This is a genomic window from Stenotrophomonas sp. YJH_SMC_120, assembly GCF_059368675.1.
This window is the reverse complement of record NZ_JCAFRY010000006.1, coordinates 1-55656: the sequence shown is the minus strand read 5'-3', so window position 1 is coordinate 55656 and position 55656 is coordinate 1. Positions and strand designations below refer to the sequence as shown.

The 55656-nt window shown below is 67.6% G+C and carries 51 protein-coding genes; 18 read left to right on the top strand and 33 right to left on the bottom strand.

Annotated elements, in window-relative coordinates; all coding sequences use genetic code 11:
* Positions 1 to 33: 33 nt before the first annotated feature.
* Positions 34 to 2022 carry a hybrid sensor histidine kinase/response regulator gene (locus AC5P60_RS10075; RefSeq protein WP_164208264.1) on the bottom strand — a complete coding sequence of 663 codons (1989 nt, stop codon included), beginning with the start codon at positions 2020 to 2022 and terminating at the stop codon, positions 34 to 36.
* 244 nt (positions 2023 to 2266) lie between these two features.
* Between AC5P60_RS10075 and AC5P60_RS10070 the strand changes: the two genes are divergently transcribed.
* Positions 2267 to 2830, top strand: coding sequence for a DUF3016 domain-containing protein (locus AC5P60_RS10070; protein WP_049431987.1), 564 nt, complete (start codon positions 2267 to 2269; stop codon positions 2828 to 2830).
* A 186-nt stretch (positions 2831 to 3016) separates the two neighbouring features.
* Here the strand turns inward: AC5P60_RS10070 and alr are convergent, their stop codons facing one another.
* Both alr and AC5P60_RS10060 read right to left on the bottom strand, forming a co-directional pair.
* On the bottom strand, positions 3017 to 4084 hold the full coding sequence (gene alr / locus AC5P60_RS10065) for an alanine racemase (RefSeq protein ID WP_005412128.1): 1068 nt from the start codon (positions 4082 to 4084) through the stop codon (positions 3017 to 3019).
* Complete coding sequence (locus AC5P60_RS10060) at positions 4063 to 5367, bottom strand: D-amino acid dehydrogenase (protein ID WP_033833710.1); 1305 nt, start codon at positions 5365 to 5367, stop codon at positions 4063 to 4065. The genes alr and AC5P60_RS10060 overlap by 22 nt, the downstream gene beginning before the upstream one ends.
* 149 nt (positions 5368 to 5516) lie before the next feature.
* Between AC5P60_RS10060 and AC5P60_RS10055 the strand changes: the two genes are divergently transcribed.
* The gene (locus AC5P60_RS10055) at positions 5517 to 5996 is read left to right on the top strand and encodes an Lrp/AsnC ligand binding domain-containing protein (protein WP_004140558.1); all 480 of its coding nucleotides are present in this window, start codon (positions 5517 to 5519) and stop codon (positions 5994 to 5996) included.
* A gap of 60 nt (positions 5997 to 6056) precedes the next feature.
* Here AC5P60_RS10055 and AC5P60_RS10050 read toward each other — a convergent pair whose 3' ends face one another.
* Together AC5P60_RS10050 and AC5P60_RS10045 are read right to left on the bottom strand one after the other, a co-directional pair.
* The gene (locus AC5P60_RS10050) at positions 6057 to 6233 is read right to left on the bottom strand and encodes a hypothetical protein (protein ID WP_033833709.1); all 177 of its coding nucleotides are present in this window, start codon (positions 6231 to 6233) and stop codon (positions 6057 to 6059) included.
* Between the two features lie 144 nt (positions 6234 to 6377).
* Positions 6378 to 6755 carry a hypothetical protein gene (locus tag AC5P60_RS10045; RefSeq protein ID WP_033833708.1) on the bottom strand — a complete coding sequence of 126 codons (378 nt, stop codon included), beginning with the start codon at positions 6753 to 6755 and terminating at the stop codon, positions 6378 to 6380.
* Between the two features lie 140 nt (positions 6756 to 6895).
* Between AC5P60_RS10045 and msrB the strand changes: the two genes are divergently transcribed.
* From msrB to AC5P60_RS10020, 5 genes are all read left to right on the top strand, one after another.
* Positions 6896 to 7363 (top strand): peptide-methionine (R)-S-oxide reductase MsrB, encoded by a 468-nt coding sequence (gene msrB / locus AC5P60_RS10040; protein ID WP_005412124.1) that lies wholly within the window; start codon positions 6896 to 6898, stop codon positions 7361 to 7363.
* A 92-nt stretch (positions 7364 to 7455) separates the two neighbouring features.
* Positions 7456 to 8310: a flagellar motor stator protein MotA gene (gene motA / locus AC5P60_RS10035; protein WP_005407915.1), complete on the top strand. Its 855-nt coding sequence runs from the start codon at positions 7456 to 7458 to the stop codon at positions 8308 to 8310.
* Between the two features lie 3 nt (positions 8311 to 8313).
* Positions 8314 to 9252, top strand: coding sequence for a flagellar motor protein MotB (motB, locus tag AC5P60_RS10030; protein WP_012479024.1), 939 nt, complete (start codon positions 8314 to 8316; stop codon positions 9250 to 9252).
* Between the two features lie 127 nt (positions 9253 to 9379).
* Complete coding sequence (locus AC5P60_RS10025; protein WP_483693450.1) at positions 9380 to 9868, top strand: hypothetical protein; 489 nt, start codon at positions 9380 to 9382, stop codon at positions 9866 to 9868.
* 13 nt (positions 9869 to 9881) lie between these two features.
* Positions 9882 to 10157, top strand: a complete 276-nt coding sequence (locus tag AC5P60_RS10020) for a DUF4031 domain-containing protein (protein WP_483693449.1) — start codon at positions 9882 to 9884, stop codon at positions 10155 to 10157.
* 219 nt (positions 10158 to 10376) lie between these two features.
* Here AC5P60_RS10020 and AC5P60_RS10015 read toward each other — a convergent pair whose 3' ends face one another.
* Complete coding sequence (locus tag AC5P60_RS10015) at positions 10377 to 10919, bottom strand: DUF6630 family protein (protein ID WP_005407911.1); 543 nt, start codon at positions 10917 to 10919, stop codon at positions 10377 to 10379.
* A gap of 90 nt (positions 10920 to 11009) precedes the next feature.
* Between AC5P60_RS10015 and AC5P60_RS10010 the strand changes: the two genes are divergently transcribed.
* A complete protein-coding gene (locus tag AC5P60_RS10010) occupies positions 11010 to 11258 on the top strand; it encodes a DUF3297 family protein (RefSeq protein ID WP_005415112.1) in 249 nt (82 codons plus the stop codon).
* A 99-nt stretch (positions 11259 to 11357) separates the two neighbouring features.
* On the opposite strand, the gene AC5P60_RS10005 is transcribed toward AC5P60_RS10010, so the two are convergent.
* The 3 genes from AC5P60_RS10005 to AC5P60_RS09995 all read right to left on the bottom strand — a co-directional run bounded on the left by AC5P60_RS10005 (position 11358) and on the right by AC5P60_RS09995 (position 14355).
* The gene (locus tag AC5P60_RS10005; protein WP_005407909.1) at positions 11358 to 13007 is read right to left on the bottom strand and encodes a Na+/H+ antiporter; all 1650 of its coding nucleotides are present in this window, start codon (positions 13005 to 13007) and stop codon (positions 11358 to 11360) included.
* A 117-nt stretch (positions 13008 to 13124) separates the two neighbouring features.
* Positions 13125 to 13913, bottom strand: a complete 789-nt coding sequence (locus AC5P60_RS10000) for a dioxygenase family protein (RefSeq protein WP_483693448.1) — start codon at positions 13911 to 13913, stop codon at positions 13125 to 13127.
* Positions 13914 to 13944: 31 nt separating this feature from the next.
* Positions 13945 to 14355: a DoxX family protein gene (locus AC5P60_RS09995; protein ID WP_005407907.1), complete on the bottom strand. Its 411-nt coding sequence runs from the start codon at positions 14353 to 14355 to the stop codon at positions 13945 to 13947.
* 96 nt (positions 14356 to 14451) lie between these two features.
* Between AC5P60_RS09995 and AC5P60_RS09990 the strand changes: the two genes are divergently transcribed.
* Entirely contained in the window at positions 14452 to 15333 is an 882-nt protein-coding gene (locus tag AC5P60_RS09990) for a LysR family transcriptional regulator (RefSeq protein ID WP_043033928.1), read from the top strand.
* A 94-nt stretch (positions 15334 to 15427) separates the two neighbouring features.
* Here the strand turns inward: AC5P60_RS09990 and AC5P60_RS09985 are convergent, their stop codons facing one another.
* The gene (locus AC5P60_RS09985) at positions 15428 to 18490 is read right to left on the bottom strand and encodes a bifunctional diguanylate cyclase/phosphodiesterase (protein WP_483693447.1); all 3063 of its coding nucleotides are present in this window, start codon (positions 18488 to 18490) and stop codon (positions 15428 to 15430) included.
* A 176-nt stretch (positions 18491 to 18666) separates the two neighbouring features.
* On the opposite strand from AC5P60_RS09985, the gene AC5P60_RS09980 reads away from it, so the two are divergent.
* Positions 18667 to 20778, top strand: a complete 2112-nt coding sequence (locus tag AC5P60_RS09980; RefSeq protein ID WP_033833703.1) for a M13 family metallopeptidase — start codon at positions 18667 to 18669, stop codon at positions 20776 to 20778.
* 224 nt (positions 20779 to 21002) lie between these two features.
* Here AC5P60_RS09980 and AC5P60_RS09975 read toward each other — a convergent pair whose 3' ends face one another.
* Both AC5P60_RS09975 and AC5P60_RS09970 read right to left on the bottom strand, forming a co-directional pair.
* Positions 21003 to 22175, bottom strand: a complete 1173-nt coding sequence (locus tag AC5P60_RS09975; protein WP_483693446.1) for an MFS transporter — start codon at positions 22173 to 22175, stop codon at positions 21003 to 21005.
* A complete protein-coding gene (locus AC5P60_RS09970; protein ID WP_483693445.1) occupies positions 22172 to 23386 on the bottom strand; it encodes an MFS transporter in 1215 nt (404 codons plus the stop codon). Before AC5P60_RS09970 ends, AC5P60_RS09975 begins: the two co-directional genes overlap by 4 nt.
* Positions 23387 to 23519: 133 nt before the next feature.
* Here AC5P60_RS09970 and AC5P60_RS09965 point away from each other — a divergent pair, with 133 nt between their 5' ends.
* On the top strand, positions 23520 to 24107 hold the full coding sequence (locus tag AC5P60_RS09965; RefSeq protein WP_483693444.1) for a TetR/AcrR family transcriptional regulator: 588 nt from the start codon (positions 23520 to 23522) through the stop codon (positions 24105 to 24107).
* A 263-nt stretch (positions 24108 to 24370) separates the two neighbouring features.
* Here the strand turns inward: AC5P60_RS09965 and AC5P60_RS09960 are convergent, their stop codons facing one another.
* Complete coding sequence (locus AC5P60_RS09960) at positions 24371 to 25300, bottom strand: oxygenase MpaB family protein (RefSeq protein WP_483693443.1); 930 nt, start codon at positions 25298 to 25300, stop codon at positions 24371 to 24373.
* 309 nt (positions 25301 to 25609) lie between these two features.
* On the opposite strand from AC5P60_RS09960, the gene AC5P60_RS09955 reads away from it, so the two are divergent.
* The gene (locus tag AC5P60_RS09955) at positions 25610 to 26224 is read left to right on the top strand and encodes a hypothetical protein (RefSeq protein WP_005407899.1); all 615 of its coding nucleotides are present in this window, start codon (positions 25610 to 25612) and stop codon (positions 26222 to 26224) included.
* A 39-nt stretch (positions 26225 to 26263) separates the two neighbouring features.
* On the opposite strand, the gene AC5P60_RS09950 is transcribed toward AC5P60_RS09955, so the two are convergent.
* The 13 genes from AC5P60_RS09950 to AC5P60_RS09890 all read right to left on the bottom strand — a co-directional run bounded on the left by AC5P60_RS09950 (position 26264) and on the right by AC5P60_RS09890 (position 38738).
* A complete protein-coding gene (locus tag AC5P60_RS09950; RefSeq protein ID WP_049402668.1) occupies positions 26264 to 26608 on the bottom strand; it encodes a hypothetical protein in 345 nt (114 codons plus the stop codon).
* A gap of 34 nt (positions 26609 to 26642) precedes the next feature.
* Complete coding sequence (locus tag AC5P60_RS09945) at positions 26643 to 27413, bottom strand: LytR/AlgR family response regulator transcription factor (RefSeq protein ID WP_483693442.1); 771 nt, start codon at positions 27411 to 27413, stop codon at positions 26643 to 26645.
* Entirely contained in the window at positions 27403 to 28662 is a 1260-nt protein-coding gene (locus tag AC5P60_RS09940) for a sensor histidine kinase (protein ID WP_005407896.1), read from the bottom strand. The genes AC5P60_RS09945 and AC5P60_RS09940 overlap by 11 nt, the downstream gene beginning before the upstream one ends.
* A 212-nt stretch (positions 28663 to 28874) precedes the next feature.
* Positions 28875 to 30524 carry a M28 family metallopeptidase gene (locus AC5P60_RS09935; RefSeq protein WP_033833698.1) on the bottom strand — a complete coding sequence of 550 codons (1650 nt, stop codon included), beginning with the start codon at positions 30522 to 30524 and terminating at the stop codon, positions 28875 to 28877.
* Between the two features lie 341 nt (positions 30525 to 30865).
* Complete coding sequence (locus AC5P60_RS09930; protein ID WP_033833697.1) at positions 30866 to 32512, bottom strand: CsgG/HfaB family protein; 1647 nt, start codon at positions 32510 to 32512, stop codon at positions 30866 to 30868.
* A 16-nt stretch (positions 32513 to 32528) separates the two neighbouring features.
* Positions 32529 to 33206, bottom strand: a complete 678-nt coding sequence (locus AC5P60_RS09925) for a hypothetical protein (RefSeq protein WP_005407893.1) — start codon at positions 33204 to 33206, stop codon at positions 32529 to 32531.
* A 97-nt stretch (positions 33207 to 33303) separates the two neighbouring features.
* Positions 33304 to 34404, bottom strand: coding sequence for a hypothetical protein (locus tag AC5P60_RS09920; protein ID WP_005407892.1), 1101 nt, complete (start codon positions 34402 to 34404; stop codon positions 33304 to 33306).
* Positions 34395 to 35591, bottom strand: a complete 1197-nt coding sequence (locus tag AC5P60_RS09915; RefSeq protein WP_033833696.1) for a hypothetical protein — start codon at positions 35589 to 35591, stop codon at positions 34395 to 34397. Before AC5P60_RS09915 ends, AC5P60_RS09920 begins: the two co-directional genes overlap by 10 nt.
* 107 nt (positions 35592 to 35698) lie before the next feature.
* Complete coding sequence (locus AC5P60_RS09910; protein WP_483693441.1) at positions 35699 to 36961, bottom strand: RNA polymerase sigma factor; 1263 nt, start codon at positions 36959 to 36961, stop codon at positions 35699 to 35701.
* A gap of 45 nt (positions 36962 to 37006) precedes the next feature.
* Positions 37007 to 37363: a DUF1428 domain-containing protein gene (locus tag AC5P60_RS09905; RefSeq protein ID WP_483693440.1), complete on the bottom strand. Its 357-nt coding sequence runs from the start codon at positions 37361 to 37363 to the stop codon at positions 37007 to 37009.
* A 24-nt stretch (positions 37364 to 37387) separates the two neighbouring features.
* The gene (locus AC5P60_RS09900; RefSeq protein WP_483693439.1) at positions 37388 to 37798 is read right to left on the bottom strand and encodes a VOC family protein; all 411 of its coding nucleotides are present in this window, start codon (positions 37796 to 37798) and stop codon (positions 37388 to 37390) included.
* Between the two features lie 36 nt (positions 37799 to 37834).
* The gene (locus AC5P60_RS09895; RefSeq protein ID WP_483693438.1) at positions 37835 to 38257 is read right to left on the bottom strand and encodes a VOC family protein; all 423 of its coding nucleotides are present in this window, start codon (positions 38255 to 38257) and stop codon (positions 37835 to 37837) included.
* A 67-nt stretch (positions 38258 to 38324) separates the two neighbouring features.
* A complete protein-coding gene (locus AC5P60_RS09890; RefSeq protein ID WP_049449785.1) occupies positions 38325 to 38738 on the bottom strand; it encodes a YciI family protein in 414 nt (137 codons plus the stop codon).
* Positions 38739 to 39467: 729 nt separating this feature from the next.
* Here AC5P60_RS09890 and AC5P60_RS09885 point away from each other — a divergent pair.
* Positions 39468 to 39875 carry a YciI family protein gene (locus AC5P60_RS09885; RefSeq protein ID WP_010484148.1) on the top strand — a complete coding sequence of 136 codons (408 nt, stop codon included), beginning with the start codon at positions 39468 to 39470 and terminating at the stop codon, positions 39873 to 39875.
* Here AC5P60_RS09885 and AC5P60_RS09880 read toward each other — a convergent pair.
* Entirely contained in the window at positions 39853 to 41934 is a 2082-nt protein-coding gene (locus AC5P60_RS09880) for an NHL repeat-containing protein (RefSeq protein ID WP_483693437.1), read from the bottom strand. The genes AC5P60_RS09885 and AC5P60_RS09880 overlap by 23 nt on opposite strands.
* A 165-nt stretch (positions 41935 to 42099) precedes the next feature.
* Here AC5P60_RS09880 and AC5P60_RS09875 point away from each other — a divergent pair, with 165 nt between their 5' ends.
* The gene (locus AC5P60_RS09875; protein WP_024958636.1) at positions 42100 to 43620 is read left to right on the top strand and encodes a tetratricopeptide repeat protein; all 1521 of its coding nucleotides are present in this window, start codon (positions 42100 to 42102) and stop codon (positions 43618 to 43620) included.
* Between the two features lie 48 nt (positions 43621 to 43668).
* Here AC5P60_RS09875 and AC5P60_RS09870 read toward each other — a convergent pair whose 3' ends face one another.
* Both AC5P60_RS09870 and cycA read right to left on the bottom strand, forming a co-directional pair.
* On the bottom strand, positions 43669 to 44445 hold the full coding sequence (locus AC5P60_RS09870) for a lytic transglycosylase domain-containing protein (protein WP_049433474.1): 777 nt from the start codon (positions 44443 to 44445) through the stop codon (positions 43669 to 43671).
* 225 nt (positions 44446 to 44670) lie between these two features.
* Positions 44671 to 46044 (bottom strand): D-serine/D-alanine/glycine transporter, encoded by a 1374-nt coding sequence (cycA, locus tag AC5P60_RS09865; RefSeq protein ID WP_049433473.1) that lies wholly within the window; start codon positions 46042 to 46044, stop codon positions 44671 to 44673.
* Between the two features lie 230 nt (positions 46045 to 46274).
* Between cycA and AC5P60_RS09860 the strand changes: the two genes are divergently transcribed.
* Positions 46275 to 47891: an EAL domain-containing protein gene (locus AC5P60_RS09860; protein ID WP_483693436.1), complete on the top strand. Its 1617-nt coding sequence runs from the start codon at positions 46275 to 46277 to the stop codon at positions 47889 to 47891.
* A 320-nt stretch (positions 47892 to 48211) separates the two neighbouring features.
* Here the strand turns inward: AC5P60_RS09860 and AC5P60_RS09855 are convergent, their stop codons facing one another.
* Complete coding sequence (locus AC5P60_RS09855) at positions 48212 to 49396, bottom strand: MFS transporter (protein WP_495201734.1); 1185 nt, start codon at positions 49394 to 49396, stop codon at positions 48212 to 48214.
* Positions 49393 to 50571 carry a serine hydrolase domain-containing protein gene (locus AC5P60_RS09850; protein ID WP_483693434.1) on the bottom strand — a complete coding sequence of 393 codons (1179 nt, stop codon included), beginning with the start codon at positions 50569 to 50571 and terminating at the stop codon, positions 49393 to 49395. The genes AC5P60_RS09855 and AC5P60_RS09850 overlap by 4 nt, the downstream gene beginning before the upstream one ends.
* 228 nt (positions 50572 to 50799) lie before the next feature.
* On the opposite strand from AC5P60_RS09850, the gene AC5P60_RS09845 reads away from it, so the two are divergent.
* Both AC5P60_RS09845 and AC5P60_RS09840 read left to right on the top strand, forming a co-directional pair.
* Entirely contained in the window at positions 50800 to 51699 is a 900-nt protein-coding gene (locus AC5P60_RS09845; RefSeq protein ID WP_010484156.1) for a LysR family transcriptional regulator, read from the top strand.
* Between the two features lie 263 nt (positions 51700 to 51962).
* Entirely contained in the window at positions 51963 to 53570 is a 1608-nt protein-coding gene (locus AC5P60_RS09840) for an ATP-binding cassette domain-containing protein (protein WP_478433573.1), read from the top strand.
* 120 nt (positions 53571 to 53690) lie between these two features.
* Here AC5P60_RS09840 and AC5P60_RS09835 read toward each other — a convergent pair whose 3' ends face one another.
* On the bottom strand, positions 53691 to 55016 hold the full coding sequence (locus AC5P60_RS09835; RefSeq protein ID WP_483693433.1) for a GTP-binding protein: 1326 nt from the start codon (positions 55014 to 55016) through the stop codon (positions 53691 to 53693).
* Positions 55017 to 55085: 69 nt separating this feature from the next.
* Here AC5P60_RS09835 and AC5P60_RS09830 point away from each other — a divergent pair, with 69 nt between their 5' ends.
* Positions 55086 to 55460 (top strand): MerC domain-containing protein, encoded by a 375-nt coding sequence (locus tag AC5P60_RS09830; protein ID WP_483693432.1) that lies wholly within the window; start codon positions 55086 to 55088, stop codon positions 55458 to 55460.
* Positions 55461 to 55527: 67 nt separating this feature from the next.
* Here the strand turns inward: AC5P60_RS09830 and AC5P60_RS09825 are convergent.
* A partial coding sequence (locus tag AC5P60_RS09825; RefSeq protein ID WP_141097864.1) for an integrase core domain-containing protein occupies positions 55528 to 55656 on the bottom strand: 129 nt, incomplete at its 5' end.

Genomic DNA, 55656 nt, shown 5'->3' with positions numbered 1-55656 from the left:
CTGATTGCAGGGTCGCCGATCGGCCGTGAATGTTCAGTGCAGCGCGCTGTCCGCGCGCGGCACCTGCACCTTGCGTACGGCAGCCACCAGCTGCGCCACCGAGTACGGCTTGGCGACATGCTCCTGGAAGCCCGACGCCAGCGCGCGGCGGCGGTCATCGGCACGCGCCAGTGCAGTCACCGCCACCGCAGGCAAGGTTGCCGCGTCCACGCCCATGTCCTCGCGCAGCGTGCGCACCAGCCCATAGCCATCCATGCCCGGCATGCCGATGTCGGTCAGCATCACGTGGTACTGCAGATGGCCGTTGTCGGCCAGCAGTGCCAGTGCCTCGCCGGCCGAGCTGGCCGCCGACACGCTGGCGCCCTGCTCTTCCAGCATGCGCCGCAGATACTCCAGCACCTCCGGCTGGTCTTCCACCGCCAGCACATGCATGCCCCGCAGCGGATACGGTTCGACGATCACCGGCTCCAGGATCGGCCCGCTGATGACTTCGCGCAGCGGCCGGCGCTCGGCATCCGGCAGGTGCTGGGGCAGGCGCACGGTAAACGTGGCGCCGTGGCCATGGCCTTCGCTGGCGGCGGCGACGGTGCCGCCGTGCAGTTCGACCAGCTGCTGCACGATAGCCAGGCCCAGGCCGAGGCCGCCATGGCGGCGCGTGGTGGTGCCATCGGCCTGGCGGAAGCGGCTGAACAGGTGGTTGAGGAACTCCGGTGCGATGCCATCGCCGGTGTCGCGCACCGTAATCACCCAGTGGATGCCGTCGGCCTGCAGCTGAACGTCGATGCGGCCCTCGGCCGGGGTGAACTTGATCGCATTCGAGAGCAGGTTCCAGAACACCTGCTGCAGGCGCGTGGCATCGCCCAATACCAGGCTGGGCTGCTCGGGCAGCTGCAGGTGCACGTCCAGCGCCTTGCCTTCGGCCACCAGTTCCTGCGCGCCGATGGCTTCGCCAAGCAGCGTGCGCAGGTCCAGCACTTCCACCTCCAGCTGTACCTTGCCCAGCAGCATGCTGCTGAGGTCGAGCATGTCCGAGATCAGCCGCTTCTGCGCACCGGCGCTGTTGGCGATCACGTTCAGGCCCTTGTACAGCGGGCTGGTGTTGTCCACGCGCTGCAGCAGCAGCTCGCTCCAACCGAGGATGGTGGTCAGCGGCGTGCGCAGCTCGTGCGACAGCGTGGCCAGGAACTCGTCCTTCAGCCGCGCCATGTTCTCGGCGGCGCTGCGCGCGGCGCGTTCGGACTGCAGCAGTTCCTCGCGTGCCAGTTCGATCTCGCGGCGCTCGGTCACGTCCGGGCTGCTGCCAGCCAGGCCGATGAAGCGGCCCATGCGCGAGAAGCGCGGGCGCGCGTTCATCTCCAGCCAGCGCCACTGGCCGTCGGCGCGCCGCGCACGTACCAGCGCATGCATCGAACGCTGCGCCTTCAGTGCTTCCTGCAGCTCGTACTCGAATACGGACGCATCGTCTGGATGCACCAGGCCGCGCCAGACATCTTCAGGAACGCGCGTTTCGTCGCCACCGAAAAACTCGCTGAAGGCGCTGTTGACGAAGCGGGCGTGGCCGCGCTCGTCGAGCACCCATACCGGCATCGGCAGGCCATCGGCCAGTGCGCTGAAGCGGGCTTCGCTTTCGCCCAGCTCCACTTCCATCTGCTTGCGCGCGGTGATGTCGAAGAACAGGATGCCGACCTTGTCTTCGCCCGGACGACCAACGCGCACCGCATCAACCGCGAACGAGCGGCCCAGGGCGCGCGCTTCCATCTCGAACTGGGCGGGGCGACCACTGCGGGCCACTTCACCGTAGATGCGGAACCAGTCTTCCTCGTGGTTCGGTTCCAACGCACTCATGCGCTGACCGCGTGCGTCCTTCAGGCCGGTATGGCGCTCGAAGGCGTCGTTGACCTCGATGAAACGATAGTCCACCGCGCGGTCGCCTTCGAACAGCACCTGGATCACGCAGAAACCGGCGTTGATGCGCTCAAGCACGCCATGATGCAGGTCGGGTTCGGGCGCCGGCACCAACATCGGTGGGCGCTCCACTAGGGGCGGCAGTGTGGACAAGGGCGTCTGGACGGGCCGGATTGGAGATACAGCATGTTCCAGAGAGCGTATTCACAGCGTCAAGCGCCGTCAGTCAGGGTTGACGACGATGAATTGGCGGTAACCCCCCTTGCATACGACGCAGCCGGCCATTGCAGTGACCCGGCCACCGGATCACACTCGATCCGTGATCAACATCGTCCCCAGCGCGGGGACGCAGGAGACCGTCATGAAACGCGCACTCGTGATTGCCCTGCTGGCAGGCTCCCTGGTGGCGGGCGGCGCCAACGCTGCAGCGCGCAACGTAACCGGTACGGACGCGCCGCGTGCGTTGCAGGCCAATGGCCCGGTCAGCGTGAAATGGGCGGATCCGGCCACGTTCACCGAGATCCGCCAGAGCACCAACCGCTTCGAGGCCGAACGCGGTGACTGGGTACAGCAGCTGGCCCGCTACCTGCAGACCACCGCTGCCAAGCCGCTGCAGCCTGGGCAGACCCTCGACGTCACCCTGGTGGACATCAAGCGTGCCGGTGACTACGAGCCGTGGCACGGCCCGCGTGCGCGCGACATCCGCGTGATGCGTGATATCTACCCGCCCCGCATCACCCTGCAGTACACGTTGAAGGACGCCGACGGCCGTATTGTGAGCGAAGGCGACGCCCGCCTGAGCGACTCCGGCTACCTGCAGGGCAGTGGGTTGCTGACCAACAGCGATCCGCTGCGCTACGAGAAGCGCCTGATTGATGACTGGGTGAAGCGCCAGCTCGCCAGCCAAGCCACCGCTGCGCGCTAGGCCCCTCGGCAGGTGTCGACCCTGGTCGACACGCATTCACCGCGCCGACCAAGGTCGGCCGCGACCAGAGCTGCGCATGGCGACCGCTGCGCGCCAGGCCCCCCGGTAGGTGTCGACCTTGGTCGACACGCATTACAGGGCGCCGACCAAGGTCGGCCGCTACCGAAGCCGAGCGTGGGCTCGGCGCTACACGTACACCTTCGCCACGCGCTTGACCGCGCACGGCAGCTGGTACGCGCTCACGCCGCATCGCGGCGCCAGTTCCGCCAACGTCGGCGCACTGCCCCACAGTTCCACCACGCTGCCCACCGCGGCCTGCGGATGCGCGGTCAGGTCCACCGTCAGCATGTCCATCGACACGCGCCCGATCAGTGCGCCGGGCTGGCCATCGATCAATACCGGCGTGCCATTCGGGGCGAACTGCGGATAACCGTCGGCATAGCCGAGTGCAACCACACCCACGCGGGTGCGCGCCTTGGCCACGAAGCGCGCGCCATAACCCACCGGCTCACCCGCTTCGATCCAGCGTTCGGCAATCACCTTCGACTGCATCGTCATCACCGGGCGCAGGCGCTCGGTCAGCGTGGTGTCGTCCGGCAGCGGGTTCGCGCCATACAGCATCAGGCCCGGGCGCACCCAGTCACTGCGCACGTCCGGCCAGCCCAGCAGCGCCGGCGAGTTGCAGACGCTGGTCTCGCCGTGCAGGCCGTCGATGGCGCGCGCGAAGGTCGCCGCCTGTTCGTGGGTGCGTTCGCTGTCCAGCTCGTCGGCGCGCGCCAGGTGGGTCATCAGCACGATGCGCTCGACCTGCGGCAGCGCTGACAGGCGCGCGTGCGCCGCGCGGAAGCTGTCCACGTCCAGGCCGAGGCGATGCATGCCGCTGTCCAGCTTCAGCCACACCGTCAACGGGCGCGGGCTGTCGAAGGCGGCGACGGCCTCCAGCTGCCACGGCGAACCCACGGCGAACCAGAAATCATGCTCGGCCACCAACGCCATGTCGCTGGGTTCGAAGATGCCTTCCAGCAGCAGGATCGGCGCACGGATGCCGGCCTGGCGCAGTTCCAGCGCCTCTTCGATGGTGGCCACGCCGAAGCCATCGGCCTCGCCTTCCAGCGCCTGTGCACAGCGCACCGCGCCATGCCCATAGGCATCGGCCTTGATGATCGCCAGGGCCTTGCCACCGCCCAGTTCACGGGCGAGCCGGTAATTGCTGCGCAGGGCGCCCAGATCGATCAGCGCGCGGGCAGGACGCATGTGCGGTTCTCTTGTTGCGGCGCGTGACCGTACTGGCCATAGCGGAAAATATCCAGGCCTTCGGTGCTGATCTGCGGCTGGCGCGCGCTCATCAGGTCTGCCAGGTAGCGGCCCGAGCCGCAGGCCATGGTCCAGCCCAGAGTGCCGTGGCCGGTGTTGAGGTACAGGTTGCGGAACGGCGTGGCGCCGATCACCGGCGTACCGTCCGGCGTGGCCGGGCGCAGGCCGGTCCAGAACTGCGCGCGCGACAGGTCGCCGCCCTTCGGGTAGAGGTCGCTGACCACCAGCTCCAGGGTCTCGCGGCGTCGCTGCGACAGCGACAGGTCGAAGCCGGCCACTTCGGCCATGCCACCGACGCGGATGCGGTCGTCGAAGCGGGTGACCGCCACCTTGTAGCTCTCGTCGAGGATGGTCGAGGTCGGCGCCATCGCCGGGTCGGTGATCGGCAGGGTCAGCGAATAGCCCTTCAGCGGGTACACCGGCAGGCGCATGCCCAGCGGTGCGACCAGCGCCGGCGAATAGCTGCCGAGCGCGACCACGAAGCGGTCGGCGGTTTCCAGCTTGCCGTCGATGCGCACGCCGGTGATGCGGTCGCCATCGAACTCCAGGCCGGTGATGTCCTGGTCGAAGCGGAACTCGACACCGGCCTCCACGCACATCTGCGCCAGGCGACGGGTGAACAGCTGGCAGTCGCCGGTCTGGTCGCGCGGCAGGCGCAGCGCACCGACCAGGCCATCGACATGCGCCAAGGCCGGTTCCGCCTGGATGATGCCGGCGCGGTCCAACACCTCGTACGGCACGCCGTACTGGGCCAGGATCTCGATGTCCTGCGCCGAGGCATCCAGCTGCTGCTGGGTGCGGAACAGCTGGGTGGTGCCCAGGTCGCGGCCTTCGAATTCGATGCCGATCTGCGCGCGCAGCTCGTTCAGGCAGTCGCGGCTGTACTCGGACATGCGCACCATGCGCGCCTTGTTGATCGCATAACGCTCGTGGGTGCAGTTGCGCAGCATCTGCCACAGCCAGCGGTACTGGGCCAGGTCCATGCCCGGTTTGATCGCCAGCGGCGCGTGCTTCTCGAACAGCCAGCCGATGGCCTTCTTCGGCACGCCCGGGGCCGCCCACGGCGAGGTGTAGCCGAACGACAGCTGGCCGGCATTGGCGAAGCTGGTTTCCAGCGCCGGGCCGGGTTGGCGGTCGATGACCGTGACTTCAAACCCGGCCTGTCGCAGGTACCAGGCACTGGTGGTACCAATCACGCCGCTGCCGAGAACTAGGACTCGCATGGGACTTCTCCAACCCGATCATTCCCTGCACTGGAGCGCACAGGGACCATAATTGGGGAAGTATAGACAGCCATTCCCAGTTGATTTGCCTGTTTTGAAATCAACCGGCAGGATGTTCTCCTGCAATTCATTCCCCAAGGTTGACGACCATGGCCACCCGTACCCGCGAACTGGACAAGATCGACCGCAAGATCCTGCGCATCCTGCAGGCCGAGGGCCGTATTTCCTTCACCGAACTGGGCGAGCGGGTCGGCCTGTCGACCACGCCGTGCACGGAGCGCGTGCGCCGGTTGGAGCGCGAAGCGGTGATCACCGGCTACCACGCCCACCTCGACCCGGCCGCAGTGAAGGCCAGCCTGCTGGTGTTCGTGGAAATCAGCCTGGCCTACAAGTCCGGCGACATTTTCGAGGAGTTCCGGCGCGCGGCGCTGAAGCTGCCCAACGTGCTGGAGTGCCATCTGGTGTCGGGCGACTTCGATTACCTGCTGAAAGCGCGGATCAGCGAAATGGCCTCCTATCGCAAGCTGCTCGGCAGCACGTTGCTGACACTGCCGCACGTGCGCGAGTCGAAAAGCTACATCGTGATGGAAGAAGTGAAGGAAACGCTGAGCTTGCCGATTCCGGATTGAGGCGGTTGCGATCGGGGTCAGAGCCCGCGTTGCGGGCTCTGACCCCGGTCATGGCAACAGTCAACGCTGCTGTGGATGTTTCTGCGAGCGCTGTTCCTGCTGCTTGCCGCCCTTGTGCGGCTGCTGCGGGTCCATCTGCTGTTGCTGTTGCTGCTGCGGGTTGCGGCCCTGCGGTTCCTTGCCGGGATGACGGTTCTGCTGGTTTTTCATGATCGCGATCCAGTGGACAAAGGACATGCGGCGGCGAAATGCCGGCGCACGGTCACGTTGGTCCCGGAACGGTTAATCGCAGGCGAAAAAGCAGTGATTGGCAGACCGTTGTTTTCGTGCGTTCAGCCCGCACAGCCTGCAGCCGCTGCCCACCTGGATTGGCGTTGGAGGTCAGCGCTTGATCTGCTGGCCATCGCCGGCCGGCACGCTGTCGTAATAGCGGCCGGTGCGCGAGTCGAACACGCGGTTCGGGCCGGCCGGGCGCACCCCGGGAACGATGCGGCCATTGCGGTCATAGACCTTGTCGGCAGACTTCGGGACCGGCGCCGGCGCGACCTGGGCCGGACCGGTGGACTTGATCGGCTGCGTCGGCTGTGGCGAGGGCAGTACCTGCGGCTGCGGGCGCGCGGCCTGTGGTGGCGGCACCACCGGCTGCGGTGCCACGGTGGTGGCACTGCGGGTGGCGGTCGGGCTCGACGACGTCGGTACCTGGGCCTGCGCGACCAGCGGCAGCAGGGCCATCAACAACAGGGGAAGGATCGGTTTCATGGCACGCTCCGACGTGGATCGTCTTCACCATGCGCCAACGCCTGTGTGCCGCCCATGAACGGCCATCACACTTGCAAGCGGGCGCCAGCACCCCCACGTTTTCCGGCATCCCCAGGCCATCGACCCCACGGAGCGCCGCCATGACCGCCTTCGATCTGACGCCCCCCACTGCAACCCAGACCGAGGCGCTGGTTGCCGGCCTCAGCAGCGAGGAGCGCCGCGTGCTGCTGCAGCACGGCACCGAAGCGCCGTTCTGCGGGGTATTCCTCGACAACAAACGCGAGGGTGTCTACTGCTGCCGGCTGTGCGCGTTGCCGTTGTTCCGCTCCAGCACCAAGTTCGATTCCGGCACCGGCTGGCCCAGCTTCTTCGCTCCGTTCGACCCAGCGCACGTACGCGAGATCCGCGATACCAGCCATGGCATGGTGCGCACCGAGATCACCTGCGCGCGCTGCGGCAGCCATCTGGGCCACGTATTCCCGGATGGTCCGCCGCCCACCTACGAGCGCCACTGCCTGAACTCCGTCTCACTTTCGTTCACCGGCAATGGCGAGCCCTGGCCCGACCCGTTGCAGCGTGGCGGCGCAGAAAGCGGTGTGGCGGGCTGAAACACCCCCCTTGACCGATTTCACAGAATTCCCTCTTCAGAAAACCGGGCGACGGGCCGACAAGGAGATATCCCCTCTCCTTGCGTCGCCCCATGCTCATCATCGTTGGATTCCTGGTCGTCATCATCAGCGTGATCGGGGGCTATCTCGGTGCCCACGGCCGCCTGGGTGCCCTCTGGCAGCCCTACGAGCTGGTCATCATCGGCGGCGCGGCGCTCGGCGCCTTCCTGGTCGGTACCCCGGCCAAGACCGTCAAGCAGACCCTGCAGGCCATGGTGGGCGTGTTCAAGGGCCCGCGCTACAAGCAGCAGGACTACATCGATGTGCTCAGCCTGCTCTATGAACTGCTCAACAAGGCCCGCCGCGAAGGCTTCATGGCGCTGGAAGACCATGTGGAGCGGCCGGCCGAGAGCGCGCTGTTCGGCAACTACCCCAAGGTGCAGGCCGACCACCACCTGATCGACTTCATCACCGACTGCCTGCGCCTGATGATCGGCAGCAACATCGAGCCGCACGAGCTGGAACCGCTGCTGGAACTGGAACTGGAAAAGCATCACGCCGAAGCCATGGCGCCGTCGCAGGTGTTGACCAAGGTCGCCGACGGATTGCCCGGTTTCGGCATCGTGGCGGCGGTGCTGGGCATCGTCATCACCATGGGCTCGATCGGCGGGGACATCGTCGAAGTGGGCGGCCATGTGGCCGGTGCGCTGGTCGGTACCTTCCTCGGCATCCTGCTGGGCTACGGCTTCGTCGGCCCGATGGCGGCGGCGATGGAAGCGCGCGCCGAACAGGACAGCCGCATCTACGAATCGGTCAAGACCGCCCTGCTGGCCTGCCTGCGCGGCTACAACCCGAAGATCGCGCTGGAGTTTGCCCGCAAGACGCTGCCGTCGAACGTGCGCCCGGCCTTCTCCGATTTCGAGCAGCACCTGAAGACGGTCAAGTAAGCCATGGCCGAGAACAAGCCCACCGTCATCGTCCGCCGGGTCAAGAAGGCCGGCCACGCCGCCCACCACGGCGGCTCGTGGAAGGTGGCCTACGCCGACTTCGTGACCGCGATGATGGCGTTCTTCCTGGTGCTGTGGCTGATGGCCACCACCAACAAGAACGACCGTGCGGCCATTTCCGAGTACTTCCGCAACCCCAGCCCGCTGAGTGGGCAGAACGCCACGCCTGCACCCGGCATGGCCGGACCGGGCGGCGCCAGTACTTCGATGATCAAGCTGGGCGGTGCCACCGACATCTCGCGCGGCAACAGCAACGATCCCTTCCAGAACCAGAAGGAGGCCGTGCCGCAGCCGGTGGACCAGCAGCAGCGCGACAAGCAGCAGCTGGAAGCGCTGATGAAGGAGCTGCAGGAGGCGATCAGCAGGAGCCAGGCGCTGGAGCCGTTCAAGGACCAGCTGCTGCTGGACCTGACCCCGGAAGGCCTGCGCATCCAGATCGTGGACAAGCAGAACCGGCCCATGTTCGACCTTGGCAGCGCCACGCTGAAGCCGTACACGCAGCAGATCCTGCACGAACTGGCCGAGTACCTGAACCATGTGCCGAACCGGATCAGCCTGACCGGCCACACCGACATCACCGCCTATTCGGCCGCACGCGGCTATGGCAACTGGGAACTGAGCGCCGATCGTGCCAACGCCGCACGGCGCGCACTGGTGGACGGCGGCCTGGAGGACAGCAAGATCACCCGCGTGGTCGGCCTGTCCTCGTCGGTGCTGTTCGACAAGACCGACCCGCAGAACCCGATCAACCGCCGCATCAGCATCGTGGTGATGACCAAGGCCGCCGAGGAGGCCGCCCTGGCCGGTGCCGGCCCGCAGGTGGGGCTGTCGGCGCCCACCGCCGACCCGGACGTGCAGGCCGCGCAGGGTGAGGCAAAGTAGACGGTGGGTGCGGACCCTGGTCCGCACATCCGGGAAAGCGTGCGGACCAAGGTCCGCACCCACCAGGGGCATCACCCGGCGCACCCGCTACAATGGCGGTCTTTCCGTTTCCAGGTGATCCCACTCCATGTCCCAGAACTCCAAGGCCAAGCGCGACAAGCGCAAGAAGCAGCAGGCCAAGCGCCCGTTCCTGCGCCTGAACGCACAGCAGCAGGTGCAGAACCATGCCGTGCTGACCAACGAAGACGGCCAGGTGGTCGCGGCCATCGGCCTGCAGGGCCGTGAGTGGCTGCTGGCCATCGGCGGCCAGACCATGGGCAACGCCGAGAACCCGGTGCCGATGCTGGCCATGCTCAAGCACCTGGCCAACGTGCAGGAGAAGGAAGGCCGCAAGGTCAACCTGGAATACTCCGAACTGCTGCAGAAGCTGCTGGACACCCTGGCGGCCGAATCCGAGCAGACCGCCGACGAGTACCTGGACAAGCTGGTCGCCGAGTTCGAAGGCGTCGACGCTGCTGAAGGCGAGGACGGCGAAGCCGCCGAGGGCAACGTGGCCGAAGAAGCCGCTGCCGAGGCCGCTCCGGCCGCTGACAGCGACAGCAAGCCGCAGGCCTGAACCGGCCGCGGCGGTGACGGTCCACGTCGATGACGCGGTGCATCCCTGGCGCGGACAGCGCTGGGCGCACCTGATGGCCGACACCCTGGCCGAGCTGCACGCGATGGCGGCGCAGCTCGGCATTCCCCCGCGGGCCTTCCAGAACAAGGCCAGCGGTGCCCACTACGATGTCACTTCCGAGCTGCGCGCACAGGCGATCGCGCTCGGTGCGCGGGCGATCTCACGGCACACCGACCGTGACCTGGTCAAAGCGGTGATTGCCAACGCCAGGGCGCAGTACCGGCCGTAGGCCACGTCGCGGGTTCGCCGGCCACCAACCGGCACCGACCGGGTAGAGTCGACTGTCAGTCGACTGCTCTCCCATCCGGCCGCGAGAACCCCGCGCTGCGCGCGATAGTCGACCAACAGTCGACTCTACCCCGTCGGGTCGTCTCCAGCGGATCAACCCATCAGGGCGCGCCCAGCAGAACGTCCCCGCCGGGTGGTGCCGGGCGGATCGGCCCATCGCTCAGAACGGGTCGCTGCCCAGGCGGATTTCCACGTTCAGCAGCGAGCACAGCGCCAGCATTGCGTCGTCGTCGCGGGTCAGCGCCATCACGCCGGTGAAGCCGTCGCTGCCGGCATCCACGCTCCACAGCGTGTAGTTGTGCTCGCGCAGGCGGTCGAAGGCGGTGGACATCAGCTGCACGCCGTCCAGGTCTTCGGCGAAGTCCTCGTCATCCAGGTCGCCGCCCCAGTCCAGCTGCAGGTTGAAGCGCGCCGACAGCTCGTTCACCGCCGACTGCAGCGATTCCAGGTCGTCGCGTTCCACCTCGAAACCCGACTGCCAGGCGATAGCCGTGAACAGGGCCGGCAGCCAGTCGCTGTCCGCTTCCAGCGGCTGCCCGTCCTCGGCCAGGTGCTCGCGCCAGCGGTTGAACTGCTGCAGGGCCAGTTCCTCGTCGCCCGGGTTGATCAGCACCAGCAGGTTCCAGACCCGTGCCTCGAAGCCATCTTCGTCGAAGTCGTGGATGTCTTCCTCGAAGTCGAAATAGTCGCTGTTGTCGGGCATGGCGGAACTTCCTCTGGGGCAGGCCGGCATTCTACGGTTTATCCTGTGCCGCTGAAGCCGGCCTTGGTGGCCGTCACTGTGAATGAAGCGATGAGCGATACCCCTCCCGACCACCTGGCGATCAACCCGGCCAGCCCCTTCCATGATGCGCAGGCGCTGGAGCGCGGCGTCGGCGTGCGTTTCAACGACGTCGAGCGTGACAACGTCGAGGAATACTCGGTCAGCGAAGGCTGGATCCGCGTGCAGGCCGGCAAGGCCCGCGACCGCCGCGGCAACCCGATGACCATCAAGGTCAAGGGCAAGGTCGAGGTGTATTTCCTGGACCAGAAGCCGGAATAAGCACGGCTCCCGGATCCTGGGGTCAGATCCCTTTCCTGCGGAAAGGGATCTGACCCCGATCAACGCGGACCAAGGTCCGCACCCACCCGGAGTACACGGTCATTCGCGCTTGCGCGATTCCAGCAGGTCCAGGTTGCGGATCAGGCGCCGCGAGATCTCATCGGAGATCACCCCGCGCCGGGTCAACCGGAACAGCTCCTCGCGCTCGGCATTGAGGCCGGCGCTGCGCAGCTGGCGGTAGCCCATTTCCATGCGCCGTACCTTCTCCGGGTCCACGTCGGGCCCATCACTGTCGCGCTCCAGGTGGCGCTGGTAGAGCAGGCTCACCCGCGAGGCGGCGTCGTTGTACAGCTGCACGTTCTCGGTGTTCTGGTTCATCACCAGCTGCTGGCGCATGCGCTCGACCCCGGCCAGCGCGGCCTTCGACGACAGCCGGCGTGCCAGGTCCTCTTCCTTGCGCTCGCCCGAGTCAGCCGGCAGCTGCAGGCCCTTCAGCAGCTGTGGCAGCGCGATGCTGGCGCCCAGCAGCGAGAACAGGATCACCGATGCGGCCAGGAAGATCACCAGATCACGCGCCGGGAACGCACTGCCGTCGGGCAGGAACAGCGGCAGGGTCAACACACCGGCCAGGGTGATCGCACCGCGCACGCCGGCCACCGAGGTCGCCACCACGATGCGCCAGTTCGGTGCCTCGCCCCGCTCCAGGCCGCGACGGCGCGCGCGCAGCAGGTTCCAGCGCAGCGACAACCACACCCACAACAGGCGCAGCACGACCAGTGCCAGATTGATCACCACCACATACACCAGCAGCCACCACGCACTCTGGTGGCCGGTCTCGTTCATGGTGGTGGTGGCGCGTTCGACGATGCCCGGCAGCTGCTCGCCCAGCAGCACGAACATGATGCCGTTGAAGCTGAACTGCAGCATGTTCCAGACCCCGGCGCGCTGCACGCGCATGCTGCCGGAGACGCGACCGGTCAGCTCGACATAGCTCATCGCGATACCGGCGGCGACCGCGGCGAGAATGCCCGAGGCATGGATCTCTTCGGCCAGCAGGTAGGCCGCGAACGGAATGAGCAGGTTGACCAGCATCGCCGCGCCGGGCTCTTCGCCGAAGCGGCGCCACAGCCAGCGCTGGAAGGTGGACACACCCAGCGTCACCGCCACGCCCACCGCCAATCCCGCCACCGCCACCCACACGAAGGTCAGCGAGGCCGTGGCCAGCGAGAAGGTGCCGGTCATCACCGCCGCCACCGCGAAGCGGAAGCAGACCAGGCCCGAGGCATCGTTCAGCAGCGACTCGCCTTCCAGGATGTGCATCAGGCGCTTGGGAATCGGCGCCTTCGAAGCAATCGCGCCCACCGCCACCGGGTCGGTCGGCGAGACGATGGCCGCCAGCGCGAAGCACACCGCCAGCGGCATCACTGGAATCAACCAGTGGATCAGGAAGCCGGCGCCGATGACGGTGAACACCACCAGGCCGAACGCCAGTTCGAGGATCGCGCCCTTGTCGCGGAACAGGCCCTGCTTGGGGATGCGCCAACCATCGAGGAACAGCAATGGCGGCAGGAACAGCAGGAAGAACACTTCCGGCTCCAGCGCGTGGCCACGGTTGAACACCCCGGCGATGACCGCACCCAGGCCGATCTGCACCAGCGGCAGCGGCAACGAGAACGGCAGGACGCGAACCAGGTAGCCGCTGGCGACAACGGCCACCAGCATCGCCAGGACGACTTCAATGGTATGCATGCTTCTTCCAGGAAGCGGCGCGTGGGGAGGCTTGGAGGCCAGCGCCGGAAACCCGGAAAAAACTACCACATGCGGCCATGGCAGCGACGGCCGGGGCCGCCGCGCGTCAGCCCCGGCTCATGCCCCGTCGAAGCGGTACAGATCCATGGCAAGGAAGCCGGCATCGATGCCGGCATCGATGCGGCGTGCGCCGAAACCGCCCTCGCCGGCCGCGCCCATTGCAAAGAACAGCGGCAGCAGGTGCTCGTCGGTCGGGTGCGCGCGTTCGGCGAACGGCGCCTGCCGGCGGTAATCCAGCAGGGCCTGGCGGTCATCAGCGGCCAGGCGCTGCTCCACCCATTCGATGAAGGGCCGCACGTACGGCGCTTCCTTGCCGTCCTGGTAGTCGCCCCAGTCGTGCAGGTTGTGGGTGATGCTGCCGGAGCCGACCAGCAGCACGCCCTGTTCGCGCAGCGGCGCCAGCGCACGGCCCAGCGCGAACTGATGCTCGGGGCCGAGCAGCGGCTGGATCGACACCGGCACCACCGGGATGTCCGCCTGAGGGCGCAACAGCCGCAGCGGTACCCACGCGCCGTGGTCGAGGCCACGCTGCGGGTCGATGGCCACTGGCAGGTCTGCGGCGGCGATGCGGCCGGCCACTTCTTCGGCCAGTGCCGGATCACCCGGTGCCGGGTACTGCAGTTCGAACAGCGCGCGCGGGAAGCCACCGAAGTCGTGGATGGTCGGCGGCTGTGGATGCGCGCCAACCAGCGGCTGCCGGCCCAGCCAGTGCGCCGAAGCCATCACGATGGCGCGCGGCGTCGGCAGATCGCGCGCCAGCTCGGCCAGGCGCACACCAACCTGGCCCGGCTGCAGGGCAGTCATCGGCGAACCATGGGAGATGTACAGCGAAGGCAGGCGGGACATGGAATTCTCCAGTTGCAGGATCAGGCGGCGATCAGCGCGAACGCAGGGTCCACTTGCCATCGCCGAGCAGGAACAGCACCACCAGCGCCAATGCCCAGAACGCCGGGTACTCCCAGCCGCCGCCGGCATTGGCGAAACCGAAACCGTTGGCGCCGTGCACGGTAACGATGGTGCCCAGCAGCAGCGGCACGCCGACCAGGCCCACCCAGCGTGCGTAGATGCCCAGCAGCAGCGCGACGGTGATCACCAGTTCGACGCCGATGGTGAGGTAGCCGAGCACACCGGGCAGGCCCAGAGACTCGAAGAACGCCGCCGTACCGGCCGGGGTGAACACCAGCAGCTTGGTCAGTGCGTGGACCAGGAACAGCACGCCCAGAGCCAGGCGCAGCAGGGTGGCGCCATACGGCGCCAGCGGCGAAACAGGAGCGGTCGTGGTGTGCATGGCAAAGCACCTTGAAGGAAGTGGGCACAGGTTATTGCGCCTTCACTGGCCGATAAATACGATCGTTTGACCGTATTTATTTCACAAGGCGCAACAATGGACACCCTCGAGGCGATGCGCGTGTTCGTGGCGGTGGTCGAGCGCAACGGCTTCAGTGCCGCCGCCCAGGCCCTGGACATGTCCACCGCCGGCGTCACGCGCCAGGTCGCGGCGCTGGAAAAGCGCCTGTCCACCCGCCTGCTCCACCGCACCACGCGCCGGGTCAGCCCGACCAGTGCCGGCGCCGCCTACTACGCCCAGTGCGTGCGCCTGCTGGCCGAATTCGACGCGCTGGAGGCCAGTATCGGCGCGCAGGCGCTGGAGCCTTCGGGCACGCTGCGCATCAACGCACCGGTGAGCTGGGGCATTGCCCGCCTCGGCCCGCTGCTGGCCAGTTATCGCCAGCGCTTCCCGCAGGTGGAGCTGGACCTGGCGCTGTCCGACCGGCTGGTGGACATGGTCGAGGAAGGCTACGACGTGGCCATCCGCATCACCCGCGAGCCCGGTCCCACGCTGATCGCGCGCCGCCTGGGCGAATCGAGGGTGAGCCTGTGTGCCGCGCCGGCCTACCTGGCCGCACACGGCACCCCGCAGACCCCGCAGGAGCTGCAGGCACACGCATGCCTGAGCTACAGCTACTGGGCCGCAGGCAACAACTGGCCGCTGCAGGGGCCCGGCGGTGAAGTGAAGGTGTCGGTAAGCAGCCTGCTGCACGCCAACAACGGCGACGTGCTGCGCGAAGCGGCGATCGCCGGCATGGGCGTGATCCTGCAACCGGACTTCCTGCTGGAAGACGCACTGGCCGATGGCCGTCTGGTGCGCGTCCTGCCCGAGTGGGAGGCCGCGCCGATCGGCATCTTCGCGGTCTACACCAGCCGCAGCCACCTGGCACCGAAGGTGCGCAGCTTCATCGACCACCTGGTGGAAACCGGGGTGTAGCCGAGCCTGGCGTTTGCGGTAGTGCCGGCCGCTGGCCGGCAATCAGACACCTCCCGGTCCTGGGCGAATGCCGGCCAGCGGCCGGCACTACCACTTAGGCGGCGACCTCATCCAGCGCGTCGATGATCCGTTCCAGCGGTGCCGGCCGTCCCAGCAGGTAGCCCTGCACCTGGTCACAGCCGTGCGCAGCCAGCCAGTCCAGCTGTCCCGGCGTCTCCACGCCTTCGGCGATGATGGTCAGGCCCATGCTGTGGCCCAGCGACAGCAGTGCGCGGCAGATCGAGGCGTTGCGTGGATTGGTTTCCACGTCCGCCACGAAGCTGCGGTCGATCTTCAGTATGTCCAGCGGCAGGTGCTGCAGGTAGGACATGCTGGAATAGCCGGTGCCGAAGTCATCCAGCGACACGCTGATGCCCTGCTCGTGCAGGCGCTGCATGGTCTGCATCGCCTGCCCCGGCTTGCGCATCAGGCTGCTCTCGGTCAGCTCCACGTGCAGGGCACCGCGGGCCAGGCCGAAGTCCTGCTGGGCACGGGTGAATTCGGCCACCAGGTCGCTGTTGAAGAACTGCACCGCCGATACATTGACCGCGATCGGCAGCTCGCCCCAACCGGCCTCGACCAGCCGGCGCTGCGCTTTCGCCGCCGCGCGGATCACCCAGCGGCCCAGCGCGAGGATCAGCCCGGTCTCCTCGCACAGCTGGATGAACTCGTTGGGCGGGATGAAGCTGCCGTCGGCCTGCGGCCAGCGCAGCAGCGCCTCCAAGGCGGCCGGGGTGCCATCGCTGGCATGCCGGATCGGCTGGAAATAGAGCTGGAATTCGTTGTCGATGGCGGCATGGATGCGCCCGGCCAGGCGCAGCCGGTCGGCCAGCCGTGTGGTCACCGCCGCATCGAACCAGACCACCACGTTGCCCTCGGCACGCGCCGCGTGCGCCGCCTGCGCGGCCATGCCGATCACCTGTTCGGCGCTATGGCCGTCACCGGCCACATGCACCGCAACGCCGATGCGCGGCTCGAACTGGTGCAGTGAATCCTTGCCGCGCATCGGCGCCGACACGATCTGCAGCAGGTCGTCCAGCACGCGCTGGGTATCGTGCTCGGCACCGATGGCGAACACGAAGTCCTCCGCCGGCTGGAACGCCAGCGTGCCGCAGCGTGCGCCCAACCCGCCCAGGCGGGTCGCCATCGACTGCAGCACGGCATCACCGATCTCACGGCCCAGCGTATCGGCCACCAGCTGCAGTCCGCGCAGTTGCACGAAGGCGATGGTATAGCCCTCGCCCTGCTCATCCAGCTGGTCGGTCAATGCACGCACGTTGAGCAGGCCGGTGGCCGGGTTGTGCCGTGCCTGGTAGGCCAGGTCGCGCTCGTAGGCCAGCCGTTCGCTCACATCCTCGGCCAGCACCAGGCACGCGGGCTGTCCGTCGAAATCGAGTTTGGACAGGTGTGCGCGCACCTCGAACACACTGCCGTCCTTGCGCCGGTGCAGGCGCACGGTTGCGTCGGGGGGATCGCCCACCTGCGCGCGCTGGATGGCACCACGCACCTCGTCCCAGCCTTCGCGCGGGCGGATGTCGAGGATGCTCATCGCCAGGAACTCCTCGCGGCTGTAGCCGTACTGGCGCACCGCCGCGTCATTGACCTCGATGAAGCGCAGCGTGTCCGGGTCGAACACCCAGAATGGCGCCGGGTTGCGGTCGAACAGCAGGCGGAAGCGGCGTTCCACTTCGCTCATCTGCTCGCGCGCCTGGTAGCGTTCGCTCAGGTCGGTCAACGCGCCGATCATGCGTCGTTCGCTGTCGGCCACCTCCACCCGCTGTCCGCGCGCGCCCACCCAGCGCACTTCACCACCGGGCAGCACCAGGCGGAACACCTGGTCGAGCACTGCGCCGCCGGCAAAGGCCTGGTCGAAAGCCTGCTGCAGGCGCGCGGCATCATCGCGATGCACGCGAGCGAAGAAGTCGGCTACCGGCAGCGCATCGGTCTGCACGCCGAAGATCTCGCGCGCCAGGGGGGACCAGCGCAGCAGCGCGGCGTCCTCATCCACGTACCACGTGCAGACACGCCCGACCTGATGGGCCAGACGCAGCTCGGCATGGCCCGCCTTCAGTTCCTCGGCCATCGCCTGCTGGCTGCGGGTACTGCGGCGCACCGCATACAGCAGCACCAGCAGCACCACGATGTAGGCCAGCACGATCGCCACCGATGCCTGCAGGTACGGCCACCAGGGTGCCAGCACGTCCTCATCGGCCAGGCCGATCTGCACCGCCAGCGGGCTGCGGTCGAGCGTACTGATGGTCGTGATGCGCGGCACACCATCGACCACGCCGGGCAGGCTGCCGAGCTCGACCACCGCCTGCTTGCCGAGCAGGTCACGCCGCGGCAGGTCGTAGCGGCGACCGACCGTGCCATGCGGATCGGGCACGCGCGCCAGCATGTAACCCTCGGCGTCGGTGATCGAGACCAGCCCGTTGGGACCAACATCCAGGCCGCCGGCGATGCGCTGCAGTTCACCACAGCGCAGCCGCGCCAACAGCCAGCGTTCACCGGCCATCGGCAGTGCCAGCGGCACCACCCAGTCGCCATCGCTGGCCCGCTGCGGCGGGCCGATGTACAGGGCACTGCCCTGCCCCCGGCGCAGCGGGTCGGTCCACAGCGGCAGCTGCAGGTCGCCGCGCCCGGCGGTCAGCGCGCGCCCGTGGCGGTCCAGCACCACGATGCTGTGCAGTTCAGCGTGGCGGCGCAGCACGCCACCGATGGCCGCCTCCAGCAGTGCCGGAGCCTGTGACGGCACGCTGCGGAACAACTCACCGGCATCGCCGGCGATGCCGGTCATCGCCCGCTCCAGATTGCGCAGTTCCAGCGCCAGCAGGCGCTCGCTCCCCACCGCCAGCGCCCGGCTCTGCCGCTGCGCCGCCTCCAGGCGGCGGTGATGGTCGTTGGCCAGCATGGTGGCCAATCCGGCCACCAGCAACAGGCCCAGCAGCACGCCGCCCCAGGTGATGGCGCGCAACGGACGGGCCAACGCCCGCTTCAACGCGGGCATCGGTCGATCTTCCTTGTGCAGTCGGCTGGCTTCATGCGCGAACGAATCCTCCACATCCCCGACCTCAACGGCCGGCGGACGCCATTCTTGACGCCTGACCCCGTCCTGCATGGCCACCTCCCCGTGTCCGCGCAGGGCTCCAGGGCCCAGCATGCACCACCCCGGTGACGGCGTGAAGATCGCTTCGGCGCGTTCAGCCAGATCCTGCACAGGACCGGCCAGCCACAGGGACGGCCAGCCGGGCTGCGGCGGATTAGACTTGGGGTTTTCCGCTGCAAGAGAAGTCCATGTCCAAGCTGCGCCGTCCCACCCTGGCACTGGCCATCGTTGCCAGCCTGTCCCTGGCTGCCTGCGACCGTCCGGCCGATCCGGCCGCTGGCACCGCCAAGCCCGCCGAGGCTGCACCCGCTGCCGCCAAGCCGATGCTGGGCAGCTTCGGCTTCGATGCCAGCGGCATGGACCGCAGCATCGCGGCCGGCGATGACTTCTTCGGCTTCGCCAACGGCACCTGGGTGAAGAACACCGAGATTCCGGCCGACCGTTCGCGCTTCGGCAGCTTCAACGTCATCGCTGAAAAGACCCTGGCCGACACCCGCGCCATCCTCGAGGGTGCGGCCGGCAATGCGCAGGCCAGCGGTGACGACAAGCTGATCGGCGACTACTACGCCGCCTACATGGACGAAGCCGGCATCGAGCAGCACGGCATCGCCCCGGTGCAGCCGCAGCTGAAGGCCATCGATGCGATCGCCGACAAGGCTGGCCTGGCACGTGCCCTCGGCGGCGAGATGCGCGCCGACGTCGACCTGCTCAATGCCACCAACTTCTACACCGACCGCCTGTTCGGCCTGTGGGTGTCGGTGGACCTGCTGCAGCCGGACCGCACCGCGCCGTACCTGGTGCAGGGCGGCCTGGGCATGCCCGACCGCGACTTCTACCTGGGCGGTGGCCGCATGGCCGAGCTGCGCAAGCAGTACCAGGCCTACATCGCACAGATGCTGCAGCTGGCCGGCGTGGCCGATCCGGCGGGCAAGGCGCAGCGCATCCTTGCGCTGGAAACGAAGATCGCGCAGGCGCACGCCACCCAGGAAGAAACCAATGACGTGACCAAGGGTGCCAATCCGTGGACCCAGGCCGACTTCAATGCGAAGGCGCCGGGCATGGACTGGAGCGCCTTCCTCGACGCGGCCGCACTGGGCAAGCAGCAGGACTTCATCGTCTGGCAGCCCAAGGCCGTGGCCGGCCTGTCCAGGCTGGTCGCCACCGAGCCGCTGGATGCCTGGAAGGACTACCTGGCCTTCCACGCGCTGGACCGCGCCGCTGCCTACCTGCCGAAGAAGTTCGCCGATGCCCGCTTCGCCTTCCACGGCACCGCGCTGAGCGGCACGCCGCAGCAGAGCGACCGCTGGAAGCGTGCGGTGGACGACGCCAACCATGCCGTCGGCGAAGCGATCGGCAAGCGTTACGTCGAGAAGCACTTCGACGCCAGGACCAAGGAACGCGCGGACGAGATGGCGAAGAACATCATCGCCGCCTTCGCCAAGCGCATCGATGCGCTCGCGTGGATGTCGCCGCAGACCAAGGCCAGCGCCAAGGCCAAGGTGGCCGGCCTGACCGTGGGCATGGGCTACCCGGAAAAGTGGCGTGATTACACCGGCCTGGAGATCCGCCGTGATGACGCGCTGGGCAATGCGCAGCGCGCCGAACTGTTCGAGTACCAGCGCAACATCGCCAAGCTGGGCAAGGCAGTCGACCACAGCGAGTGGGCGATGCTGCCGCAGACCATCAATGCGATGAACGTGCCACTGGAAAACCGCCTGGTGTTCCCGGCCGCGATCCTGCAGCCGCCGTTCTTCGACGGTGCCGCCGACGACGCAGTGAACTATGGTGCGATCGGCGCGGTGATCGGCCATGAGATCAGCCATGGCTTCGATAACGCCGGCGCGCTGTTCGACGAGACCGGCAAGCTGCACAACTGGTGGACCGCCGAGGACCTGAAGCAGTTCAACGCCGCCGGTGATGCGCTGGCCGCGCAGTTCAGCAGCTACGAGCCGTTCCCGGGCGTGCATGTGAACGGCAAGCTGACCCTGGGCGAGAACATCGCCGACGTGGCCGGCCTGGGCACTGCCTACGATGCCTACCAGCTGTCGCTGCAGGGCAAGCCGGGCCAGACCCTGGAAGGCTTCACGCCGGACCAGCGCTTCTTCCTGGGCTTCGCCCAGGCGTGGCGCAGCAAGAGCCGCGAGCAGGCGCTGCGCAACTCGCTGCTGACCGATGTGCATGCGCCAGGGCAGTTCCGCGCACTCACCGTGCGCAACATCGACGCCTGGTATCCGGCGTTCGAAGTAAAGGAAGGCCAGAAGCTCTACCTGGCCCCGGACAAGCGGGTCAAGGTGTGGTGATGTAACCGGAACGGGCGCCGCGAGGCGCCCGTTTCATTTCCCGGTAGCTGCCAACCTTGGTTGGCGAATGCCCCGCTCGGGTGGATGCCAACCTTGGTCGGCACATGCCTCGCTCTGGTAGCTGCCAACCTTGGTTGGCAAATGCCCCGCTCGGGTGGATGCCGACGTTAGTCGGCATATCTACAGGTCTACAGGACTACAAGCCATCCATGCATGGCGTGGATCTACCGGCGCGTTGTGGCAATCACCAGCGTGGCGACCATGGCAAGCCCGGCCGCGGCCCACAGATTCGCATGCAGGCCCACGCCATCCAGCAGCCATCCACCTCCCCGCGCGCCCATTGCGATGCCGATGTTGAACACACCGACATACAGCGCGGTGGCGATCTCCACCGCATGCGGCACTGCCTTCATCATCCAGCTCATCAGGCCGACCGACACGCCGCCATAGGCCAGGCCCCACAGCAGCAGCACCACAATGCCGCCGGTGGGTGTGCCGCCCAGCCACAGGAACAACAACGGCGTCAGCAGCAGGCCGCAAGAGATCGCCAGCAGCATGCCGCGCGGGTGACGAGCGGCCAGTGGCCCGGCGATGAAGTTGCCCGCGATGCCCGCCATGCCATAGGCGAACAGCAGCGCGCCGATCCAAGCGGCATCCGCGCCCGATCGCAGGGTCAGCAACGGGCGTACATAAGTGAACGCAATGAAGTGACCCGCTACCAGCAGCAGCGTCAGGCATAGGCCGCGCTGCAGGCCACGGTGGCCGAGCAGCTGCACGAACTGCGCCGGGCGCACCGACGCCACCACCGGCAACGCGGGAACCACCCACAGATGCAGCAGCATCACCGCCGCACTGAACAGCGCCATCGCTGCGAACGCGAAGCGCCAGCCCAGGGCGTCGCCGATCAGTGCACCCAGCGGCACCCCCAGAACCGATGCTGCGGCCACGCCCCCGAAGATGATCGAGGTGGCCAGGCCGATGCGATGCGCCGGTACCAGGCGGGCTGCCAGCCCACCAGCGATGGCCCAGATCCCGCCCATGCAGAACCCCACCAGTACGCGCGCGGCCAGCAGCCAGCCGATGCCGGGTGCCAGCGCCGAAGCAACGTTGGCGACCAGCAGCAGCCCCAGCAGCACACACAGGATGCGACGACGATCGATGCCGCCGGCTGCGATCACCACCAGCGGTGCGAACACTGCCGCCAGCAGGGCCGGCAGCGAGATCATCAGGCCGACGGTGCCGGTGGACGCGCCGAGATCTTCGGCGACAGGGGTCAGCAGGCCCACCGGCAGCATTTCGGTGGTGACCACCGAGAAGGTGGCGAGGCCAACCGCAGAAACCGCCCACCACGGATGGCGATGCACAGGCGCGGCATGCGCAGGCGATGAAGCGCTCACGGGATGATGCCTTCAGGGGTGGTGGATGCAGCAGACGGGCGCAAGGCACGTCGCGCGAGAACGGCCAACAGCAGCACGCCCCCGCCTGCCACCAGTGCAACGACAAAGCCGCTACGCACGCCCCCCGCATCGACGCTCTGCCCGGACAGCGCCGCGCCCAGCGCCACGCCGATGTTCAATCCGGCCAGCAGCCAGGTCATGCCCTCGGTCAGGCGCGATTCGGGCACGCGTTGTTCGACCAGCGACATCGCCACGATCATCGTCGGTGCGAAGAACACCCCGGCCAGCAGCACCGCCACGGCCAGCCCGGGCAGGCTGCCGACCCACGGCAGCGGCAGGGTGGTCATCGAGGTAGCTGCTGCACCGAGCAGCAACAGGCGCCGCAACGGCGCCTGCAGCTTCAGTGCCCCGAACAGCAGGCCCGCCGCGCAGCTGCCCAGCGCATAGGCCGACAGCACCACGCTGGCGGCAAGCGGCTGCCCCCGCTGTTCGGCGAAGGCCACGCTGGTGATGTCGACCGTACCGACAATCACGCCCATCGCCAGCATCAGCAACGCCAGCAGGCGGATCTCCGTGTGCCGCAGCAGCGAGCCCGAGGGAGTTGCACCTTCGTGCTGCTGCAGCGGCGGCTCGGTGCCCCGCTGCAGCACCAATGCGGCGACGCCGACCACCAGCAGCAGGGCGGCCGCCAGTACGCCGGCCTGTGGCCATACCGCCACCGACAGCCCCACTGACAACGGTGGACCGACGATGAAGGTCACCTCATCGAACACGGTCTCCAGCGAATACGCGGTCTGCAGCTGCGGGCGACCGCGATGGATCGCAGTCCAGCGTGCGCGCACCATTGCGGACACGCTGGGCATGCACCCAGCCAGCATGGCGGCGACGAAAAGCGCCCAGTCTGGCGCAGCCAGCAGCGTGCACGCGAGCAGCAGCAACAACCCTGCCGCACTGGCCGCAGTAGCCCATGGCAGCACCCTGCCCTGCCCGCGCCGGTCGACCCAGCGCGATACCTGCGGTGACAGCAGCGCATAGGTCAGCACGAAGGTGGCAGACACCGCACCGGCCAAGGCATAGCTGCCGCGCAGCTGCGACAGCAGGGTGATGATGCCGATGCCGGTCATCGGCAGCGGCAGGCGGGCCAGCAGGCCGGCCAAGGCAAGGCGGGCGGTGCCGGGGGCGGCGAACAGGTCGCGGTAGGGGGTGGTCATCGGGATCTCCAGGGCAGCGGCTTGCCTGGCGCTCCCGGCGCCACGACAATACATACAGAGCGTATGAATAAGAGCCTACATTCATACGCGTCGTATGTAAATAATCATGCACTGCGTATGTAAGGAGTTCCGGATGGTCCGTCGCACCCGCGCCGAGATGGAAGAAACCCGTGCCAGCCTGCTGGCCACCGCCCGCCGCGTGTTCAGCGAGCATGGCTATGCCGCCACCTCGATGGATGACCTGACCGCCCAGGCCGGCCTGACGCGGGGTGCGCTCTACCACCACTTCGGCGACAAGAAGGGCCTGCTGGCCGCGGTGGTCGCCCAGCTCGATGCCGAGACCGACCTGCGCCTGCAGGCGATCAGCGATGGCGCGGATGATGCCTGGGACGGTTTCGTGCAGCGCTGCCGTGCCTATCTGGAGATGGCGCTGGAACCGGAGATCCAGCGCATCGTGCTGCGTGACGCGCGCGCGGTGCTGGGTGGCGCCTCACCGGAATCGCAGCGCCACTGCGTGCACTCGATGCAGCGCCTGATCGAACAGTTGATCGCGCAGGGCGTAGCGATGCCGGTGGATGCGCAGGCGCTGGCATCGCTGATCTACGGCAGCCTGGCCGAGGCCGCGTTCTGGATCGCCGAGGGCGAGGATGGCGACACGCGCCTGCGGCAAGCGACGGTGGCGCTGGACATGCTGTTGCGTGGGTTGAAGTCGGCCGGGTGAGGCCCATCCACGCATGGCGTGGATATACTGCCGCATCCGCTCTGGTAGAGGCCAACCTTGGTTGGCCCTTCTGCGGCACCGCGCGCAACGCGTGTGCCAACCAAAACCATGGCATCAGTAGATCCAAGCCATGCGTGGATGAAGCTCTATCGCGCAACGCGTGCCAACCAAGGTTGGCACCTACCAGAACCATGGCGTCAGTAGATCCACGCCATGCGTGGATGAAGCTTTATCGCGCAGCGCGTGCCAACCAAGGTTGGCACCTACCGGGGAACGGTGGGCCACTCGCGCAGGGCTTCCACCGGCACGCCCATGCGCGCATAGGCGCGGCTGGCGAGGCCATCGGGCAGCGCACGGCGGAACAGCGGCGCCATGCCCTGCATCAGCTTCGCTGAGGCGGCCGCCTGCGCACGCTGGCGGCCGCTGCGTTCAAGCATGCCTTCGGCCCAGTCCGGCAGCAGTGCCGCACCGGCGCCAAGGAACACCTCGCGCGACAGCCCCGGCACCGGTACCGGCAGGCGCACGCCGGACAACACCTCCAGCACTTCACGCGAGCGCTCGTCCACACGCAGCTCCGGTTGCCGCGCGCAGAAGTACGCTGCCACCTCGGCTTCACTGCGCGGCACATCCACCGCACCCAGTGCTTCGGCCACGCGGCGGTACTCGTCGTAGTAGCGGTCGGCGATGTGCGCCGGCACCTCGCGCCCGTAGCGACGAAAGCCCTGCAGGAAACCAAACGCCTCAGTCACGTGCACCCATGTCAGCAGTTGTGGATCGTCCGCCGCGTAGGGCTCGCCCTGCGCGGTCTGGCCGCGGATCTGTGCATGGATGCGGCGCACCTTGGCCACCAGCGCCTCTACCTCCCCGCTGGGTGCATAGCTGGTACCGGCGACAAACGCGGTGGTGCGACGCAGGCGACCCACCAGGTCCTGACGGAAATTGGAGTGGTCGTAGACCCCGGCCAGCGCGCGCGGATGCAGGGTCTGCAGCATCAGCGCACACAGGCCCCCGGCCAGCATCGAGGGGAACTCCGCGTGCAGGCGCCAGGTCACGCTGTCAGGTCCAAACCAGCCCGGGTCACCCAGCGGCTGGTCGTAATCGATGCCGCTCTGACCACGGGGGAAGGCCTCCAGTACCCAGCGCCGGATCGGCGCGGTGACGGGGCGGGAGAGTCGCTGCAGCAGAGCCGGCATCACAGGTCCAGGAAAAGCGAAAGGGTGGCCGCGAGTTGCGCGGTCGGCCCCGATTCTGGGCGATCACGACGCCGGCGGCGAGTCTTCGCACTCAGCCACGGTTTCATGTGCGGCCGCAGCACATTTCACCCTGCGACATCCTGTCGCAGGCTCCGGCCTCGATGCTGCGATGCAGCAACATTCACCGATTCAGAGAAGGCGCTTACGCGGCTTGGCATGGCGCCCATTGCACGGCTCGCTGGAAGTGCTAGAACTGGACCCGCCACACCGTCCAATGCTGATCGACGCACGTTCCACAAGGAGCCAGCCATGATTGCTTTGTTCAAGGGTTTGGGAATTCTGCTTCGCGACAACGAGCTCTACAGCAGCCCGTTCGATAAACAGGTCGCGCATTGGCGCAATCTCAGCGAGCAGCAGATCCGCGATGAAGTAGCCGTGCTGGCGCAGGCCAAGTGCCAATGGCTGATCGCCTCGATCGTCGGCTGGCAGGCAGCCTCGCTGCTGATTCTTGGCCTGATCGCCAACTACCTGTGGCGTGACGACTTCCATATCACGTTCACCCGCGTGGTAGTCGTGTTCGGCTCGTGGGTCTCGATCCTGTTCGTGATCTGGTTCATGGCCAACATGTTCGATCAGCAGGCCGGTTTCGAGCGCTGGATGAAGGCGTTCAACAGTCGCGCACGCATCAGCTCCAAGGCCGACAGCGTCGAGCACGTGGCCGAGGCCCTGGAACTGGCCGAGCATTACCCGGAAGTGCTCGATTACAAGCAGGCGGTCACCGCCAAGCGCGAGCTGCGCCACGAGGACATCCGCATCATGACCGAGATCGGGCGCATGAAGCAGCACTCCGAACTGGTCGGCCGCCTCAACCACGTGGGCGAGAACGAGCACCACCACGACCTGACACTGCAGCCTGCCTACTGACCCTTCAGGGAAGCGGGGGGACCCACAATGCCACCGTGATCACTCACGGTGGCATTGTTCTTTCCGATCCTCGCTGACGCACTGGGCGAAGCCTTTCGGCAGGTCCCTGAACTCCTGGGTGGTGCCGACCGCCAACGCGAACGACCGTATCGGCGCTTTCGCACACGCCGCGTCAGGACGACAGGCCGGGTCCAGCAACAGGTAATGGCACTGACCGCTGCGGCTGGCCATGCACTCAAAACGCGCCACGCCGTCCACTACCGTGCGCTTGCTGTACAGCGTGTCCACGCCATTGGCAGTGGTGCGGGTGATCGCGGTTTCGGTGGACTTCTGGCAACCGGCAAGCGCCAGTGCAGCGAGGGCTGCAAGCAGGAAAAGACGCATGCAATGCTCCTGGTAGCGGAAAGGAGCGGTGCGGCTACATGCCGCGGAACAGGCTCATGAATGGTTGGCTGACCACCAGTGTTTCCGTCCGGCCCCGCAGCCGCAGCACACCGCGCCCGGTATCGTCGCGGCTGACCGCCGCCACCGCCTTCATGTTGACAATGGTGGAGCGGTGGATCTGGCGGAAGTGCTGCGGGTCGAGTACTTCCAGCAGTTCGCGCAATGGTGTGCGCAACAGGCTCTCGCCGGCAGCGGTGACCACGGTGGTGTACTTGTTGTCGGCACGGAAGTAGGCGACATCTTCCAGCATGATCAGCTGCGTCTCGCGGCCGTTGCTGGCGGTGATCCAGGCCAGCGGCGGGCGCTCGGCAGCACCCTGCGATGGCCCCAGCCGCTGCAGCAGGCGTTCAAGCACGGCGTCATCCTGGCGCGTCGATGGCAGCCGCGACAGGATGCGCTCACGCGTCGCCAGCAGGCGTTCGTCACTGACCGGCTTCAGAAGGTAATCCATCGCGCCCTGCTCGAACGCGTCGATGGCGTACTGGTCATAGGCGGTGACGAACACCACCTGGGTACGCGGGCTCAGCTCGGACAGCGAGCGCGCAACTTCGATGCCACTGATGCCGGGCATGCGGATGTCGAGGAACGCAATGTCCGGCTGCGTCTCGGCCACCTGCTCCAGCGCACTGGCGCCGTCCTCGCACTCGGCCACCAGCTTCAGCTCCGGCCACAACCGGCGCAGCTGTTCCACCAGTGACTGCCGCAGCAGTTCCTCGTCTTCGGCAATGAGGGCTTCAAGCGGCATGGCTGCGCTCCTTGTGTGTCTGCGGCAAGGTCATGGTCGCGGCCACACCGCTGGGGAAGTTGGCAACGATCGCCACGCCGGCCTGCTCGCCACAGGTCAGGCGCAGGCGTTCGCGCAGGTTCTTCAGGCCGATGCCGGTGCCGCTGGTGCCCTGGCCGAAGCCGAGCCCGTCGTCGGCGACGGTCACGGTCACATGGTCATCAAACCCACGCGCCAGGATCCAGATCGTGCCACCGCCGGGCTTGGGTTCCAGGCCGTGCTTGATCGCGTTCTCCACCAACGTCTGCAGTGCCATCGCCGGCAGGTGCACGCCATGCAGCTCATTCGGTACCTGCACTTCCACCGCCAACCGTGCGCCCATGCGGATACGCAGGATCTCCAGGTAGGCGCGCGTGCGTTCCAGCTCCACGCCCAGCGTCGACACCGACTCGTCCACCTGCGGCAACGAGCTGCGCAGGTACTGGATCAGGTGGCCCAGCATCTGCTCGGCACGTGCCGGGTCGGTGCGGGTCAGCACCTGCGCGTTGGCCAGCGTGTTGTACAGGAAGTGCGGCTCCACCTGCGCATGCAGCAGGTTCAAGCGCGCGACCGACAGTTCCTTTTCCACCTGGGTCTGTTCGGCGGCGGCCTGCTCATCGCGGCGCTGGTCGGCCACGCGGCGGCTGATCGCGCGGGTGACCGCTTCGGCGTTCTCGAAGTTGCTGCCCTCATCCAGCGCCAGCAGATCGGCCCACCAGCCAGCATCCGGTTCGAACAGCAGAGTGACGGTACTGGTGCCCTGCCCCGGCGTGACCGTCGCCAGCACGCTGTTGCGCTTGATCGCCAACCGCGCCGGCAGGTTCCAGCGCGACGGCTGGCGGCCATTCCAGAGGTCGACCCGGCGCACGTAGGCGCGCACCTGCAGGCTGCCGGCCGAGCTTTCCACATCTTCCACGCGCGGAAGTTCGGCAATCGCCGCTTCCACCACGGCATAGGCCTGGCCGGCATCCATCGGCAGTTCCACCTGGCGGCGCTGGCGCCCGGACAACGTGGTCGAATCCAACCGGCCGGCCACCAGCCACACCCGGCGCACATGGGTGATCGCGCTGCCCAGCGCGGAGATCATCAGGAACATCGCCAGCAGGCCGAACACCCAGCCCGGGCCATCGTTCATGCCGCTGAAGATGCCGCTCCAGACCATGCCGGCGACAACCAGCGCGGCGGCCCAGGCCAGCAGGTGGCGGATCAGGAGAGAGAGGCTGGCGAACACGGCGGCGCCTTGGAGGAAGGGGGTGAGCCGAGCATAGAGCGGCCCGCCGGGCAAACAAGCGGGCTGCGACGAAGGCCGGAAAAGCGGGGATGGAAAGCCATCTGGTAGTGCCGGCCGCTGGCCGGCTCCCCACTATCTCCGCATGCATCACAGGGATGCCGGCCAGCGGCCGGCACTACCCGGGAGGCGCCGGGCGAACCCGGCGCATGCCCTTACTTGCGCTGGTCGGCGCTGGCATCACGCACGGCGCGGAACGATTCGTCCTTGCTCCAGTTCGGCCAGCTGCGCGTGTTGGCCAGCTGGTTGCCGAGCGTGTACAGCACTTCCAGGTCGCGGGCGGCACCGGCGAACACCCAGTCCGGCTGCCATTCGTCGCCCTGCTGGTGGTAGCGCTTGGCGGTGTAGTCCTCGGAGGCCTTCTTGCCTGCGGCCACCCCACCGTCCACCCAGTCCTGGCCGGCCGACCACGACAGCGCCGGCACGCCACGCTTGGCGAACGGGAAGTGATCGGAGCGGAAGAACAGGCCGGCTTCCGGCTTCGGGTCCGGGGTGTAGCGGATATCCCAGCCCTTGGCCACGTCCTTCAGCTGGTCCAGCAGCTCGAAACGCGCGGCACCGTAGATGCCGAAGTCACGTGACGGCCCGAACGGCGCCATGCCGTCCATGTTGATCACCGCCACGGTCTTCTCCAGCGGATACAGCGGATGGGTGGCGTAGTACTCCGAACCCAGCAGGCCCTTTTCCTCGGCGGTGACCGCCAGGAACAGCACTGACCTCTCCGGACGCTTGGCCTTGGCGAAGCCACGGGCCAGTTCGATCAGCGAGGCGGTGCCACTGGCGTTGTCCAGTGCGCCATTGAAGATGCGGTCGCCACGTGCGTCGGGCTCGCCCACGCCGATGTGGTCCCAATGCGCGCTGTAGACGATGGTCTCGTCCGGGTGGCGGCTGCCTTCCAGGCGCGCGGCCACGTTGTGCGAGGTGATCACTTCGGTCTTCACCGCGTACTTCGCGTCCAAGCTGGCGCCGGTCAGCGGCACCGGGGTGAAGTCGCGCTGCTGCGCCTTCTTCTTCAGCGCCTCGAAATCCTGCCCGGCCGAGCGGAACAGCTCAACGGCCAGGTCGCGCTGGATCCAGCCTTCCAGCAGCGGGTGGCTGTCGGCCGGGTTGTCGCGCACCACATCGAACATGGTGTTGGTGTTGGAGCCGGCCACGGTCGCCCAGCCATACGACGCCGGTGCGGTCTCGTGCACGATCAGCACGCCCAGCGCGCCCTGGCGGGCGCCTTCTTCGTACTTGTAGGTCCAACGGCCGTAGTAGGTCATGCCCTTGCCGTCGAAGTCACCCTGGCCGGTCTCGAAGTCCGGGTCGTTGATCAGCACGACGGCGATCTTGCCCTTCAGGTCCACCCCCTTGAAGTCGTCCCAGTTGCGCTCCGGGGCCTTCACGCCGTAGCCGAGGAACACCAGCGGGGCCTTGCTGATGTCGACGTTGCTGGCCCCGTTCATGGCGGCGCGCACGGCAATCTGCTTGCCCTGTTCCAGCGGCAGGGTCTTGCCGCCCTGGTGCAATGCCAACTGCGGCGCGCCGACGATGTCCCCCTTGCGCAGCGGCACGGCCTGGGTCCACAGGCGCTTGCCGTCCTTGAGGTCACCGCCCGGCTGCAGGCCGGCGTCGGCGAACTGCTTGCTGAGGAAGGCGATGGTCTTTTCTTCGCCGGCGGTGGCCGGGGAGCGGCCTTCGTAGGCGTCGGAGGCCAGTTCCTTGACGTCGGCGGAGATCCGCGCGCCATCGAATTTCGGGGTCGCCGCCATCAGTGCGCTCGACACCGACAGAGCCAGCACGCCCAGTACTACTCGTTTCATTGCTCTCTCCAGCAGGAAATCCTTCTGGAGTGTAATGGGATTCGGCAGGGCTGCGCCCTGCACCTGCCGATGCCAGGGCAACAGCAACAGCAGAAGCAGGCATTCGGTGGGATGGCGGGGTGGGTCCGGTTGCGGGGGACGCCGCAAACCCGTCCTTGGGGGCTTGGCCGCGGCATCCATGCCGCGGACACCCCCGCAATCGGCCCCATCCCGCCTTCGACAGCTTCCCGCTGCTGTTGGTGGGTGTCGACCTTGGTCGACACGGACTGAAACAAGAAGGGGTCAGATCCCTTTCCCGGCGGGAAAGGGATCTGACCCCATCGGTGTGTTGCTTGAGCCTGTTACCAGTTCGGGTCTTCGGCCGGCGTGGCAGCGGGCTTGGGCTTCGGCTTGGCCGCCGGGCGTGCGGCAGCTGCGGGAGCGGCCGAGGCAGTCGCACCTGCGGCGGCGGCGGCCGGCTTGCTGCCCAGCTTCTGGCGCAGTTCGATCTGGCCCGGACGGAAACCGCCGCGCATCGCGTCGACGCCGTCTTCGATGGTGCCGTACGAGGTCTGTGCAGCGACGCGGTCGATGCGGATGGTGCAGCACGGGTGTTCGCTGCGGCCCAGCGAGCGGCCGGTCTGCGGGTCCTTCAGTTCTTCGCCCAGGCGCACGGCCTGCCAGCGCTGGCCGGCCTGCACGGTGTCACCGCCCTGACTCAGCACCACCTGGTCACCGTCCACCGAGACCACCGACACCGGAAACAGCGTGGTGACGATGCTGGTGCCGATCTGGCCCGACAGCGATTCCATCATCGCCGCGGCCATGTTGCGGCCGTTGACCACGCGCGGCAGGGTGCTGGGGCCGGTCGAGGCCAGCTGGTGGTCGAAGCTGTCGGACATCACCACCTGGCCGGTGGTGGCGTTGATCAGGCGCAGGGTGATGCGGCCGCCACCGGAGTACGAGGTCACCTGGCGGTCGGACATGCGCAGGTTGCGCACGCTGCGCGGGTACTCGAAGCGTTCGATGGTCGGTATCAGGATCAGATCGGTCGCCAGCTGCTGGCCCACGCGCGCGGTGTCCTGCAGGCGCACGTTGCCGCTGTTGATGTGGTCGATCTCGGCCTGCAGTTCGTCGCCGAACTCGCGGTCCAGCACGATGAAGCGCTGGGTCTGGGTCAGCGTGTCGGACAGGCGCGCACGGATCGCGTCGGCCACTTCATCGGCATCCACGCGGCCATCGCCTACGGCGTAGCTGCCGGCCTTGGTGCGCGGCAGTGCAACCACGATCTTCGGCTTGCCCTGTTCGTCCGGTGCGCGGTACTGGGCGATCTGTGCACGCACGCGCACCTTCCAGTAGCTGCGCATGCTGCGGTGGGTCACGTCGGAATCGAACGAGCTTGCACCACGCTTGGCATCGACGCTGACCTTCTCGTCGTAGCTTTCCCTGACGCTGGCCGAGGCCGAACCGCTCTTGGCCGAGGCTTCGCCGGACGCAGTGGCCGACGCCGAGCCCTTGAAGCTCCAGCCTTCATCGCTGGCGCGCACGCGGGCGATGGTTTCCTCGTCCAGCTGCCGCACTTCATCCTGCGACAGGATTTCATAGCCCAGCACCGCGCCCTGCGAGCCGGCGATCATCTGCTGGGTGAACGCGTCGGCGCGGATATCGCCGACGTGTTCGCCATCCACATCCACATGCAGGCCTGCGCGCAGGCCCTGCATCTGGCTGGCCACGCGTACGCCGTTGACCTGCGCCACGGCCGACTGCAGCGCCGCCAGCACCGCCAGTTCCGGGGTGCTGCCGATGCCGTCGGCTTCGCGCGCGACCTGGGTGGTGCCGCCGAAATCCGGCGTGCCACGCAGGGGCGCTGCTTCCACTGGCGCATTGCTGGCCAGTGCACTGGTTGCCTTGTCCTTGGCGGGCGCGGCGGCCGGGGTGTCCTGCTTGCCGCAGGCTGCAAGCAGCGCGGCGGCCAGGCCCAGGCCGATCAAACGGGTTGTCATACGCATGGAGATTCGCCTCGGATCAGATCGAGTCGAGCATCGAGTCGGCGTTGGACGGCACCTTCACCTTGCTCTTCCTGGCGAAGGTCACGGCCGACTTGGTCGAACCGTACAAGCCCTGGATGAAGCCCGGCGATTCCTTGGCCACCCATGCGCCCGCTGCCAGCTTGCGGCCAACGGTGGCCAGCTGGGTCGCGCCCAGGTTCTTCATGCCGGCGGTGAAGCTGCTGGCTTCGCCGCCCAGCTTCTGTGCTTCGGCTGCCGACGCCAGCAGCGAGACCAGGCCTTCGGCGTAGTGCTGCTTGGATTCAGCGTTCAGTTCCGGCTGAGCGGCCTGGCGCTCGTTGATCGCGGCCTGCGCAGCTTCGCTGACCGACACCGACTTCTTCATCGCATCGACGCTGACCGAACCCGACGACAGCGCCTGGCGCTCGGCTTCCAGCAGCTGCACCTGCTCGGCCAGGCCGAAGGCGCGGGCGAACGAAGTCTGGGCCTGCAGCGAGTGCGACTGCGAGCTGACGAAACGACGCACCAGCGCTTCCTGCGCGGCTTCGTCCGGAGCGGCGGCGTTGGAGGCGCTGCTGCTGGAGGTGCCGGTGGCGGCACCGGCCAGGTCCTTCAGCTTGCCCAGGCCCGCGTGGGCCGGCATCGACAGGGTGGCGGCAGCGATGGCCACGACAAGAGCGGTATTGCGGATCATATGAGTGTCCTTTGGGAGAGACGGCCGCGAAGCGGCACGTGGGAATCGGTAACCCCAGCGCGATGCCGAGCGAGCTCGGCACCCACCGGGTGGCGTATCAGCGGACTGCCTTGACGTTCAGTTCGTTGATCATCTGCTGGGCGGCCTTCTCGGCAGCCAGCTGCAGGGCATTGGTACGGGCCACGGTTTCATTCGGGCCGGTGCCGGAGAACTGCACCGGGCCCACCGACGACACGGTGCGCGGGAAACGACCGGTCACGTCCAGCACCTTGCCGGTGACCGTGACGAACACGCGGGTGTTGCCGCTGGCCGGATCGCGGTCGCGCATGCCGACGTCGAGGGTACCGACGGCGATGTAGGGGATGTTGGCCGCTCGGATGCCGTTGGCGGTATCGCGCAGGGTGGCGGCAGACAGGTCGTTGCCGGTGCTGAAGTCCTTGCGGATGCGCTCGATGCTCAGCAGGCCGCGCGATTCGCCTTCCACGTACTCGGCTTCAACCACTTCGTAGCCGGCGGCGCTGAAGGCACCGGTCATCGCGGTGTTCACTTCAGCGGCGTTGGCCACCTTCCAGCTGATGTTGTCGCTGCGCTGGGTGGTGCTGCCACCGCTGGTGACCGACACCGAACCGTTCTGGTTGATGCTGCCGTTGGTGCTGACCGAGTTGCCACGGAAGCTGTCGCCTTCACGGGTGTTCTCGCTGTAGCTGCTGCTGGCGTCGACGCGACGGTATTCCTTGTCCTGGAACGACTGCACGGTGTCCTGCGAGCGTGCCATGAACAGGAAGGTCAGCAGCGAACGCTGCGCGGCGGTGGCACCGGCCACGGCCGAACCTGCGTCCAGCTTGGTCTGCAGCAGCGTGGTGTTGATCTCGGCGCGGACAGTGACGGTGTAGGTCTTGGCCTTCTTGTCTTCGGTGTCCGACAGCGGTACGGCACTGAGCACATAACGGTCGATCTCGCCGATGAACTCGGCGCGGCGGGCTTCGAACAGGCGCAGCTTGGCCGCACCGGTTTCAGCGATGTACGCCTCCAGTGCATTGACCTTGGCCTTGTTCAGGGCCTGGGCACGGGTGTCGGCGCTCAGGCGCAGACCGTAGCTGGCCGAACCGGTACCGCGCGAACTCGCGGTCTGCGCGGCGACCGGCGAGGCCACCACCAGCGCGATGAGGATGAGCAGGATGGTACGCATCAACGACATGACTTGATCAACTCCTGGAGGGCTTGGGTCTGCTGCTGCAACGGGCGGCCGCCCGGCTTCTGTTCGTCCAGCCAAGCGCGCGAATCGGCACGCTTGGCGGCGGCGCCGGCGAAGGCATCGAAGCCGGCCAGCAGGGTTTCGTAGCTGGCCGACCACTGGTCGACCTGCCACTGCGTGACCGGCACCACCTTGGTGGCGCCCTTGCGCAGCGGCTGTTCGAAATAGACCTTGCCGGAGAAGGGCTCGGTCACTTTGGCGGTGAAGAATGCGCCGAACAGCATCGTCTTCATCGCCGGGGTTTCATTGATGACGCCGTTCTTCAGCGCATCGACCTGCACAGTGATGACGTAGTCCGGCTCGGGAATCTTCAGCTGGTAGACCTTGCCGTCGGCAAAGCGGGCGGCCATCGCACCACCGATCGCCTGGCCCGAGGCCGGCGGCAGCAGGCCGACGCCGGTATTGGACGACAGCGTCTTGGACAGTTCATGGGCCAGCGTGGCGCGCAGCGGGGTTTCCCACTTGGGGTCGGGCAGCTTGGCGCGGACCGCGTCGGACAGGGTTACGCCACCGACCTGCAGGCGACGCACGGCGGCGTCGGGCAGCTTGGCCTGGGCGAGACTGGCGGCCAGCACCTGCGACAGGCTGGTATCGGCGCTGCCGTACAGCAGATCGGCGACGATCGCGTCGATATCGTCGTTGTCCGGCCGGTAATCCTGCACGTCGATGCGCTGCAGGGTCAGCGGATAGGACGCGATCACCTGGCGCTCGCGGAAATCGAAGAACAGTGCCTGCAGGGCCACTTCCACCAGCACTTTGTACTGGTTGCCGATCGGCTCGACCGAGACCAGTTCGCGGTCCAGTGCGGCGGCCAGCACAGTCGCGCTGGTGGTGCCGTCGAGCATCGCCACCGGCTGGTCGATCAGCTCCAGGTTCGCCGGCGGCCGGCGCTTGAGCGCCTGCGCCAGGGTCTGGTTCAGCGGGATCAGGCCGCGCTTTTCCAGCACGGCATGCGCATGCGGCGTGGTCGCCTGCACGGCAGCGGCATCCGCGGTATAGGCAAAACCGGCCCAGTAGGCCTGCTGCGATTTGTCAGCCGCCTGCGCAGCCATCGGCCACACGGCCAGGCACAGGGCACAGGCAAGCAGGCGCGCAAAAGCGCGCGATGCGCTCTTCGTCCTTGAATACATCCAACCGCTCCTCGGTCAATACGCACGGAATGCGGACGCTGATGCGTCCGCTGGGCGCGAAACATAGCCGCTCAGGCGCCTGCCGACAAGTGCTGCGTTCGTCGCAGTCACTCCTGGGGCGGCAGTCCGGCCCGTTGGCTCAGCAGGCCCCGCTCCGCCTGGTTCTGGCTGAGTCTGGCGGCTTCGGCAAAAGCATGACGTGCGTCGAGGTCGCGCCCCAGCGCCTGTAGTATCTCCGCGCGGACGACCTCCAGCGGGGCGTAGTCGCGCAGGCGTGCATCCACCAGCAGCGGCTGCAGTTGTGCCCACGCAGCGAACGCGCCCTCGCTGCGCAGCACCGCCACGACCCGATTCAAAGCGACAACCGGCGAAGGCATCACCTGCAGCAACTGGGTATAGAGCGAAGCGATACGTGGCCAGTCGGTGGCTTCAGCCCGACGTGCCGCCGCATGGCAGGCGGCGATGCGCGCCTGCAATACATAGGGATCATCAGCACCACCGGCGGCCAGCGCGCGGGCCAGCACCTGCTGCCCGCGTTCGATCTGCAGCCAGTCCCAGCGCGCGCGGTTCTGCTGGTCCAGCAGCACCGGCGCGCCCTGCGCGTCGGTCCGTGCCGCAGCACGCGATGCCTGCAGTTCCATCAGTGCCAGCAGACCCAGCACCGGCGGTACCGGCAGCCGGTGGGCCAGGATGCGTGCGAGCCGCAGTGCCTCCTCGCACAGCGCCGGACGCATCCAGTCATCGCCGGCGCTGGCCGCGTAACCTTCATTGAAGACCAGGTAGATCGCCTCCAGCACCGAAGCCAGCCGCTCGGGCATCGCGTCCGCGCGCGGCACCTCATAGGGCACCTGCTTCTGCGCCAAGGTGCGCTTGGCGCGCACGATGCGCTGGGCGATGGTCGGCTCGGGCTGCAGGAACGCACGTGCGATCTCGACGGTGGTCAGGCCACCGAGCAGGCGCAGGGTCAGTGCCACCCGCGCATCGGCCGGCAGCACCGGATGGCAGGCCACGAACATCAACCGCAGCAGATCGTCACCCAGGTCATCCTCCAGCGCCTGGCTGTCATCCGGTGCCGGCAGCGCCGCTGGGTGCAGTTCCTCGCCCCACTGCGCATGCTGCTGCGCCACCCGCTGGTGTTGGCGCAGCACATCGATGGCACGGTTGCGCGCAGTGGTCATCAGCCAGGCTCCGGGGTTGTCCGGGATGCCCTGTTCCGGCCAGCGCTCCAGCGCGGCCAGCCAGGTGTCCTGGGCCAGCTCCTCGGCACGGCCGACATCGCCCCCGAGCAGCCGCGCCAGGCGCGCGATCAACACCGGCGACTCCATCCGCCAGAGGGTTTCCAGACGCTGCGTCAGTGCGGGATCGGGCATGCGCCGATCACAGCACGCACGCCCGGCCCGCACAAGCGCCGCAGCTCACGCTTCAACAATCGGCTTGAAGCCACCCCAGAACATGCGCCTGGTATCGAACGGCATGTCCTTCGGGCCCAGCGACGCCAGCCGCGGGTCGGCCATTACCCTGGCGTTGATGCGGTCGCGCGCCGCGCGCGAACGGAACACCACAAAGGCGACGATCACCGTTTCGCCGGGCTTTGCCTTGACCGCACGCGGGAACGAGGTGCTCTTGCCCGGTTCCACATTGTCAGCCACGCATTCCATGTACTGCAGCGCGCCATGGTCCTTCCACACCGCACCGGCCTTGCGGGCAAGGCGGCGGTAGGCCGCCACCTTGTCCTGTGGGCACGGCAGCACGTAAGCATCCACGTAAGCCATGAGGGTTCTCCCTTGCGGCGGCCGTCAGCCCGGCTCGCCGTCCATGTGTGCGATTTCCCAGAGATGGCCATCCAGGTCCTGGAAGCCGCGCTGGTACATGAAGCCGTAGTCGCGCGCCGGCTGCGGTTCGCTGGCACCTGCAGCCAGTGCCTTGTCCACCAACTCGTCAACTGCCTCGCGACTGGGGGCCGAGAGCGCATTGATCACTTCCGTGTGAGTGTGCGCATCGACAATCGGCTTGTTGGTGAACTGCTGGAAAAAAGGTTGGGTCAGCAGCATCACGTAGATGCTCTCGCTGATGACCATGCCAGCCGCATCGTCATTGGTGTAGGTGGGATTGAAGGTGTAGCCCAACGCGGTGAAGAACGCCTTCGACTTTTCCAGGTCCTGCACAGGCAGGTTGACGAAGATCATCTGCGGTTGCGGTGCACTCATCGGTGAAGCTCCTTGTGGATGAAAGAAAGAGAGGAATCAGGGTTGCTTCATGCAGTTGACCATCCACGGCTTGCCGTAGCGGTCGATCAGCATGCCCCAGCGGTGCGCCCAGAACGTTTCGGCAATCGGCATCTGCACCTGGCCACCCTCGGCCAGTGCAGCGAACACGCGCTCGGCTTCCTCGATGCTGTCGACGTCGACATTGATGGTGGTCGAACCACCCTCGCCACCGCCGGGACCGTCGGCCGCCATCACGAGGGCGCTGCCGATTTCCAGCTGGCTGTGCGCGACGTGGTCCAGGGTTTCCGGCGGCATCTCGTTGCAGCCGGGCGACCCATCAGAGGGCGGCATGTCGCGGTACTTCATTTCCGAGGTGACCTGGCCACCCAGTGCCTTGGCGTAGAACGCCATCGCCTCATGGGCCTGGCCGCTGAAGCCGAGGAAGGGAATCAGTTTCATGGCAATACTCCGTTGTGCGGTTCAGGGCAGTAGTGCCGGGTCGTGCCCGGCAGGGAGATGAATCGGGTCAACCTTCCAGCTGTGCACGCAGACGCTGTTCCTGCTGCTGTAAGTCGGGGGTGAAGGCTTCACCGAAGTCTTCGGCTGAAATCAGCGGACGCAGCTCCAGCGTGCCTCCACTGTTGAACGGCGCACGGCTGGCCCATTCAACGGCCTCCTCCAGCGAGCGCACGTCCCACAGCCAGAAGCCGGCGATCTGGTCGCCGGCGGGGCCGAACGGCCCGGCCTCGACCCTGGGTGCGCCGCTGCCGAAGTGAATGCGGCGACCGCGCTGGGTGGCGTGCAGGCCTTCACCGGCGAGCATGATGCCGGCGGCCACGAGTTGTTCGTTGAAGGCGCCCATTTCGGACAGTTCCTGTTCGCTGGGCATGCGGCCGGCTTCGGAGTCGGCGTTGGCCTTCACGATCACCATCACTTTCATTGCGGTCTCCCGTGGGGACGCGTGGTGCGTGCCCTTCATTGGGTACAACGAACCAGGGGGCTGGGAATCGACACGTCTGTTGGAAATTTTTTTCTTGCGCGGAAAGCGCGCCTTCGGCGAGGGTCGGCGAACGGCGGAGCCCCTCCGTGGTGGGGTTGGGTTGGTCGCTGAAAGCTCGGGTTCATGGGTTTGGCCGGGTGGGGAGGCAGGGCAGGGGACGCTGCAAGTACGTCCATGTAAGCTCGGTCGCCGCATCCATGCGGCTCACGCCCCTGCCCTGCCTCCCCACCCGGCCTTGGACAGTTTCCTGCCTCCGGCACGCACCACGGGAAGATCAAGAAAAAAGGCAAAAGCAAAAGCAAAAACAACGGCGATTGGCTGGCGGCCTCGGCTTTGCGAGCGAAGCGATCCGCTTTTGCTCTTGTTTGTGATTTTCCGTGGTGGATCAGCTGCAGAGATCTGTCCAAGGCCGGGTGGGTAGGCGGGGCGGGGGTGTCCGCGGCATGGATACCGCGGCCAAGCCCCCATGGACGGGTTTACGGCGTCCCCCGATCCGCCTACCCGCCCGGCCAACCGCCAGGAACCAGCTTTCAGCGACCAACCCAACCCCACCACGGAGGGGCTCCGCCGTTCGCCGATCCCCGCCGAAGGCGCCGCCTCCCGCGCTGCAACATGCCCACGCGCAATCCTGCGCGATCATGGACACTCCGCCCCCGCCAGGACCGTGCCATGCAGCAGTATCTTCTTCTGATCTACATCGAGCCTGCCCTGCTGCAGGCCCTGCCCATCGAAGAATTCAATGCGCTGATGCGCGACTGCCTGGCCCACGCCGACAAGCTGCAGGCCGAGGGCACACTGCTGGCCGCGCAGAAGCTGCAGCCGGTCGACACCGCGCAGACCCTGCGCGTGCGTGATGGCCACAGCCGTGTACTGGATGGCCCGTTCGCCGAAACCCGCGAACTGCTGGCCGGCTTCAACCTGATCGTTGCCCGCGACCGCGACGAAGCCATGCGCATCGCCCGCGACTTCCCTTGGGCGCGCTTTGGCAGCATCGAAGTGCGGCCGCTGGAAGACATGGACGCCGAGCGCGAGCGCTGCGGCGCCCCCGCTGCGGCTATGGCAGCAGCCGTACCCTGATCTCGCGCGGGCCGACGCCTTCGTTGCCGCTGTAGTCGCGCACGCTGGCGCGCACGATGTACTCGCCCGGTGGCAGCGCCGCCGGCTGCCAGCGCCCGGTTTCCATCAGGCCATCACGCACGGTGTTGGTAGCCAGGTAACGGAACCGGGTCACCGCACTGCCATGCACCGTGATACCGCTGTCCGGTGCGTAGGCCACGCGCACCGCTTCCTTCTGCGGCGGCATGCGGTTGAACACGATGTTCCAGCGCGGCTGCTCGTAACCCTGCAGCGGCTGTCCGCCGGCATCGAGGATCTGGTAGCCCACCTGGTACATGCCCAGGCGACGACGCGGCAGGTTGTTGTCGACCTGGTCCCAGGCCTCGATCACGATCTGCACGCCACGCCCCTGCCGCGCGACCATCACCACGCCATCACTGCCGGCGGCCATCGGCTGGTCGTTGTCGTCCAGCAGTGCGACATCAGTGATGCGCGGTGCGAAGTGATCGGCGTAGTTGTGGAAGCCCAGCGCCACGGCATTGGTCTCGAAACCACCGGTACCCACGGCCAGGTGCACGTGCGCCTGGTTGTTGACGCTGCCCAGACGGTCGCCGACGTGGATGCGCATGCCGCGGCGCACGCGCATCCGCTCAAGCTTGCCCTGCTCGTCATACAACGCCTGCCAGCGCGCATCGTAGGGCTCATCGCGCGGGGTGCGGCCGACCCGCATGTGGATGTACTTGAGGCGGTCCACCGCCAGGCCCTCGGCCTGCTCACCCAGGTTCCAGGCGGCCACCGGGCTGCTGATCTTGCCCTCGGCAATCGCCAGTACGGTCTGGCCCACATCACCGCGCACGTCGAAACCGCCATGCAGGTGGTGGCGGCTCTCGCCGGTGAAGTTGCCGCGCACCTCACCCAACGTACCGACCACTTCATGCCAGCCGTCCTGCGGTGCCAGCGGCCAGCGGCCGCCCGTCTCCGGCAACGCCGCATCGGCAGCCGGGCCGACCAGTGCCGGTGCCGGCAGTTCGCCCACCGGCAGCGGGCGCAGGCGATGCAGGCGGTAGCTGGCGGCGTCGGCCACCAGCACGCTGCCATCGGCATCCATCGCTAGCCCGCTCGGGCGGGCCAGGCGCGGCAGTCGGCCATTGCCGACCAGTACGATCTGGTGGCCCTGCGGCGTCACCTGCACGATGCGGCCATCAAGATCGCCCACGTACAGCACGCCATCGTGGGTGGTGGCCAGCGACAGCGGCCCATTGATCACGCCACCGGCGGCGACCACGGTGCTCACCGTGCCGTCGGCGCCTACGCGGCGCACCGCGTTGTTGAACAGGTCGGCCACCAGCAGCGCGCCCTGCGCGTCGAAGGCCAGCGCCACCGGCGTATCGAAGCGCGCAGCGGCGCCGGTGCCATCGGCCAGGCCCGGCCGATCGCCGCCGGCCAGGGTGCGCACGTTGCCATCGGTGCCGATCACCCGGATGCGGTCATTGAAGGTGTCGGCCACGTAGATCTGGCCCTGCGCATCCACTGCAATGCCCATCGGCGCATCGAAGCGTGCCTGCGCGGCAGGGCCATCGGCGTGGCCCTGTTCGCCACCGGCCAGCGTGGTCACCTGGCCACCGGTGCCGATGCGGCGGATGGCATGGTTGCCGGTGTCGGCCACATACAGGTTGCCCTGCGCGTCGGCGGCAATGCCCGAAGGCGTATTGAAACTGGCCTGCAGTGCCGGGCCATCAACGCGTCCCTCGCCCTGCCCGGCTACGGTTTCGACGCGGCCATCGGCAAGGCGGCGACGGATCCGGTTGTTGTCACCGGCATCGGTGAAATAGACGCTGCCATCGGCACTGCGCAGCAGCGCGTACGGATCGGCGAAGCGTGCCTGCGCGGACGCGCCATCGCGGTCACCCGGGTGGCCATCGCCGGCCAGCGGTTCGATCTGCGCGGTCCACGCCAGCGGCGTTGGAACCGGCCCCGCCGGTTCAGCCAGCGTATGCAGCGGTGTCTCCCACCAGGTTGCGGCCAATGCCACTACCGTCGCCAACGCTACGCCTGCCGCCATCCATTGCCACCGTGCCATCGTGCTGCGCTGCCTGCCTGCTGTCCGAAGAGGCACCGACAATAGTCGCTGAACGCACGATCCGCCATGGCCAATCGCGCGGTCAAACGCCAGAGTTCCATCCGTCGCGCTTGTTCTCGTTGGCTGCAGCGGGTTCAATGCGGTTCCCACGGATGGAAATCCTCCATGCCCCGCATCCTCCCCGTCGCCGCCCTGCTGATTGCCGCATTGGCCAGCACATCCGCCACTGCTTCGATCACGGTGGTACCGCAGAAGCCGTCCGTCACCGCCGATGCGATGCACCAGGCCTATGCCACGCGATGGGATGAAGCCATCCAGCAGTCTCGCAGTGGCAACACGCTGGGCGCGCTGATCGCGATGGAACGGCTGATGGAAGATCCGATGCTGGATGACTTCGATGCCGAACACCGCGGCCGCGCCGCGCAGGTGGCCGGCTGGACCGCAATGGTGCAGAAGAAGCCGGACCAGGCCCGCCGCTACCTGCAGCGCGCACAGGAAGCACTGCCGGACGACGCGCAGATCCTGCTGACCCTGGTCTCGGTGGAACTGTCCGAGAACCAACCGGCACCTGCCACGAAGCACTTGGTGCAGGCGCTGAAGCATGCCGACGCACCGTTGCCGGTGGACCACCACGCGATCAACTACCTGCAGTTCCGCCTGCGGGACCAGCCCCAGCAGCGCATGGAACTGCTGCAGGCGCTGTTCGACAACGGCTGGAAGAGCGGCGGCCTGGAACCCACCGGGCTGTGGCTGGCACTGGCCACACTGCAGGCCGACAACGGCCGTGGCGACAGGATTCCCGCCACGCTCGCGCGCATCACCGGCCCCGCCGAGATCATCCGCCTGCGAAGTGACAAGCGGTTTGATCGCTATGTCGACCGCGCCGATGCCCGCTTCGATCCGGTGCAGGCTGCACAGAAACACCTCGACGAACTGCGGGTCTCCGGCCTGCTCGACCGGGCGCTGGACGCACGCATGGCCGAGTTCAGCAGTACGCTGCTGATGCTGGACCGCAACGAGGAAGTGCTGGCACTGACCGATGGCATGGCCGGTGCGGCGGCCGAAGGTGAGTCGCCCTCGGCGGCGGAAGCCGAATGGGTGGCATGGCTGCTCAACAGCCGGCTTACGGCGCTGCGCCGGTTGGGCCGTACCGACGATGCGCTGGCCACAGCCAGGCTGGCCGCACGCATCGGTGCGCTGGGCCCGGATGGTGCCGAGCACCAGTTCAACGTCGGCTTCGTGCTCAGTTCGCTGGGCCGCATGCAGGACGCTGCTGCCGCAGTGAATGACATGCCAGGCCTGGCCGGTTACGGCAAGGCGGCCCAGGCACTGCTGCAGTTCGCTGCCGCCCGCGAACGCGGCGATGCCCAGGCAGTGGAAGCCGCCCGCTCGGTGATCCTTGCCCAGCGCGACGACGCACGCCTGTTCCATCGCGAGATGCTGCTGGACGAAGGCAACCTGGACGGCGCAGCCGCAGTGCTGATCGAACAGCTGCGCTCCCCCACCGACCGTGGCGAGACGCTGGCCTCCCTGCAGGACATGCGCACCTACCCCTCGCTGCCCGGTGACGTGAAGATCGATGCGGCCTGGCGTGCGCTGAAGCAGCGCGCCGACGTGCAGGCCGAGGTGGCACGCGTCGGCCGCATTGAGCGCTACGACCTGGTCAGCGCTTCCACTTCGCGCTGAGCCGATTTTCTGTGGCGCTGAGCGTGGGCTCGGCACTACGCCTTCCGCCTAGCGGGCTGGCACCTCGGTACGGATGCCCATCGCTTCGCGGTAGCGTGCGTACAGGGCCATCACCTTGTCCACATAGGCCAGGGTTTCGGCGTAGGGCGGCACGCCCTTGTAGCGGGTGACTGCACCGATGCCCGCGTTGTAGGCGGCCGCCGCCAACGGGCGATCGCCGTTGTAGCGGCGCAGCAGCGCGCGCATGTAGCGCGCGCCGCCCTCGATCGACTGCTGCGGCGAGAACGGATCCCGCACGCCATATTCCTGTGCGGTCTCCGGCATCAACTGCATCACGCCCTGTGCGCCCTTGGTCGAGACCGCCAGCGCATCGAAGTTGCTTTCGGCATGGGCAATCGCGCGCAGCCATGCGTCATCGACACCGGTGGCCTTGGCCGCGGCCTTGAACTGCTTGGCGTGCTGCGCCAACTGCGGCTTGCCGACCTTGCCCAGGCCTTCGTGGGCAGGTTCGCCCGGCGGCGTGGCCACTGTGAACTTCAGGAACACCCGCGAGCCGGGCAGGTTGCGGGTGGAGTAGACCAGCGCGCCATCCTGCTCGCGCTCGTACAGCACGCCGCTGAACACGCCCATGTTGCCCCACAGGTTCGGGGTCTGGATGGCGTTGTCGTCGATTTCCTTCGGGGTGCAGCGTGAACCGGGTTCCGGCGCGGTGGCCAGGCTGACGGTGTTGCCCTGCACGCAGCGGTAGACGGTGCGCGCGGCGGCCAGCCCGGGCCACAGGCTGGGCAGCAGCAACAGCGCAAGCAGGAGCGGGTGACGGGACATGGCGGCCGGATCATCCGGCCGCGCCCGCTAATGTTGGGTGAATGGGGGCCGGCAGGGCTGCGCCCTGCACCCGCGCGGGCACCGGCGCCGGCGGCGGTAGAGTCGACTGCCAGTCGACTATCGCGCGCAGCGCGGGGTTTTCCGGAAGCCCACGGGAGAGCAGTCGACTAACAGTCGACGCTTCCGACGTTCCCGATTTCGGCCTTGCCGCCCCCGCATCCCCGGTCATCTCGCGGTCCTCCGACGCACCCAATACCCCACGCCCAGCAGCACGAACCACACCGGGCTGGCGATCAACGCCTGGCGGGTGTCGGCCTGCAGGCTCAGCAGCACCAGCACGGCGGCGAAGAACACCAGGCAGGCCCAGCACATGGCAACACCGCCGGGCATCTTGAAGATCGACGCAGCGTGGCGTTCCGGGTAGCGGCGGCGATAGGCCATGTAGGCCACCAGGATCAGCGACCAGACGAAGATGAACAGCACCGTGGCCAGCGTCGTCACCAGGGTGAAGGCGGTCACCAGGTTCGGAATCAGGTAGATCAGCAGCGTGCCACCGAGCAGGCACAGGCACGAGAACAGCAGGCCACGGGCCGGCACGGCGGCGCGTGACAACTTCGACAACCCGCGCGGGGCGTGGCCCTCTTCGGCCAGGCCGTACAGCATGCGGCTGGTGGAGAAGATGCCGCTGTTGGCCGAGGACGTTGCCGAGGTCAGCACCACGAAATTGATCAGGCTGGCGGCGGCAGGGATGCCGGCAAGGACGAACAGCTGCACGAACGGGCTCTTGTCCGGCACCACCTGGCGCCACGGGGTGACGGCCATGATCGCGATCAGCGCCAGCACGTAGAAGATGATGATGCGTACCGGGATCGAGTTGATCGCCTTGGGCAGGTTGCGCTCGGGGTCGGCGGTTTCGGCGGCGGTGGTGCCGACCAGCTCGATGCCGACAAAGGCGAACACCGCAATCTGGAAGCCGGCGAAGAAACCGACCAGGCCCATCGGGAACATGCCGCCGTCGTTCCACAGGTTCGACAGCGACGCCGTGTGGCCGCTGGGCGAGGTGAAGCCCCACGCCACCAGGCCGGCGCCGGTGATGATCAGCGCGCAGATCGCCACGATCTTGATCAGCGCGAACCAGAATTCCATTTCGCCGAACAGCTTCACCGTCACCAGGTTCAGCGACAGCAGCAGCATCACGCACGCCAGCGCCGGCTTCCAGGCGTCAAGCCCGGGGAACCAGAACTGCGCGTAGGCGGCAATGGCGATCACATCGGCAATGGCGGTGACGATCCAGCAGAACCAGTACGTCCATCCACAGAAGAAGCCGGCCCAGGGGCCGAGCAGATCGGTGGAGAAATCGATGAAGGATTTGTACTGCAGGTTGGACAGCAGCAGCTCGCCCATCGCGCGCATCACGAAGAACAGCATCGCGCCGATGATCAGGTAAACGAAGACGATGGACGGGCCGGCCAGGCTGATGGTCTTGCCTGAGCCCATGAACAGGCCGGTGCCGATGGCACCACCGATGGCGATCAGTTGCAGGTGGCGGTTGGACAGGCTGCGGCGCAGGTGCTCGGGGGGCGTTGCGGGCTCGGTCATGGGCGCGGGCAAAAGGGCGGGCGAAGCGTTCGACGGTAGTCCTCCACAGGCCGGAGCGCCAGCGCCGGATGGGCCAATCCCGTCAAACTTCGCCGCTTTCATCACAATGTGACCGAATACCGGATTCATCCCATTCCGCCCGGCCCGGCGCCATGCTCAGATAGCCGCACCTGCCCAAGGATCGGCCCGACCATGCGCCCTGCCCTGCCCGCCCCGCTGGAGCCCCGACCATGAGCCGGCTGCGCGTGATCATCGGCGGCACCGCACTGGCGCTGCTGGCCGCAGCCGTGCCGATCGCGGTGATGGCCTATGCCACCTGGGACCGTGCGGTCAGTGTCGAGCAGCAGCGCCTGCGCGACATCGCCGGCCGCACCCTGCGCCGCGCCGACCAGTCCTACCTGGAAGCGCTGGCCGCGTTGAAGTCCGCCGAGGCCGGCGCCTACGATCCGTGCGGGCCGGACCACATCCGGCGCATGCAGACGCTGGTGATGACCTCGCCGTCGGTCGACCAGATGGGCTACTTCGAGGGTGGCAAGCTGCGCTGCACGTCGTGGGGCCCGTTCCTGTCCGACGTCAACCAGCCCAGGTCCGACCACGTCACCAGTGATGGCGCCGGCATCGCCGTGGATGTGCGCCCCGAGGCAAGCGGACGGCGCCAGGTCCTGTCGATCCTGTATGGCAACTACGACGTGCTGGTCGATCCGCGCCGCTTCGTCGATGTCATCGCCGACCCGAACGTGCGCCTTGCCCTGGCCAGCCCGGACGGCCGCCTCCTGGCCAGGCAGGACGGCATGGATCCGGCATTGCTGGAAACCCTGCTGCGCGCGCCCGGTGAGGGCCTGGACCACAACACCCTGTACGCCACCGCGCGCAACGAAGAGTGGCTGGCGATCGCAACCACGCCGCGTACCGCGCTTGCCGCGACCTTCCGCCAGCAGGCCTGGCTGTTCGTGCCGATCGGCGTTCTGCTGGCCGCTGTCGGTGCCGGCCTGGTGATCTGGCTGTCGCGTCGCCGCCTGTCGCTGCGCGGCGAGCTGGCCACGGCGATCCGCCGCCGCGAGCTGTACCTGCACTACCAGCCCATCATCGAACTGGATACCGGCATCTGCGTCGGCGCCGAAGCGCTGGTGCGCTGGCAGCGCCCGGATGGCACCCAGGTGCGGCCGGACCTGTTCATTCCGCTGGCCGAAGAGGCCGGCATGATCGGCGCGGTCACCGATCTGGTGATCGAGAACGTGGTGCGCGACATGCGCGAGCTGCTGGTGGCCGACCGCAGCGCGCACATCGCGATCAACCTGGCCGCCGAAGACATCAGCAGCGGCCGCGCGCTGAAGATGATCTCCAAGCACATGGCCGGCAGCGGCATCCTGCCGCAGCAGATCTGGATGGAAGCCACCGAGCGCGGATTCCTCGACCTGGACCGCGCCCGCACGATGCTGGCACAGGCACGTCGGGCCGGGCACAGCGTGGCCATTGACGATTTCGGCGTCGGCTTCTCCAGCCTGCAGTACCTGGAACAGCTGCCGCTGGACGCGCTGAAGATCGACAAGTCGTTCATCGATGCGATCGGCACCGAGAGTGCAACCAGCCCGGTGACGCCGCACATCATCGACATGGCCAAGGAGCTGGGCCTGTGGGTGGTGGCCGAGGGCGTTGAAACGGAGGCACAGCTGGCGTATCTGCATACCCGCAAGGTCGAGTTCGCGCAGGGCTGGCTGTTCTCGCGGCCGCTGCCACGGGATGAGTTCGTGGTGTTCCATCACAAGCGGCAGCAGCGCTATGGCGCGGCGCGGGAGCACATGCAGAATCCGCGCAGCGTGCCGATCGAGCGTGAGGGAGTGGAGTAGGACGGCGAACGGCGGAGCCCCTCGTGGCGGGTCGCGTACTGCTATCCCAGGGCTGGCCGGGACGGTCGGGTTCGCGGGGGACGCCGTAAACCCGTCCATGGGGGCTTGGCCGCGGCATCCATGCCGCGGACACCCCCGCGAACCCGACCGTCCCGGCCTCTGACAGGTTCCGGCGGCGTCCCGCCACGGAATCAACGGAAGAAGGCAAAAGCAAAGGCAAACGCGGGTCGCTGCGCTCGGTGGATCCACGCCATGCGTGGATGGCGGGGACCACGGTAGTGCCGGCCGCTGGCCGGCACCGCGCCATCACCGATCGCCGCCTACGCCCAGGCCTTCGGCCGTGCCAACAGCCACGCCACGCTCACCGCCAGCAGCAGCAGCGGCAGCCATCCCAACTGGCTCGGGCCGCCCGCCTGCAGCAGCACACCCCCTGCAACGCCACCGGCAGCAATGGCCAGGTTCCAGCCGGTCACCAGCATCGACTGCGCCAGATCCGCGGCGGCACCGGCACGCCGCGCCAATGCGGTCTGGAACAACGTAGGTACCGCGCCAAAGGCAACGCCCCACAGGATCGTCGCCAGCAGCAGCGCGATCGCGTCGCCCGGCCACAACAGCAGGGTCAGCACCGGCACGATGAAGCCGATCACCGCGGCCCACACCAGCGTGCGCAGATGACGGTCCACACCCCAGCCGGCAATGACGATGCCGGCGATGGCGGCCAGGCCGAAGGCCAGCAGCAGGCGGTCCAGCCACGGGCCGGCACCGGCCTCCACCGCCAGCGGTTCGATGTAGGTGTAGAGCACGTTGTGCGCCAGCACGTACAGCACCATCACCGCCAACGCACTGCGCACGCCCGGCATGCGCCACAGCGTAGCCAACGACGTACGCTGACCGGCCGCCGCCGCCGGCAACGCGGGCAATGCCCAGCGCGCGTAGGCCAGCAGCACGACTGCCAGCACACTCATCAGCGCGAATGCCCAGCGCCAGCCGATCTGCTGGCCCAGCAAGGTGCCCGCCGGTACGCCCAGCGACAGTGCCAGCGGCGATCCGACCATCGCCACCGCGATTGCCCGGCCCTGCAGCGAGGGCACCACCATGCGCGCGGCGTAGCCGGCCACCAGCGACCACAGCAGGCCACCACACACGCCGGCCAGGAAGCGCGCGGCCAGGATCAGCGGGTAGCTGCTGCTCAATGCGGTCAGCGTATTGACCACCACGAAGCCGGCAATCGCGGCGAGCAGCAAGGGACGTCGCGGCAGGCGCTGGGTCAGTGCGGTCATCGGCAGTGCGGCCATCACCGAGCCGAGCGCGTACACGCTGACCAGCTGGCCAACCGCCGCGTCGCTCACACCGAGGCTTTCGCCCGTCGGCCGCAGGACGCCGGCCGGCAGGGTCTCGGTCAGCAGAGTGATGAAGCCGCCACCGGCCAGCGCCAGCAGTCCCGCCCACGGCAGGCGCGTGGCTTCACCGGCCGGGCCAGCCGCATCGATGGCATGGCCGCTCATCGCGCGGTCTCCAGATCGGCATAGACCGCATCGCGCAGCTCATCGACGAAGGCACCGTCCATGCCTTCGTACAGGGTATTGGTCAGCGCCACCACGCTGAGCCCACGCGCAGGATCGACAAACCAGCTGTGCCCGTAGGCACCGCCCCAACGCCATGTACCTGCGTTCTGCGGCGTACCGCTGGCGGCCGCATCGCGCAGCACCGCAAAGCCAAGGCCGAAGCCCCAGCCGGCCGGTTCCGGCGGCCCCTGTTCGCCCACCTGCGGGCTGGCCATCTCCGCTGCCAGTGCGGGCGGCAACAGGCCTGAACGCTGCACATCACGCAAGGCCTCCAGCACCGCCATCACTTCATCGGCGCTACCGACCAGGCCTGCCCCGGCCGAGGGGAAACGGCTGGCATCGGTGGCGCGCGCGAGGCTGTACTCGATACCGACGGTACCCTCGAACGGAGCGACCACCTCGCCTTCGCGCAGGCGGTGCGGCTGCGGTGTGTCGCTCACATAGGGCGTGGCCAGCCGTGCCGCGTTGCGCGCAGCGAAGGCGGTGTCCCGCAGGCCCAGGGGTGCGGCCAGCAAGCGCTCGAACAGTGCCTGCAGGGATTCACCGGTCGCTGCTTCAGCCACGGCACCGGCAACGTCCACGCCCAGCGAGTACAGCCACTGGCTGCCCGGCGCGAACAGCAGGGGGGCCTGCGCGATGCGGCGCACGTTGTCGGCCAGAGAGAGCGGGTTCGCGTCCATGCCATCGCTGACGCCAGCGCGTGCGTAGGGACCCTTCGCATCGGCTTCGAGGAAGCGATAGCCCAGCCCGCTGCTGTGGCTGAGCAGCTGGCGCAGGCTGATCGCTGGCGTGCTGCCATCAGCCAGCGCCGGGCGGAAGTCCCGCAGCCAGCGCTGCACCGGTGCATCCAGGTCGAGCACGCCCTCGGCCACCAGGCCCAGGATCACCGTGCTCAGCAGCGGCTTGCTCACCGAGGCCAGCCGGAACAGCTGGTCGCGCTGCATCGGCGTGGCCGACTCGCGATCCGCCAGGCCCGTGGCGCTGGCATGGCGCAGCGCGCCGTGCTCGCGCACCAGCACCACCGCACCGACCAGGCGCTGCGGATGGACCTGCTGCAGCAGCTGCTGCACCGAAGGCAGTGTCGGCGCAGGTTCGAAGGAAGGAGCGGCATTCATCGCGGTGATCCGTGGGGGAGAGGCCGCCACGTTAGGCAGCGGGCGTCCGCGCAAAAAGCCGGTTGCCGCTCCGGGCATCATGGACCGTGTAGTCCGCAATCGGCATGATGGCCGGAACCGCAAGGCCGCAACGGTCTCCACGCCACCCCGCACCACAGTGTTGCGATGGCGGAGCCGCCCGCTACAGCCGCGCCGGCCTACCCTGCCGCTTTCATTGCCCGCACGCCCATGTCAGTCCTGGACAACCTCGCCAACCTGCAGACCTTCGTGCATGCCGCCGACACCCGCAGCTTTGTCGAGACCGGGCGCCTGCAGGGCATATCCGCCTCGGCAGCGGGCAAGTGCGTGGCGCGGCTGGAGCACGCACTGGGCGTGCGCCTGTTCCACCGCAGCACGCGCAGCATCACGCTCACCGCCGAGGGTCAGCTGTTCCTGGCGCGTTGCCGGCGCATCCTCGACGAGCGCGATGCCGCCCGCACCGAACTGGCACAGCCGCACGCCTCGCCCCGTGGCACCCTGCGCATCAGCCTGCCGCTGGTGGGCGACCTCACCCTGCCGTTGATGGCCGAATTCATGGCCGCGTATCCGGATATCCGCCTGGACCTGGACTTCAGTGACCGCCTGGTTGATGTCATCGAGGAGGGCTTCGATGCGGTGCTGCGCGTCGGCGAACCCAGCGACTCGCGGATGAACGCACGCCGGCTGGGGGTATTCCCGCGGCGTGTCGTTGCCTCGCCGGGCTACCTGCAGCGCTGTGGCGTTCCGCGCACGCCGGCAGGCTTGATGCAGCACACGCTGCTGCACTATCGCTTCCCCACCACCGGCAAGCTGGAACCGTGGCCGATCCACTGGCCCGACGATGAAACGCCGCAGGAGCTTCCGGTGCACATGGTGGCCAACACCATCGAAGCGCGGGTAGCGCTCGCACTGCGCGATATCGGCCTGGCCTTCGTGCCGGTGCACTCGGTGCGTGATGCCCTGGCCGACGGCCGCCTGGTCACGGTGCTGGACGAACACGTGCATTCCTGCGGCACCTTCCATCTGCTGTGGCCCTCGGGCCGACACGTACTGCCGAAGCTGCGGGTGTTCATCGACTTCGTCGGCGCCCGCCTGGGTACCGTGCCGTAGATCCACGCCATGCGTGGATGCGTCTCGCGGCGAAAGGAAGCCGAGCATCGGCTCGGCTCTACAGAACCGCCCGACCATCGGTAGCGCCGGGCCATGCCCGGCGGCCGCGCACCCGACCATTCAGCCACTGCCGCTATACTGGCCGCTCATTCCTCCAAGAGGCTCGCGACCAATGCGCCATTGATGCCGCCGTCTTCCCACTAGACGGCCTGACTCTTCCCGCCCCTGCGCGCAGGGGAGAACCCGGCATCCATGGAGGTCGCATGACCCCGCATTCCCTCACGCTCGATCGCGTGTCGTATCGATTGGCCGACGGCCGCCCGCTGTTTTCCGATCTGACGTTTTCCTTCGAACCGGTCGCCACCGGCCTCGTCGGTGCCAATGGCGCCGGCAAGAGCGTGCTCGCACGCCTGCTGGCCGGCCGGCTGCTGCCCGACAATGGCCAGGTTCGCGGCAGTGCCCGCGTGTTCCTGTTGCCGACGCCCGGCTATCCACCCGCCGGCACGGTCGGTGAACTGGCCGGTGTCGGCGCGGAACTGGCCGCACTGCAACGCATCGAAGCCGGCAGCGTGGACGAGGCCGACTTCGCCCGCGTCGGCGACCGCTGGGATCTGCGCGAACGCCTGCAGCAGCAATGGCGTACGCTGCAGCTACCCGACGACCTCGATCCGGCCCAGCCGGCCGCGCGCCTAAGTGGTGGCCAGGCCATGCAGGTGGCGCTGTCCGGTGCCTGGGCCAGCGGTGCCGACTGGCTGATCCTGGACGAACCCAGCAACCACCTCGACGCACGCCATCGCCAACAGTTGTATGAACAGTTGCAGCAGTGGCGCGGCGGCCTGCTGGCGATCAGCCATGATCGCGAACTGCTGGCGCACATGCAGCAGATCGTCGAGCTCGATGCGCGCGGGCTGCATCGCTATGGCGGACCGTGGCAGCACTACGCCGACGCGCGCGCCGCCGAACGTGAAGCCGCCGCCGCCCAGCTTGACCATGCACGTGCACAGCACCGGCAGCAGCAACGCAGCGCGCGCGAACAACACGAACGCCAGCAGCAGCGCCAGGCACGTGGCAACCGTGATGCGAAGCAGGCCAACCAGGCCCCGATCCTGCTCGGCCGGCAGAAGCAGCGCGCCGAGGCCAGCCACGGCCGCGCACAGCAGGTGCAGGCCGAGCGCCTGCAGGCCAGCGCAGAGCAGCTGCGCGCAGCTGCATCCGCGGTGCATGCGGCGCCGGAACTGGCGCTGTTTGCCGGTGCGGGCGAGCGTGGCAGCGCGCGTCTGCTGGAGGCCGAGGCGCTGGTGCTGCCACATGGCTGCAGCGCCCCGCTGCAGCTGGAGATCCGCCGGGGGCAGCGCATCGCCGTGGTCGGTGACAACGGCAGCGGCAAATCGACCCTGCTGCGTGTGTTGGCCGGCCAGCTGCCTGCATGCAGTGGCACCGTGCAACGGCACGCACCACTGGCCCTGCTCGACCAGCAGTTGCTGGGGCTGTCCGGCGCGCGCAGCATCCTTGACACCGTGCAGGCCGCCAACCCGCGCGCGGACCCAGGCGAGCTGCGCACGCGGCTGGCCCTGCTCGGGCTGGATGCACAGCGCATCCAGCGGGCGGCCCACAGCCTCAGTGATGGCGAGCGGGTGAAGGGTGCGCTGGCCAGCGTGCTGTATGCCGATCCCGCGCCCCAACTGTTGCTGCTGGACGAACCCGGTAATGCGCTGGATCTGAGCGCGTTGCAGGCGCTGGAGGAACTGCTTGCGGCGTGGCCGGGCGCGCTGGTGATGGTCAGCCACGACCGGCACCTGCTGCAGGCATTGCGACCGACCCACGTGCTGCACGTGAACACCGAGGGTTGGCAGTGGCGAGATGCCTTGTAGATCCACGCCATGCGCGGATGGAATGATCCGCCAGCCGAGCGTGGGCTCGGCTCTACAAGGCGGGCAAAGGCCGGTTGAACCGCCATCCACGCATGGCGTGGATCTACAGGAGCCGTCAGCTCAGCGCTTCCACACCGGGAATGCCTGCGGCATCTGCTGCCACAGCAGCGGTCCCGCACGCAGCTCCTGTTCGTTGAGCAGGCAGGCATCCAGCTCTGCGCGCACGGCGCGCTCGTCCATGTGCACGCCAATCACCACCAGTTCCTGGCGCCGATCGCCCCACAACGGGTGCCACAGGCGCTGCATTGCCGAATGCGCGGCCGCGTCCGGAAACTCCTCCGGTCCCGGCAACGGCGCGCTCCAGCAGTCGGCCTGCTGGCGCGCCCATCCGAGGTCGCTGTACGGCAGCGGTGTCGGCGGCAACAGCGGTGTGGTGTCCTCGATGCCCGCACGCACGCGATCGCGCGCGGCGTACCAGAAGCCCGCCGCCTGCGTCCGCGTCGCGGCACCCACGGTGTTCAGCTCGCCCACCCAGTCCATGCGGTTGGCCAGCCAGAACCAGCCCTTGCTGCGGATCACGCCAGGCATCCCCGACTGCAGCGCGCGTGCGAATCGCGCGGGATGGAACGGACGTCGCGAGCGGTAGACGAAGCTACCGATGCCGTACTCCTCGGTTTCCGGTGTGTGCTCGCCACGCAGTTCCTTCACCCAGCCCGGCGCACGTTGCGCACGCTCCATGTCGAAGCGCCCGGTATCCAGCAGCTCGGCCAGCGGCACATTACCGAAGCTGGACAGCAGCAGCTTCGCGTCGCGGTTCAGGCCACGCAGCACGGCCAGCGTGTCCTGCAGCACTTCGTCATCCACCTGGTCCACCTTGCTGATCACGATCACGTCGGCAAACTCCGCCTGCTCGCACAGCAGGTCAACCACGCCGCGATCGTCCTCCGGGCCGGCCTGCTGGCCGCGCTCGGCCAGTCGCGACGTCGAGCCGAAGTCGGCAAGGAACGCGCTGCCGTCGACCACCGTCACCATCGTGTCCAGCCGCGCGATGTCACTCAGGCTGAAGCCGTGCTCGTCGCGCACCGCGAAGGTGGCCGCCACCGGCATCGGCTCGCCGATGCCCGTCGATTCGATCAGCAGATAGTCATAGCGGCCCGCATCGGCCAGGCGCCGCACTTCCTGCAGCAGGTCATCGCGCAGCGTGCAGCAGATGCAGCCGTTGCTGAACTCCACCAGCGTCTCTTCGGTGCGGCGCAGTTCGGCCCCACCTTCGCGCACCAGCTGCGCATCGATGTTGACCTCGCTCATGTCGTTGACGATGACCGCTACACGCAGACCCTCGCGGTTGCGCAGGATCTGGTTGAGCAGGGTGGTCTTGCCGGCCCCCAGGAAGCCGGACAGCACGGTGACCGGAAGGCGACGGTCGGCGCGGGAAACAGTGTTCATGTCGGAGCGGGTTGGCTGCGGAACGGAAATGTTACTGTATAACAATTGTTGCGCAAGGAACCTCCCCCGATGAAGTCGCCTTCTGCCGCCCTGCTCGATGCCGGCGCGGTCGCCCTGTCCAGCCTGTGCCTGCTGCACTGCCTGGCGCTGCCCCTGCTGGCCGCCGCGCTCCCCCTGTTCGGCACCTGGGCCGAAGCGGAATGGGTGCATCTGCTGTTCGTGGCCATCGCCCTGCCGCTGACCGGCTACGCGCTGTGGCGGGCCGAGCGCCGTCACCCGCTGCCGGTGCTGGCCTGGGCCACCGCCGGCGCCGGTCTGGGCCTGTTGCTGGCCGGCGCGCTGGCGCTGCCCTCGCATGGCTGGGAAACGCCGATGACCGTCACCGGCAGCCTGCTGCTGGCCGCCACGCACATCTGGAACGCACGGCACCGGCACGCGGGGTAGAGTCGACTGTTAGTCGACTCTCGCGCGAAGCGCGGGATCTCATGCCGCCTGGGCGAAGAGCAGTCGACTAACTGTGTAAACCCACCACGTTGTTCAGCAGGACTCTGGAAATAGGTGGCTGGCCACCGATCCCCATGTGAGGGCGGTGCCAGTTGTAGTGGTGCAGCCATTGGGTCAGCACGGAATTGCGCTGGTC

Excerpts from the sequence above, each read along its gene's own strand:
- AC5P60_RS10075 (WP_164208264.1), bottom strand. The coding sequence starts at position 2,022 with ATGTTGGTGCCGGCGCCCGAACCCGACCTGCATCATGGCGTGCTTGAG.
- AC5P60_RS10070 (WP_049431987.1), top strand. The coding sequence starts at position 2,267 with ATGAAACGCGCACTCGTGATTGCCCTGCTGGCAGGCTCCCTGGTGGCG.
- alr (WP_005412128.1), bottom strand. The coding sequence starts at position 4,084 with ATGCGTCCTGCCCGCGCGCTGATCGATCTGGGCGCCCTGCGCAGCAAT.
- AC5P60_RS10060 (WP_033833710.1), bottom strand. The coding sequence starts at position 5,367 with ATGCGAGTCCTAGTTCTCGGCAGCGGCGTGATTGGTACCACCAGTGCC.
- AC5P60_RS10055 (WP_004140558.1), top strand. The coding sequence starts at position 5,517 with ATGGCCACCCGTACCCGCGAACTGGACAAGATCGACCGCAAGATCCTG.
- AC5P60_RS10050 (WP_033833709.1), bottom strand. The coding sequence starts at position 6,233 with ATGTCCTTTGTCCACTGGATCGCGATCATGAAAAACCAGCAGAACCGT.
- AC5P60_RS10045 (WP_033833708.1), bottom strand. The coding sequence starts at position 6,755 with ATGAAACCGATCCTTCCCCTGTTGTTGATGGCCCTGCTGCCGCTGGTC.
- msrB (WP_005412124.1), top strand. The coding sequence starts at position 6,896 with ATGACCGCCTTCGATCTGACGCCCCCCACTGCAACCCAGACCGAGGCG.
- motA (WP_005407915.1), top strand. The coding sequence starts at position 7,456 with ATGCTCATCATCGTTGGATTCCTGGTCGTCATCATCAGCGTGATCGGG.
- motB (WP_012479024.1), top strand. The coding sequence starts at position 8,314 with ATGGCCGAGAACAAGCCCACCGTCATCGTCCGCCGGGTCAAGAAGGCC.
- AC5P60_RS10025 (WP_483693450.1), top strand. The coding sequence starts at position 9,380 with ATGTCCCAGAACTCCAAGGCCAAGCGCGACAAGCGCAAGAAGCAGCAG.
- AC5P60_RS10015 (WP_005407911.1), bottom strand. The coding sequence starts at position 10,919 with ATGCCCGACAACAGCGACTATTTCGACTTCGAGGAAGACATCCACGAC.
- AC5P60_RS10010 (WP_005415112.1), top strand. The coding sequence starts at position 11,010 with ATGAGCGATACCCCTCCCGACCACCTGGCGATCAACCCGGCCAGCCCC.
- AC5P60_RS10005 (WP_005407909.1), bottom strand. The coding sequence starts at position 13,007 with ATGCATACCATTGAAGTCGTCCTGGCGATGCTGGTGGCCGTTGTCGCC.
- AC5P60_RS10000 (WP_483693448.1), bottom strand. The coding sequence starts at position 13,913 with ATGTCCCGCCTGCCTTCGCTGTACATCTCCCATGGTTCGCCGATGACT.
- AC5P60_RS09995 (WP_005407907.1), bottom strand. The coding sequence starts at position 14,355 with ATGCACACCACGACCGCTCCTGTTTCGCCGCTGGCGCCGTATGGCGCC.
- AC5P60_RS09990 (WP_043033928.1), top strand. The coding sequence starts at position 14,452 with ATGGACACCCTCGAGGCGATGCGCGTGTTCGTGGCGGTGGTCGAGCGC.
- AC5P60_RS09985 (WP_483693447.1), bottom strand. The coding sequence starts at position 18,490 with ATGCAGGACGGGGTCAGGCGTCAAGAATGGCGTCCGCCGGCCGTTGAG.
- AC5P60_RS09980 (WP_033833703.1), top strand. The coding sequence starts at position 18,667 with ATGTCCAAGCTGCGCCGTCCCACCCTGGCACTGGCCATCGTTGCCAGC.
- AC5P60_RS09970 (WP_483693445.1), bottom strand. The coding sequence starts at position 23,386 with ATGACCACCCCCTACCGCGACCTGTTCGCCGCCCCCGGCACCGCCCGC.
- AC5P60_RS09965 (WP_483693444.1), top strand. The coding sequence starts at position 23,520 with ATGGTCCGTCGCACCCGCGCCGAGATGGAAGAAACCCGTGCCAGCCTG.
- AC5P60_RS09960 (WP_483693443.1), bottom strand. The coding sequence starts at position 25,300 with ATGCCGGCTCTGCTGCAGCGACTCTCCCGCCCCGTCACCGCGCCGATC.
- AC5P60_RS09955 (WP_005407899.1), top strand. The coding sequence starts at position 25,610 with ATGATTGCTTTGTTCAAGGGTTTGGGAATTCTGCTTCGCGACAACGAG.
- AC5P60_RS09950 (WP_049402668.1), bottom strand. The coding sequence starts at position 26,608 with ATGCGTCTTTTCCTGCTTGCAGCCCTCGCTGCACTGGCGCTTGCCGGT.
- AC5P60_RS09945 (WP_483693442.1), bottom strand. The coding sequence starts at position 27,413 with ATGCCGCTTGAAGCCCTCATTGCCGAAGACGAGGAACTGCTGCGGCAG.
- AC5P60_RS09935 (WP_033833698.1), bottom strand. The coding sequence starts at position 30,524 with ATGAAACGAGTAGTACTGGGCGTGCTGGCTCTGTCGGTGTCGAGCGCA.
- AC5P60_RS09930 (WP_033833697.1), bottom strand. The coding sequence starts at position 32,512 with ATGCGTATGACAACCCGTTTGATCGGCCTGGGCCTGGCCGCCGCGCTG.
- AC5P60_RS09925 (WP_005407893.1), bottom strand. The coding sequence starts at position 33,206 with ATGATCCGCAATACCGCTCTTGTCGTGGCCATCGCTGCCGCCACCCTG.
- AC5P60_RS09920 (WP_005407892.1), bottom strand. The coding sequence starts at position 34,404 with ATGTCGTTGATGCGTACCATCCTGCTCATCCTCATCGCGCTGGTGGTG.
- AC5P60_RS09915 (WP_033833696.1), bottom strand. The coding sequence starts at position 35,591 with ATGTATTCAAGGACGAAGAGCGCATCGCGCGCTTTTGCGCGCCTGCTT.
- AC5P60_RS09910 (WP_483693441.1), bottom strand. The coding sequence starts at position 36,961 with ATGCCCGATCCCGCACTGACGCAGCGTCTGGAAACCCTCTGGCGGATG.
- AC5P60_RS09905 (WP_483693440.1), bottom strand. The coding sequence starts at position 37,363 with ATGGCTTACGTGGATGCTTACGTGCTGCCGTGCCCACAGGACAAGGTG.
- AC5P60_RS09900 (WP_483693439.1), bottom strand. The coding sequence starts at position 37,798 with ATGAGTGCACCGCAACCGCAGATGATCTTCGTCAACCTGCCTGTGCAG.
- AC5P60_RS09895 (WP_483693438.1), bottom strand. The coding sequence starts at position 38,257 with ATGAAACTGATTCCCTTCCTCGGCTTCAGCGGCCAGGCCCATGAGGCG.
- AC5P60_RS09890 (WP_049449785.1), bottom strand. The coding sequence starts at position 38,738 with ATGAAAGTGATGGTGATCGTGAAGGCCAACGCCGACTCCGAAGCCGGC.
- AC5P60_RS09885 (WP_010484148.1), top strand. The coding sequence starts at position 39,468 with ATGCAGCAGTATCTTCTTCTGATCTACATCGAGCCTGCCCTGCTGCAG.
- AC5P60_RS09880 (WP_483693437.1), bottom strand. The coding sequence starts at position 41,934 with ATGGCACGGTGGCAATGGATGGCGGCAGGCGTAGCGTTGGCGACGGTA.
- AC5P60_RS09875 (WP_024958636.1), top strand. The coding sequence starts at position 42,100 with ATGCCCCGCATCCTCCCCGTCGCCGCCCTGCTGATTGCCGCATTGGCC.
- AC5P60_RS09870 (WP_049433474.1), bottom strand. The coding sequence starts at position 44,445 with ATGTCCCGTCACCCGCTCCTGCTTGCGCTGTTGCTGCTGCCCAGCCTG.
- cycA (WP_049433473.1), bottom strand. The coding sequence starts at position 46,044 with ATGACCGAGCCCGCAACGCCCCCCGAGCACCTGCGCCGCAGCCTGTCC.
- AC5P60_RS09860 (WP_483693436.1), top strand. The coding sequence starts at position 46,275 with ATGAGCCGGCTGCGCGTGATCATCGGCGGCACCGCACTGGCGCTGCTG.
- AC5P60_RS09855 (WP_495201734.1), bottom strand. The coding sequence starts at position 49,396 with ATGAGCGGCCATGCCATCGATGCGGCTGGCCCGGCCGGTGAAGCCACG.
- AC5P60_RS09850 (WP_483693434.1), bottom strand. The coding sequence starts at position 50,571 with ATGAATGCCGCTCCTTCCTTCGAACCTGCGCCGACACTGCCTTCGGTG.
- AC5P60_RS09845 (WP_010484156.1), top strand. The coding sequence starts at position 50,800 with ATGTCAGTCCTGGACAACCTCGCCAACCTGCAGACCTTCGTGCATGCC.
- AC5P60_RS09840 (WP_478433573.1), top strand. The coding sequence starts at position 51,963 with ATGACCCCGCATTCCCTCACGCTCGATCGCGTGTCGTATCGATTGGCC.
- AC5P60_RS09835 (WP_483693433.1), bottom strand. The coding sequence starts at position 55,016 with ATGAACACTGTTTCCCGCGCCGACCGTCGCCTTCCGGTCACCGTGCTG.
- AC5P60_RS09830 (WP_483693432.1), top strand. The coding sequence starts at position 55,086 with ATGAAGTCGCCTTCTGCCGCCCTGCTCGATGCCGGCGCGGTCGCCCTG.